The following is a 54,450-nucleotide window of genomic DNA, read 5'->3' as shown; positions in this document are numbered from 1 at the left end:
CCACGACAACCGCCTGGTCGCCTACGTGGTCCCCGCGGGCCCGGGGGCGGGGACCGCACCGGCGGAGGAGGTGAGGGACTCCGCGGCAACGGCGCCGGACGAGCTGCGGGCGTTCGCGGGGGAGACCCTGCCCGAGTACATGGTCCCGCAGGTGATCATCGGCCTGGACGCGCTCCCGCTCACCCCGAACGGCAAGGTGGACCGCGCGGCCCTCCCCAAGCCGGATGTATCGGCATCCGGGAGGCCGCCGCGGACTCCCGAGGAGGAGCGGCTCTGCCGCCTGTTCGCCGAGGTGCTCGGCCTGGACCGGGTCGGCGCCGACGACGGCTTCTTCGACCTGGGCGGCGACAGCATCGCGGTCATCCAGCTCGTCTCCCGCGCCCGCCGGGAGGGCCTGGAGATCAGCCCCCGCGAGGTCTTCGCCGGGCAGACCGTCGAGGCCCTGGTCCGCGGCGGCTCCTCGGGCCGGGAGGTGCTGCTCCCGCTGCGCGCGGCGTCCGCCGCGTCGCCGTCGCCGCCGCTGTTCTGCGTGCACCCGGGCGCCGGCCTCGGCTGGCCGTACTCCGGCCTGCTCCGCCATCTCGGCCCGGAGCAGCCGGTCTACGCCTTCCAGGCGCGGGTGCTGTCCGAGCCGGACTACACGGCCCCGTCGATCGAGGCCATGGCCCGGGACTACCTCGCCTGGCTCCGCCGGGTCCAGCCGCGCGGGCCGTACCGGCTGGCGGGCTGGTCGATGGGCGGCCTGATCGCCCACGCCATGGCCGTCGAGCTGCGGGAGCGCGGCGAGGAGGTCGCGCTGCTGGCGATCCTCGACGCCTATCCGCGCCCGGTCCGCAGGAGCACCCCGGACGAGCAGGAGGTGCTGTCCGAGCTGCTGGCCGCGGTCGGTTACCGGGGGCCCGCGGAGATCGACGACATCGTCGCCTTCGTGCGGGCGCAGGGAGGCCGGTACGCCACCCTCGACGAACCGACCCTGCTGGCGGTCTACCGCAACTACCGGAATGGTGTGAAGATCTCCCAGGAGTACGAACCCCGGGTCTTCGACGGGGACGTGCTCTTCGTCACCGCGGCCCACGGCCGCGAGGCGGACAGCCCGACGGCCGCCGACTGGAAGCCGTACGTCACCGGCATGATCGAGGACCGCTCGGTCGCCTGCGATCATGAGAGCATGCTCAACCCCGGACCGGCCGCGGAGATCGCCGCGCTGCTCGGAACCGCGCTCCGCAGAAGGGAACCGTGATGACCAACCCGTTCGAGAATCCCGACGGGACCTACCTGGCCCTGATCAACGACGAGGGCCAGTATTCCCTGTGGCCCGCCTGGGCGGAGGTCCCGGCGGGCTGGACCGTCGCCTTCGGCGAGGACACCCGCCAGGCGTGCCTGGAGCACATCGAGGCCAACTGGACCGACATGCGCCCCAAGAGCCTGATCCAGGCGATGGGCGAATGACCTGGCTGCGCTGCCCGCGGCCGCGGCCGCGGGCGGCCACCCGGCTGGTCTGCTTCGCGCACGCGGGCGGGTCGGCCACCGCCTACCGCGAGTGGCCCGCGCTGCTGCCCGAGTCCGTCGAACTGCACGGCGTGCAGCTCCCCGGCCGGGCCGACCGGTTCGGCGAGCCGTTCCCGGAGAGCTTCCAGTCCATGGCCGCCGAGATCGCCGCCGAGACGGTCCCGCTGCTGGACCGGCGCTTCGCGCTGTTCGGGCACAGCATGGGCGCGCTGCTCGCCTACGAGGTCACGCGGTTGCTGGAGGAACGCGGGCTCGGCCCGGTCCGGCTGTTCGTGTCGGGCTGCAGGGCGCCGCACGAGATCCGGAGGGACGACCGCCGCCTGTCGGAGCACGACGACGACCGCCTGGTGTCCGAGCTCACCCGGCTGGGCGGCACCGACGCGGAGATCCTCACCCACCCGGCGATGCGGGAGCTCATCCTCCCCTACGTCCGCGGCGACTTCCGGCTGATCGAGAACCACCGTTCCCGCCCCGGCCCCCCGCTGCGCACCCCGATCTCGGTCCTCATCGGCGACGCCGACCCGGTCGTCACGGCGGCCCAGGGCAAGGCGTGGGAGGCGTGCACCGTCTCGGACTTCTCCCTGGCGGTCTTCCCCGGCAACCACTTCTACCTGCAGCCGCTGCGGGAGCGGGTGGTCGCCGAGGTCGTCCAGACGCTGAACGGGACGTTCAGATGATCAGAGCGAAGCAGTCCGGCCGGTAGTCCTCGGGCAGCGGCCCGGAGACCTCCAGCGCCTTGTTGACGTAGGAGAGCATGACCGGGTCCAACGTCTCCAGGTTGTGCCCGATGGCGCCCTCGACGAGTCCCTTGAGCGGGCAGTCGTCCTGGAGCAGGCGGTTGCTGACCTGCTCCCGCGGGCCCTCGATGAAGGTGGAGGCGGCCTCCTGCTCGGCCTCGAGCCCGAGGGCGGTGTAGCTCACGCCGGGCTCGACCATGGACGGGGCGTTGAGCGCCTTCATCAGGTCGGAGTCCGAGCGCAGCTCGTCGCAGACGGTCTCCCACCCGCAGCTCTTGCCCAGCTCCTTAGTGATCTTGTGGTGCGGCGCCCCCAGCGTGATCAGCTCCGCGACCTTCCCCGCCCCGCCGTCGAAGCGCATGTAGGCCCGGGGCACGACCCCGCCGAGGCTGTGCCCGACGATCGCCACCTTCTCCGCCCCGGTGGCCTGCAGCACCCCCTCCACGAAGATCCCCAGCGCCTCCGCCGACTCCCTGATCGACCGGCTCCACCCGTAGTCGAAGGAGAAGACGCAGTAGCCCTGCTTGCTCAGGTACGGCGCCGCCACCGGCCAGGTGACCGCCCCGGTGCTCTTGGCGCCGTGCACCAGCACCACCGGGTACGGCGTGCTCTCGCGCGGGCGGCAGCCGAAGTCGTTGGCCTCGCCCAGTCCCTCGGAGGCCATCCGCCTGGCGTCGGCGACCCGGTCGGTCCTGGGCCGCCCGTCCGGCCCGGACGCCGTCTCCCGGTTCAGCAGCGTGTCGGCGGCGAAGACGAGAACCGCGAGGCCGACTGCGGCGCACAGGATGACCACGGCGATCTGACCGAGACGGAGCTGTCCCACGATCTCTCCTCCGGAGGAATCCAGAAGGGCAGCTTGTCCCGTGACTCCTCCCGGGGTCTATGGTCCGGCCGCGCCGCTTCCCCGGCGAACTTGGCATCGCCGTACAAACCCACCACGAGGACGAAGATGAGGACGTGCACCGCGATCCGGTAGCGGAAGGGCCGGAAGGATCCTCCCCGGATGGACGGCCAGGTCGGGGCCGCACGTCCCCGGACAGGAACCGCGGACGGCCATCCGGTGAGTTCTGCCGAAGAAACGCGGCTCCTTGGGCGGGAAGTGCCCATGAGGCCGGGCGGGCGGGCCGTTACCGTCACCCTGTGGGTGAACGTGTGGTGATCGCGCTCGGCGGCAACGCCATGACGGCCTCCGACGGCAGCGCCTCTCCGCAGGACCAGCGCCGCGCGGTCACGGAGGCGATGCGCCATGCCGCCGCGCTGATCGCGACGGGCCACCAGGTCGTCCTCACCCACGGCAACGGCCCGCAGGTCGGCAACCTGCTGCTGAAGAACCAGCTCGCCGCGGACGTGGTGCCGCCGGTGCCGCTCGACTGGTGCGGGGCGCAGACCCAGGCGACGATCGGCACGCTCATCCTCAACGCGCTCGAAGGCCGCGCCGCCGTCGTGGTCACCCGCACGCTCGTCGACCCCGGCGATCCGGCCTTCCGCGATCCGGTCAAGCCGATCGGCCGCTACTTCACCGAGGCCGAGGCCCGCCGGTTCATGGAGCTCGGCCAGACGTGGCGGTGCTTCGAGCGCGGCTGGCGCCGGGTGGTCCCCTCCCCGGAGCCGCTGCAGATCCTCGACGCGCCCGCGGTGGCCGCGCTGATGGCCGCCGGGTTCGTCGTGGTGGCGGCGGGCGGCGGGGGAGTGCCCGTGGTCCGCGACCGCGAGGGGCGGCTGACCGGCGTCGAGGCCGTCATCGACAAGGATCTGGCCGCGACCCTGCTGGCCCGCACGGTCAGGGCGGCCGTCCTGGTGATCGCCACCGACGTGCCGCAGGCCGTCGTGGGGTTCGGCACGGAGCACGCCCGCCCGATCGGCGCGATCACCGTCGCCGAGCTCCGCGAGCTGCAGGCGGCCGGGCACTTCGCCGAGGGCAGCATGGGCCCGAAAGTGGAGGCCGCCCTGCGTTTCGTCGAGCACGGCGGGAACCGGGCGGTCATCACCTCGCTGGAGAACATCGCGGCGGCGGTCGCCGGGCAGGCCGGAACCGTCGTGCGAAAGTAAGACGACCGACTGGAAGGTTGGAAGGTGGCTGGAATGCCGGAACCGATCGAAGTGCGCAAGGTGACCATCGAGAGCGTGACCGACGCCTCCGGGCTGGAGAAGCTCATCGACGACGGGATCATCGAGGCGCACCGGGTGCTCGCGGTGATCGGCAAGACCGAGGGGAACGGCGGGGTGAACGACTACACCCGCATCCTGGCCGACCGCGCCTTCCGCGAGGTGCTGGCGGCCAAGGGCCACCCGTCGCCGGAGAGCGTGCCCCTGGTGTGGTCCGGCGGCACCGACGGCGTTCTCAGCCCGCACGCCACGATCTTCGCCACGACCGCGGACGCCGAGCCGGGCGACGAACCGCGCGTCAGCGTCGGCATCGCGATGAGCGAGGTCATCCTGCCCGAGGACATCGGCCGTCCCGCCATGGTGGAGAAGGTCGCCGCCGGGGTCCGCGAGGCCATGAAGATCGCCGGCATCGACGACCCCGCCGACGTCCACTACGTGCAGACCAAGACGCCGCTGCTGACCCTGGCCACCATCAACGACGCCAAGTCGCGCGGGAAGGACGTGGTGACCGAGGACACCGGCCCGTCCATGGACATCTCCAACTCCACCACCGCGCTCGGCATCGCCGTCGCCCTCGGCGAGATCGAGATGCCCTCGGCCGAGCAGATCCACCGCGACCTGTCGCTGTACTCCTCGGTGGCGTCCTGCTCCAGCGGGGTCGAGCTCGACCGCGCCCAGATCGTGGTCGTCGGCAACGTCCGCGGCATCGGCGGGCGCTACCGCATCGGTCACTCGGTCATGAAGGACGCGCTGGACGCCGACGGCATCTGGGAGGCGATCCGCTCCAGCGGCATCGAGCTGCCCGAGCGCCCCCACCCCTCCGACCTGGAGGGCCGCCTGGTCAACGTCTTCATGAAGTGCGAGGCCGACCCCTCCGGCAGCGTCCGGGGCCGCCGCAACATCATGCTCGACGACTCCGACGTGCACTGGCACCGCCAGATCAAGGCCGCCGTCGGCGGCGTGGCGGCCTCGGTCACCGGCGACCCCGCCGTGTTCGTCTCCGTCGCCGCGGTGCACCAGGGTCCCAGCGGCGGCGGCCCGGTGGCCGCCATCGCCGACCTCGGCTGACCCGTCACCCCCACACCAGGTAGACGATCACGAGAGTCGCGGTGAACGCCAGGGCCTCGACCGCGTACCGGACCGCCCGCGTGATCCGCGACTCCTCGAACCGCGCGCCGCCCTCGGCCGTCTCCATCATGACCTGCCCTCCTCCGTCCGATGAGAGGATCCTGTCTCGCGCCCGGACCCGGCCGCATGGGTCCCGTGTCCCGACTTTTCCGGGACTCCGGGACACCGGCCCCACGCGTTCCCACTCTTCCGACGCCCCCGGTAGGCTCCGGGTTCGTGCCGAGCATTCCGCAGCCCCTGGTCCCCGACGACGACGGCGGCGCCGACGCCGCCGTGGCGTCCGCGCTCGCGGCCTTCTCCGCCGGTACGGCGGACCCCGCCGAGGTGATCTCCGCCCTGAGCGGAGCCCGGCTGCTGGTCCCGGTGGTGGCCCTGCTGACCAGCTCCGAGGTCGGCGAGCACGGGCTCAGGCAGGAGAAGGAGAGCGAGATGGCCCTCCCCAAGCTCGTCGGCAAGGACGGCCGGGAGGCGGTGCTCGCCTTCACCGGGGCCGAGACGCTCGCGCGCTGGCGCCCCGACGCCCGCCCCATCCAGGCCACCGTTCCGCAGGTCTGCCAGGCGGCCGCGCACGAGAACGCCGCGGCCGTGGTGATCGACGTGGCGGGCCCGGCGCCGTTCGTGATCGAGGGCGGAGTGCTGGCGGCGTTCGCCGCCGTGGAGTCGGGGACGGTCGATCAGCTGGGCGCGGAGGTCCCGGGAATCACCGTGGCGCGGATGGCGGAGGCCCATGAGCCCCACGACGCCCATACGGCCGCTGAGGCCCCCAGGCGCCGGCGCTTCGGCTGGCCGCTCCGGAGGCGGACCTGATCGCTCCTGAGGTGAACCTGACGGCCCGCCCGCCGGGACGGCTCCGCTGAGGACCCGGGCGTGGGCCGTGCCGGTTCTCCCGTCTCAGCCCCCGGGCCAGCGCTCGGCGATCAGGTCGTACACCCGGGGGTTCCCCCAGTAGGCGCTGTGCGCCGCGAAGACAGAGGCCCCGGAGTCGACGCGCTCGTCGGCGATGCCGCTCTCGCCGGGCCACACCGGCCCGGCCAGGAAGGAGAGCAGGTCCGACGGGTCGTAGATGTTCAGCCAGGGGGTGAAGGGACGCGTGCTGATTCCCTCGGCCCGGTAGGTGAGCGTGTCGAGCGCGTCCATGAGGTACAGCAGCGGGGCCTGGCTGCCGACGGTGACGAGGAGTTTGACGCGGGGATCCATGGTCCGGCCGGCGAGCAGGTCCACCGCGGCTATCCCGCCCAGGCTGTGCCCGAGCAGCACGACGGGTCGCCCGCCGGGCAGTTCGCCGAGCGTCCGGGTGATGTGTTCGCGGATCACCGCGCCGCGGCGGAGATAGAACGCGACATCGCGGGCGAAGCCGGCTATGGGTTCCAGCAACGCGGCGCGGCGCCGTATCGCGAGGCGGGTCACCAGGGGGGAGAGGATCTTCAGCGCCTGACCGGCTACGAACGACCTCTCATGCGACGTCACCGCGGTCGCGACGACGTCGACGACCCGATCACGGGTGGCCGCGTCGGAGCAGATGCGGGGCGGGATCTCAAGGGTGAGGCACGCGCCGAGCACGCGGGCGACCACCGCACGCGCGACCGCCTCCACCAGTTCCGGGTGGTCGGCGGATCCGAGCCGGACGGCGGCCTGCCCGGCATGGCCGCGGGCCGCGACGTACTCCATGGCCTCGCGCACCGTCTCGACGGATACGCCGGCCTCGGCTATCGGGCCCTCGGCGGGGATCGTCCCGCGGAGCCGGCCGCTGATCTGCTCCGCGGGGGAGAGCGCACCGGGAGAGAGCGCACCGGGGGAGACCTCACCGGGAGAGAGCGAGGTCTTGTCACGAGGGGCCGTCTCGGCGAGGATCCGCAGCTCCAGCAGCGGGTCGGCGACGAGCAGCTCCCAGCTCACGATGTCGATCGCGGCCTGGCCGATCTCGTCTTCCTCCAGGAGGTCCCCGGTTTTCTCCAGGATGTCCTCGGCGGAGAGCCCGTCGCTCTCTACCGGCAGCGCCGCGTCGATGTCGAGCGCCTGCGGGCCGACGGCGCGTCCCCACTCTGCGGCGATCACTCTGTCGCAGTCCACGTCCAGGGCTGCGAGACCGTCACGGATCCGGGAGAGCAGGCCGGAGACGTCCCGTGCGCCGGTGCCGTGCACGAAGAGCAGCGAAGCGCTCACCGTGATCGCCTCCCCGGCTCCTCCGGAAGGATGGAGCATGGACTCACCGACAAGAATCACGCTATAAGACAAATCGGACATAATTATTTATGTCCGGCAAAATTCTGCGCCTGCTCGGTAAGGCCGCACTCCCGGGTGCCCGGGGTCGCTACCGGGTGGACGGCAGATGCCGCTGAGGCCCCCAGGCGTCGGCGGTCCGGTTGGCCACGACGTGGACGAGGTTGATCGTCAGGATCGCCGGGGCGATCACCGCGATGAAGCCGCCGAAGTCGCGCTCGAAGACCAGGGCCAGGATCACTGCGGTCACCCCGTTCTGCTGGGCCAGGCCGAGATGGATCCGGTCGATCGCCGGCAGGCCGTGGGTGAGCACCAGCGCCGCCAGCATCTGGGCGGCGAAGGCGGCCAGCCCGAGCAGCACGCCCATGCCCATGTTCGCCCCGCCCACCAGCAGCAGCCCCATCAGGAACGCCGACAGCGCGAACGCCGCGCTCACCGCGCGGGCCAGCCAGCGTGAGTCGGGCAGCCGGAGATAGAGCCCGGCGGCCGCCAGGCCGAGCATGAGCGAGCTCCACGCGGCCGACACGACCGCGGTCACCGCCGCCACGTAGCTCAGCACCGGCGGGGCGTTCCTGACCAGCCGCCACACCAGGTAGGCGACCAGCGCGAACAGAGCGTTCAGCCCGAGGTCGGCGAAGTAGGCCGCCGCCTGCCCGCCGTGCTCCGAGCCGCTCACCAGCGCCGCGGCGTACACCGCCAGGATGATCGTCACCGGGTCGTCGAAGGAGGACCAGGCTCCCAGGATCGTCTTGGCCCGGGCGGAGAGGCGGTCGTCCCGCATCACGGAGGCGACCGAGAGCGGGTCGATCTGGGCGACCACCACGGCCATGATCAGGGCGCGCGGGTCCTGCGAGACCAGGTAGACGACCCCGGCGATGAACGCGGTCTTGAGGATCACCCCGACGGTGACCGCCAGCACGATCAGCCGGGTGTGCTCCCGGGCCTCGGCGCGGTCGATGCCGTGCGTGCTGCCGTACAGGCCGACGGCCAGCAGCAGGCTGCTGAACAGCACGTAGGCGGAGGAGTTCTCCAGCCCGCTCAGCCCTCCCAGCTCGGCGGCGAGCCAGCCGAGGCCGACGACGACGATCAGGAGCCCGATTCGGGCCAAGACTCGCTCCCTTGGATGGATCGCAGATGGCCCCCGCGCTCCCGGGGGCGTTCCCGCTGGTTGATGGGGGGAAGGGTGAAGTGACCGCGGATCGTGTCCACCAGTTTCGCCATCTTGTCGTCGGCGACGTCCACCTTGCGCTGGTCGAGCGTCACGCCGATCAGATACCGGGTCTCGTCGACCCAGTAGAAGTACAGCGCGCCGCGCTCGACGTCGAGGACGGTGCGGATGAGGATGCCGCCCTCGATCCGCCGGAGCTGCCGGTTGAGCCGCCCGGTGAGCCAGTTGAGCTGATGGCCGGCCTTCAGGTAGATCCCCCTGCGCTGCTCCTGGTCGGTCTCGTGGAAGAAGTGCGCCAGGTCGGCGTCGTCGAGCACGTCGGTGTAGAAGCAGCAGCGCCCGTCGGCGTAGTAGGCGACGAAGTGCAGGTCGTCCTGGTCGAGCATGGCGACGCAGCTGCCGACCGACTTCTCCACCGACGGGCCGATGCCCGGCATGGTGCGGATCAGGATCTCCGACTCGCCGATCACCTTCCGCTTGGTGGCGGTGGGCATCGGGCCCACCCCGGCGTCGAGGTAGGGCAGGTAGAGGCCCCTGTTGTACTGGATGAGCAGGTAGACGCCGGTGGTGAAGGCGAAGGCGCTCACCCCCGTGGTGATCAGCCCGTGCAGCTCGCCCGGGATGCCGCCCCGCCCCAGGACCGGGCCGAACGCGGCGGCGAACCCCAGGACGCCCTCCCCGGCCGCGGTGACCGTCAGCGCGATCACCATCAGCACCGGGAGCCGGGCCCGGATCCGGCCGAGCACCGTGGCGATCAGCGCGAGGGACAGGATCACGACGACGACCGTGACGGCGCGGGAGACGTTGTAGTCCTCGCCCTCGATGTACCAGGCGAGGATCTCCAGCAGCACGGGCAGCAGGACGAGGGACGCGATGACCGCGGGGAGTCGTGCGAAGCGATCCCTGTCCACGCGATCCGGCCCTTCTCCCGGCGGAAGTGGCATCAGCGTCCATGATCGGCTCTGTGGCCGTCAATGACTCCTGAGGTCATACGTCTACTCCTGGGGTCCTATGTCTACTCCGGACGTCACACGTCCCGCCACCCGTTCGGCGCCCGGCGCGGACGCGGAGAGTCCGGCCGGGCTATGGTCGGTCGGTGGCCATCCTCCCCCTCGCGGCGGCCCTCGCCGGGCTGCTGATCGGCCTGTGCGCGCGCGCCCCGGTGGTGCGCCACTCGGTGGCCGAGGGGGGACCGCTCCGGTCCGGCTGCCCTTCCTGCACGGCCCCGCTGCCCGGCGCGCGCGGCTCCGGTCTCCGCGCGGCCGTCGCCGCCCGGTGCCGGGACTGCTCCGTACGGCTCGGGCCGCCCCCGCTGACGGTGGAGGCCGTCACGGCGCTGCTGCTCGGGGCGCTCGCCTGGAAGGCCGCGGCGGGCGGGACCGCGCCGGGGGCGGCGGCGCCCCTGCCCGGCGTCGCCTGGGCCGCGTGGGCGACGGAAGCCGCGCAACTGGCGGAGCTCGCGGAGCTGCTCGCCTTCTGCTGGCTGGCCGTGCTCTGCACCGTGCTCGCCTTCGTCGACCTGGCCGTACGGCGGCTGCCCGACCGGTTCACCCTCGCCGCAGGCCTGGGCGCCGCAGGGCTGCTGACGGTGGCCGCCGCGACCGGGGGACGATGGCGGGACCTGCTCGGGGCGGGACTGGGCGGGCTCGCGCTGGCGGCCTTCTACCTGCTGCTCTTCCTGGTCAACCCGGCCGGGATGGGCCTGGGCGACGTCAAGCTCGCGGCTGCCCTGGGCGTCGGGCTCGGCTGGCTCGGCCGGGACGCCCTGATCGCCGGGGCGTTCCTGGGCCTCCTGGCGGGCGCGCTCTACGGGGCGGCGCTGATCGCCCTGCGCCGGGGGAGCCGCAAGAGCGAGTTCCCCTTCGGCCCCTTCATGATCATCGGTGCCTTCGCCGTGATCCTCTCCTGACCGATCCCGTACGGCCGGGAGCCCCGGGAGCGGACGCCGGAGCGTGATCGGGGAGCGCCGGAGCCGGACGGGAGGACGCGACGGCCGGGCTCCCGTCATCCGGCGGGAAGCCCGGCCCGGAGTGCGGTAGAACGGTGGTGGACACCGGTCGTCGTGATGCCGTTCCCCGCAGGAGGACTCCCCTCATGTCCCGTACGTGGATCACCCGGCCGGAGAGCGAGCGGGACCTCCCCGCGATCCGCCGGGTCAACCTGGAGGCGTTCCCCACCCCGCTGGAGGCCGACCTCGTCGAGGCGCTGCGCGCCGACCCGGCGTGGATCCCCGGCCTGTCCATCGTGGCGGTGGACGGCGACGGCGCCGTCGCCGGGTACGCCCTGCTCACCCGCTGCCACGTCGGCGACGCCCCGGCCCTGGCGCTGGGTCCCTGCGCGGTCCCGCCCCGCCGCCAGAAGCAGGGCGCGGGATCGGCCGCGATCCGCGCCGGTCTGGAGACCGCCCGCGCCATGGGGGAGAACCTCGTCCTGGTGCTGGGCCACGCCGCCTACTACCCCCGGTTCGGCTTCACCCGGGCGTCCGCGTACGGGATCCGCCCGCCCTTCGAGGTCCCCGACGAGGCGATGATGGCGCTGGTGTTCGACGAGACCCTCCCGGTGCCGAGCGGCGTCATCGCCTACCCTCCGCCCTTCGGCGTCTGATCCCGGAGAAACGCCGGATTCCGGGCGTCAAAGAGTCGTTCCGTCAGGCGGGGAGGGCCGGCACCACCAGTTCTTCGCCGATGAGCTCGTTCAGCCGGCGAGCCTGGTCGTCGTCGAGAAGCATCAGCACCGACGCCTGACCGTTGTCCATGGCGTGGAACCTGCGGTCGCCGTCCTCCAGCTCGCCCATCAGATAGGAGACGACCAGGGGGTCGGCCCAGTCGTCGTCGACGTCGGCGGTCCAGCGCCGCCGCCGGCCGCCGGCGGTGTACTCGATCCAGGCCTCGCCGGTCCCGAGGTCGACATGGTCGCGCAGGTCGGTCAGCGCGTCGGGCCGGCCCGCGATCCGGCAGAGCTGCCGGGCGATCCGGACGTACGATCCGGGGCCCTCGACGCACTCGGTGTCGAAGTTCCACACGCGGTCGGAGAACCGGCGCCCCCACGGCTCCGCCTCGACCTCGATGCCCAGCACGAACAGCAGCAGGGTGAACGGCTCGTGCTCGTACTCCTCGCGCGGGAACGAGTGCAGCAGCTCCTCCACGCTCCTGCCGGGCGCGAGGCCGAGGCCGAGTCCGGCGAGCGCCGCGAGCTGGTCCTCCAGCGTCATGTCCAGCGTCACGGCGTTCGAAAGGAGAGGCCGCGCCCGGCGAGGGTCTCGCGGAGGATGCGCACCGCCTTCGGTCCCACGCCGTGCAGCGCGAGGAGCTCGGCCTCGGTGACGCCGGCGAGCTGCTCCAGGCGGGTGTAGCCCGCGGCCTCCAGCGCGCCCCGGGCCGGGGCGCCTATGTTCGGCAGATCGTTCTCCGCGGTTCCCATGGTTCTCCTTCCTCCGGTCCTGGGATTACCCGTCCTCGAGGCGGCGCAGCAGGGAGCGCTTGGCCGCGGTGAACTCGTCGTCGGTGAGCACGCCCGAGCGGTGCAGCTCGCCGAGTTCGCCCAGCCGCCGGATCACGGTGTCGTGACTCTCCAGTTCGGCGACGCGTCGCAGCAGCGCGTCCTGCCCACCGGACTGGCCGGCCGGCGGCGCGGGCGGCTCCGCGCGCAGGCGCGCGAGCCGGGCCAGCACGGCGGCGGCGACCAGGGCGGTCGTGCCGCCGTAGCGCTGCACGCCCCAGGCCAGGCAGTGCACGTCCTTCTCCGGCGCCCTGGCGGGCGGGCCGCCCTTGAGCCGGAAGCGGAGGAAGCCGTAGCCCAGGCCGTGCTGCGGGGCCCACTCCACGCCCTCCACGTCCGGCAGCGAGAACGCCTGCGGGCCCGCCGACTCCTTGCCCGAGGCGGCGAACAGCGTCCACTCCAGGCGGATCCGCTCGCCGTCGAAGCTGACCGTGCCGTCGCCCGCCGAGGCCGACACCGGGACGGCGGGGCCGGGCAGCAGGAAAGCCTCGGCGGGGCCGTTCGGCACCTGCTCCAGCATCAGGGCCGTGCGCACCTCGTCGACGAGGTACTCGGCCGCCCCGGTGCGATCCTTGGGGACGGCCAGCCGGTAGGGGTCGGCGGAGCCGGTGAGCCGCCCGGCGACCACGTCGGTCAGCGGGTCCGCGCCCGGCCGCAGGCGGAGCTGGACGCCGCCGCCCTTGCGTGACGGCTCGAACGACACGCCGCCGATGGCCGCGAGGGGGACGGCCAGCTCGCCGAGCGTCCTGCGCAGCTCGTGGACGTCGTCTCCGCCCGGCACGATCCGCAGGACCTCGCCGTCGAACGTCCACGCCCCCTCCGGGACCAAGATCTCGGTCATGCCCGTCACCATAGGACATTTCCGGTGTGCTGCGATGTGCCCCCGTCCCCTCTGGGGCGAAGCAGTCGGAACCCGGCCTCAGAACAGGGTGACGGGGTCGCCGAGCCGTACCGGTCCCGGCGCGACCACCGTGGCCAGCGCGTCCAGCCGCATGTCGTGGGAGCGCGCGATGGCCCGCAGCACCAGCGGCGAGTGGGGGAGGTCCTGCTGGGCCTCGTTGACCATCACGCACCGCTCGCTGGAGCGCACGAGCTCCACGCGCAGCGTGCCGCCGATCAGTGCCCCGCGCCCCAGCCACTCGTCCTCCACGAACGGGCGGGTCCCGGGCGGGGTGCGCAGGAGGAGGTTCGGCCGGAAGCGGCGCTCGTCGACCGGGACGCCGGGGACGGCCGCGCGCACCCAGTCGAGGGTGGCGGTGGTCAGGACGCTGAGCGGGAGCTGGTCGAAGTGCGAGATCTCCGCCTCGCGGGCCAGCTCGACGTCGTCACGGCCGAGGTGGCGGCGGAGATAGGCGGTGGCGTCCGGTACGGCGGCGCCGTACGGATCCAGCAGCTCGGGCCACTCGGCCCCGTCGCGGTAGCGGGAGCGCAGCCGGAGCAGGCCGTCCATCCGGCGGAAGCGGCGCGTGTTCTTCCCCGAGCCGAACTTCCCCTCCGCGTCGCGCACCGCGAACAGGCGGTCGCCGACGATGCCCCGCGTGTCGGCGTGCGCCCGTTCCAGCAGCTCACCGCCCGTCGACTTGATCGGATACCGCCAGATCCGCTCGACCGTTCCCATGGTGATCGCCACGGGCGAGACGCTACCGCAGGACGGTGATCGCGATCATTCGTCCACCGGGCGCCCCGGCGGACCGTCCCCCACGGCCGGGGATCGGTCGGCCGGTTCACATGAACCGGCCGGGGCGGGGCATAGGGGCGATCATGAGCTTGGAATGGGAACAGGTCATCGTGGACGCGGCCGATCCGGCGTCCCTGGGCCGCTGGTGGGCCGAGGCGCTCGGCTGGAAGGTCGTCAACGACGCGAGCGACGAGTTCGAGATCCGCCCGGAACCCGATCGCCTGCCCGGGCTGCTCTTCGTGCCCGTCCCCGAGTCCAAGACCGTCAAGAACCGCCTCCACCTGGACTTCCGGCCCGACGACCGGGACGCCGAGGTCGAGCGGCTGCTGGCGCTGGGCGCGCGCCCGGCCGACGTGGGGCAGGGCGTGCAGCCGTGGGTCGTCCTGGCCGACCCGGAGGGCAACGAGTTCTGCGTGCTCGGCGCCCGCCGCTGAGCGGCGTCCGGCAGGTCGTGTCCGGCGGCCGATGTCTCATCAGGTGAGCTGGGACCATTCCAGTGGGCGGCACGTGGAAGACTTGTCCCCATGTTGCGCTGGTTGACCGCCGGAGAGTCCCACGGCCCTGAGCTCGTCGCGATCCTTGAAGGACTGCCCGCAGGGGTGGAGGTGACGACGGCCGACATCGACCGTGCCCTGGCTCGGCGCCGCCTGGGCTACGGCCGCGGCGCCCGGATGAAGTTCGAGCAGGACGTGGTCACCGTCGTGGGCGGCGTACGGCACGGCCGCACGCTCGGCAGCCCGGTGGCCGTCCGCGTGGGCAACACCGAGTGGCCCAAGTGGGAGACCGTCATGGCCGCCGACCCGGTGGACCCGGCGGTGCTGGAGGGCCAGGCGCGCAACGCGCCGCGCTCGCGCCCCCGGCCCGGCCACGCCGACCTCGCCGGCATGCAGAAGTACGGCTTCGACGACGCCCGCCCGGTGCTCGACCGGGCCAGCGCCCGCGAGACCGCGGCCCGCGTCGCCCTCGGCCAGGTCGCCAGGAACTTCCTCAGGCAGGCCCTCGGCGTCGAGATCGTCAGCCACGTCGTCTCGATCGGGGCGGCGCAGACGACCGAGGGCGTCGTGCCCGGCCCCGGCGACATGGACGCCGTCGACGCCGACCCGGTGCGCTGCATCGACCCGGCCGGCAGCGCCGCGATGGTCGCCGAGATCGACAAGGCCCACAAGGACGGCGACACCCTCGGCGGCGTCGTCGAGGTGATCGCCTACGGCCTCCCGCCGGGCCTGGGCAGCTACACCCACTGGGACCGCCGCCTCGACGCGCGGCTGGCCGCGGCGCTGATGGGCATCCAGGCGATCAAGGGCGTCGCGGTCGGCGACGGCTTCGAGACCGCGCGCCGCCCCGGCTCCCGCGCCCACGACGAGATCGAGAACACCCCCGACGGCGTCCGCCGCATCACCAACCGGGCCGGCGGCGTCGAGGGCGGCATGACCAACGGCGAGCCGCTGCGCGTCAGCGCCGCGATGAAGCCGATCTCCACCGTGCCGCGGGCGCTGGCCACGATCGACGTGCTGACCGGGGAGGCCGCCAAGGCCCACCACGAGCGCTCCGACGTGTGCGCGGTCCCGGCCGCCGCGATCGTCGCCGAGGCGATGGTCGCGCTGGTCCTGGCCGACGCGGCGATCGAGAAGTTCGGCGGCGACTCCGTCGAGGAGGTCGCCCGCAACCTGTCCGGATACCTCTCCTCAATGGTGATCAAGTAAATGAGCGGATCGGGAGCTGCAATGGGGCCGCGTGCCGTGCTGATCGGCGCCCCCGGATCGGGCAAGACCACCGTCGGCAGGCTCCTGGCCGAGCGGCTCGGGGTCGCCTTCCGCGACACCGACGCCGACGTGGAGGCCGTGGCGGGCAAGCCGGTGAGCGACATCTTCGTCGAGGACGGGGAGGAGCGCTTCCGGGAGCTGGAGGCGGAGGCCGTACGGCGGGCGCTGGCCGAGCACGACGGGGTGCTGTCGCTGGGCGGCGGCGCGATCCTGGCCGAGGCGACGCGGGAGCTGCTGACCGGCCGCCCGGTGGTCTACCTGGAGGTCGGCCTGTCGCAGGCGGTGTCCAGGGTGGGCCTGGGCTCGGCCCGGCCGTTGCTGGTCCTCAACCCGCGCAGCCAGCTGAAGAAGCTGATGGACGCCCGTCGCCCGATCTACGAGGAGCTGGCCGCCGTCAAGGTCGCGACCGACGGGCGCGGGCCGGGCGAGATCGCGGACGAGATCGTCGAGGGGCTGGGCGCATGAGCGGGGGCGAGGCGCCCGTGACGGCGCGCCTGGAGCGGCTGGCACGGCTGGCGCGCGTGGCGGGGACGGCAGGGGCGGCGGGAGCGGCCGCGGCGGCGAATCTGAAGAAGGTGCGGCGATGACGGTGACCAGGATCCCGGTCCCCGGTGAGGCGCCGTACGACGTGGTGATCGGCACCGGGGTCCTCGGCGAGCTGCCGGGGCTGCTCGGGCCGAAGGTCCGCACCGTCGCGGTGGTGCACCCGGCGAGCCTGCCGGAGATCGCGCGCCCGGTGTGCGGCGCGATCGAGGCGGCCGGATACGAGGTCGTGGCGCTGCCGGTGCCCGACGCCGAGCAGGCCAAGACCGTCGAGGTGGCCGCCGAGCTCTGGTCGGCCTTCGGCCGCTACGGGATCACCCGGTCCGACGCCGTGGTCGGCGTCGGCGGCGGGGCCACCACCGACCTGGCCGGCTTCGTGGCCGCCACCTGGCTGCGCGGGGTCAAGGTCGTGCAGGTCCCGACCACCCTGCTCGGCATGGTGGACGCCGCGGTCGGCGGCAAGACCGGCATCAACACCCCCGAGGGCAAGAACCTCGTGGGCTCCTTCCACCCGCCGGCCGGGGTCCTGTGCGACCTGGCCACGCTGGTCTCGGTGCCCCGCGACGACTACGTCGGCGGCCTCGCGGAGATCATCAAGGGCGGCTTCATCGCCGACCCGGTGATCCTGGACCTCATCGAGGCCGACCCCGAGGGCGCCCGGCTCCCCGAGGGGCGGCACACCCGGGAGCTGATCGAGCGGAAGATCCGGATCAAGGCCGAGGTCGTCGGCGCCGACCTGCGCGAGGGCGGGCTGAGAGAGATCCTCAACTACGGCCACACCCTGGCCCACGCCATCGAGCGGGTCGAGGACTACCGGATGCGCCACGGTGAGGCCGTCGCCATCGGCATGGTCTACGCCGCCGAGCTGTCCCGCCTGGACGGCCGGATCGGCCCCGAGGTCGTGGAGCGCACCCGGTCCATCCTGAGCTCGGTCGGCCTGCCCACGGCCTACCGCCGGGAGGCCTGGTCCGCGCTCCGCGATCACATGCGGCTGGACAAGAAGAGCAGGGGCGCCACGCTGCGCTTCGTCGTCCTGGACGACCTGGCCAAAGTGTCCCCGCTGGAGAACCCGCCGGAGGATCTGCTGGAAGCCGCCTACCGCGCGGTCGCCCGATGACGGGGCCGGGGGCGGCCCCGACGCGGCGAGCGGAGCGGGCGGCGAAGGACGATTCGCCCGCGCGGCGAGTGAGGAGCGGTGAGTAACCAGATGAGGCGCGTCTACGTTCTCAACGGCCCGAACCTGTCCCGGCTCGGCACCCGCGAGCCCGACGTCTACGGCGCGGAGACCTTCGCCGACCTGGCCGCGCTCTGCCGGGAGACCGGCCGGGAGCTGGGCCTGTCGGTGGAGGTCAGGCAGACCGACGACGAGGCGGAGCTGGTGGCCTGGCTGCACGAGGCGGCCGACGCCAGGATCCCGGTCGTGCTGAACCCGGCGGCGTTCACCCACTACTCCTACGCGCTGCGCGACGCCATCGCCCAGCGCACCGCGCCCCTGGTGGAGGTGCACATCTCCAATCCGGCCGCGCGGGAGGAGTTCCGGCACACCTCGGTGGTGGCCGCGGTGGCCACCGGCACCATCGCCGGGTTCGGTCTCTCCTCCTACGTCCTGGCGCTGCGGGCCATAGCCGACGCCGCCTGAGCGGCCGGGCGGGGCGGCTGAGGCGCCCGGGCCTACGAGGTGTAAGTTCTCCCCATAAATTGAAATTTGTACTTTTTGTAGACGAATGACCGGTTGCGGCTGAGCGCCGCGATCGCAGGACCGGGGGATCCGTGACGCGCTATCGCTCCTTCGTCGCTCTCGGTGACAGCTTCACCGAGGGGCTCAACGACCCCGCCGTGGACGGCGACGCCGTCGGCCCGGCCGGGGCCGGCCGCTTCCGCGGCTGGGCCGACCGGGTGGCCGAGCGCCTGGCCGCGCTCGAGCCGGAGTTCCGCTACGCCAACCTCGCCGTGCGCGGCAAGCTCATCGACCAGATCGTCGCCGACCAGGTCCCGGTCGCCGTGGAGATGCGCCCTGATCTGGTCAGCTTCTGCGCCGGGGGAAACGACCTGCTCCGGCCGGGCAGCGACCCGGACCGGATGGCCAAGAAGCTGGCGGGGGCCGTACGGGATCTGCGGGCCACCGGGGCCGAGGTGCTGCTGTTCACCGGGGTGGACCCGCGTGACACTCCGATCATGCGCCGGGCCCGCGGCACCTTCGCGACCTTCTACCTGCACGTGCGGTCCATCGCCGACCTGTACGGCTGCCGCCTGGTCGACCAGTGGTCGATGCAGGGCCTGCGGGACTGGCGGGCCTGGAGCGACGACCGCCTGCACATGAACGAGGAGGGCCACCGGATCGTGGCCGCCAGGGTGTGCGAGGTCCTCGGCGTTCCCGGCGAGGACGACTGGCGGGTGACCTGGCCGCCCCGCGAGAACGTGGACCCCCGGGCCAAGCGCCGCGAGGACGTGCAGTGGGTGCGCACGCACCTGGGGCCGTGGGTCGTGCGCCGCCTGCGCGGACGCTCCTCCGGCGACGACCTCGACCCCAAGCGCCCGGACCTCAAGCCGTTCGCCGAGTGATCGTCCGCGCTGCCGTACGGGACGGCCGGACGCTCAGTGATCGAGCCGGTCGGCCAGGAGCGAACGGCAGAAGTGGCACTTGTAGAAGACCGTCCCGACCTCCCGCCACCTGCGGTTGAGGAGGAACAGGCGCAGGACGGGATAGGGGACGCCCTCCTCCTCCGTCAGCGCGGTCCACTCGGCCTTGCCGGGCAGGAAGACCCGGGTGCGGGCGATCCTCCGCAGCCGCTGCGGCTCGATGCCGAGGTCGATGCCGTCGTCGGCCGACTCCAGGACGGTGGCGAGGTTCTCGATCTCGGCGTCGCACGCGGCGTGCAGGGCCTTGATCGGCAGCATGCGCGAGGAGAGACCTGAGAAGTAGATCCTGGCGATGCCCGCGATCATCCGCACGAGGTTGTCGTCGTCGACGTCGTCGACGTCGGGCAGGACCTCGGTGAGCCGCTCCATCAGCTCGCCGAACCGGAGGTCCCGCTCCAGGAGCGGGTCCGGTGAGCCGGCCGGATCATCCCGGTCCTCATCGTCCAGGCCGTCGCGGATGCCTCGGGCGTCTGGGTCCTCCCAATCGTCCAGGCCGTCCTGGATGCCTCGGACCTCCGGGTCCTCCCAGCCGTTCAGGTCCTCCCGGAGACCCCGGACGTCCGGGTGGGACGGCCACCGGCGCCGCCCGGCCCCGCGCGGGAAGGACGGGCGGAGGTCGGCCCCGGCGGCGGGCTCCGCCCTGACGTACATGACGAGCACGCCGGCGAGCACCGCCAGGACGATGACCGTGACGGCGGCGATGAGCCACAACACGATCGTCGCGACGGCGCCGGCGATCGCCCCGGCGGCCTCCCCGACCGAGGGATAGCTGACCATCGCCCAGACGAGGGCTCCCACGGCCCCGCAGAACAGCAGCAGCTTGACCAGCCGCCACCCCGCCTGGCTGCCGAGGAAGGCCAGGAACACGGCGAGCAGGACAGCGAAGATCGGCTCTTCGAGCAGGGCGATCGCGCGTCCCCAGATGTCGGTGCCGGCCAGGTCCATGACCGAATCCCCCTCTGACGTCCTGCCGACGGCGTCGGCGTCTCCGGACCGGATGCGATGACGGCCGAGGAGCCGGGAGGCGGGACGGCCGGCTTCTCGTCCGTAGGGTCAGACGTAAACCGCGCCGGGTTCGTTCAGGGAGATCTCGTGACGGCGGCCCTCACGACGCCGACAGGCGCCTGAGCGCCTCCCGGACCTTGGCCGGATCGTTCGTGGGCCAGAAGGGCGGCAGGGAGGCCCGCAGGAACCCGGCGTAGCGGGCGGTGGCGAGACGGGGGTCGAGGACCGCGACCACGCCCTTGTCGTGCTGGCTGCGGAGCAGGCGCCCGGCCCCCTGGGCGAGCAGCAGGGCGGCGTGGGTGGCGGCGACCGCCATGAAGCCGTTGCCGCCCTTGGCGGCGACGTGACGCTGCCGGGCCGAGCTCAGCGGGTCGTCGGGGCGGGGGAACGGGACGCGGTCGATGATGACCAGCCGGAGCGAGGGGCCGGGCACGTCCACCCCCTGCCAGAGCGACAGGGTGCCGAACAGGCAGGTCGGCTCGTCCTCGGCGAACTGCTTGACCAGCAGCATCGTGGAGTCGTCGCCCTGGCACAGCAGCGGCACGCTCAGCCGGTCGCGCAGGGCCTCGGTGGCGGCCTTGGCCGCGCGCATCGAGGAGAAGAGGCCGAGGGTGCGGCCTCCGGCGGCCTCGATCAGCTCGGTGATCTCCTCCAGGTACTCCTCGGGCAGGCCGTCGCGGCCCGGCTGGGGCAGGTGCTTGGCGACGTAGAGGATGCCGCTGCGCGCGTGGTCGAAGGGGGAGCCGACGTCCATGCCGGACCAGTCCCTGCCCCCGTCGCCGTCCCCGTCACGGGAGCTCGGGCCCGAGCCGAGGCCCCACTGGCGGGCCAGGCCGTCGAACGTGCCGCCCAGCGCGAGCGTGGCGGAGGTCAGCACGACGGTGCGGTCGCCGAACAGCTTGTCGCGGAGCATCCCGGCGACCGTCAGCGGCGCGACCCGCAGGATGGGCGGGCGACGCTCGGTGGCGCCGTCCAGCCAGACCACCTCGGCCCGGTCGATCTCCTCGGCGTGGCCGAAGGCGTCCAGCATCCGCTGGGCGGTGTCGTGGACCTCGTCCAGCGCGGTGAAGGCGGCCTTGCGCAGCCCCGCGCCCTCCGGGTCGTCCTTGTCGCCGGAGTTGCGGGGGCCCAGCGCCGTGATGCAGGCCCACGCCGCGTCACGGACCAGGGCGAGGGTCAGGCCGAGAACCTGGGGCAGCTCGTCCAGCCGTCCGGGGGGAGCGGCGGCCAGCAGCGCCTTCAGGTCTTCGCCGGCCTGCAGGAGCCGGTCGGAGACGCCCTGCTCGATCAGCCGCCCGACCCGGCTGACGGCCACGCTGACCATGCCGTCCGACAGCTCGCCGCTCACCACGGAGGTGACCCGGTCGACCAGCTCGTGGGCCTCGTCGACGATGACGACCTCGTGCTCCGGCAGGAGCGGGAGGTCCTCCATCGCGTCGATCGCCAGCAGCGCGTGGTTGGTCACCACGACGTCCGACTCGCCCGCGCGGGCGCGGGCCAGCTCGGCGAAGCACTCCATCCCGCTCGGGCAGCGCTGCGCGCCCAGGCACTCTCTGGAGCTCACCGAGAACTGCCGCCAGGCCTGCTCGTTGACGCCCGGGACCAGCTCGTCGCGGTCACCGGTCTCGGTCTCCTCCGCCCACTCCTGGATGCGCTGGACCATCCGCCCGGTGGCGCTCACCTCGCGCGGGTCGAACAGCTGGTCCTGCTCGTCGTCGGGCCAGCCCGCGGCGGCCTTGTAGCGGCACAGGTAGTTGCGGCGGCCCTTGAGGATCGCGAACGTCGGCTCGTGCGGGAGGACCTGGGCCAGCGCCTTGGCCAGGCGGGGCAGGTCGCGGTCGACCAGCTGGCGCTGGAGCGCGATCGTGGCGGTGGAGACGACGACGGCGCCCTCGGAGGTCATCGCGTGCCGGATCGAGGGGACCAGGTAGGCCAGGGACTTGCCGGTGCCGGTGCCCGCCTGGACGGCCAGGTGGTCGCCGGAGTCGATCGCCCGCTGCACGGCCGCGGTCATCGCGATCTGGCCCGGCCGTTCGACGCCGCCGACGGCCTCGACGGCCACCCGCAGCAGCTCGTCGACCGGGGGCAGATCCGCGGCCGAGGCTCTCCGGGAGGCCCCGGCGGAGGCGTCCGCGGAGGGCTCGGCGGGGGTTCCCGCGGAGACGTCGGCGGAGGTCCCGGCGGGGGTCTCGGCGGGGGCTTCGGCGGGGGTGAGGGCGTCGGTCGGCACGGCAGTCAACCGTACCCGCTCGTCCCGACAACCGGGGCTGGCTCCGTCCGGTCACCGAGCGAACGCGTCCCGGCATTCGGGGACCCGCAGTCCGCATTCCGTGGCAGACTGGCGGAACCACCCCGGCTCGGACCGGTGCGAGAAGTGGAGATGGGCCTTCCCTCCGGTGGCATTGGGGCTGAAGATGGGGACGGTAAGACTGGTTCGGTAGGGTTTCCTGAGGTCGAGTGGACGAATAAAGGCTGGTTAAAGGAACATGTCCTCCATGTCGGAAGTTGTCCCGTTGCCCTCGTTCGGTGAAGTGTTCTTCGACGAACGCGGCCAGGAGCGGGTGCTCCGCGTCACCTGGCACGAGGGAACGCTCGTGCTGAGCCTGTGGCGCGGAGAGATGTGCACCGCCAGTTTCCGCATGCCCATGGACGACGTGGCCCGCCTGGTCGACACCCTGGACCAGGGCTTCGTCGACGCCGGCGGCCGCTACCCCGACGAGGTGGACGAGCACGCCCAGGCGCACGGGCACGGCGAGTTCCCCGGCACCGGACAGTATGCCCGGCCCCGTCCCGAGGACTACGCCCACCCCCAGTCGCCGCAGGCCCCGCCCCAGGCCCACCCGCAGCAGTACGCCGACCCGGCGGCCGGACCGGTCGCCGCGCCGCCGGAGGATCCGCGCCAGCCTCCCGTCCTCGGCCCCAACGACGTGCTGGTGGCCCGGGGCAGCACGCCCCCGCCGGACCGCTTCCACGACCGCGCGCCCGGGTACGGCGCGGCCGACGCGGTGCCGCGCGAGAACCTGATCGTCGGCGACTCCCTGCCCTACGGCCAGCCCCACCTCACCGATCCGGCGGGCCCGGGCGATCAGCCGTACTCCACGGCCGGCGCCCTCGGCGACCAGTCCTACCCGCCGCCGGGCGGCTACGGCGTCCCCCAGCCCGCCTCCTACGGCGCGCCGCAGGCCGACGCCTACGGGACGCCGCAGCTCGACGGCTACGGGCCGGCCGATGCGTACGGCGCCCCGCAGCGTCCCGCGGACCCCTTCGCCGGGCAGCCCGCCGACCCCTTCACCGCCCAGCCAGCGGACTCCTTCCCCCCGCAGCAGCCGGTGGACCCCTTCGCCACGCAGGCCGCGGACCCCTTCACGGCCCAGCAGCCGGTGGACCCCTTCGCCCCGCCGCCCGCCGGTTCCTTCGCCGGGCAGCCCGCGGACCGCTACGCCGCCCAGCAGCCGGTGGACCCCTTCGCCCCGCCGCCCGCCCGGCAGCGGCCGGCCGACCGCCCGGTCGACCCCTTCACGCCGCACGTCGAGCAGTTCCCGGGCCCGGCCTCCCACGAGGCCTACCCGGCCCAGGGCCACTCCACCGACCCGTTCGGCTTCGCGGCCCAGAGCTCCCAGGGCAGGCAGGCCGGCCACGAGGCCCCCGCGTCCGACCCCTACGGCTACCCCGCGTCCGCCCCGTCGCAGCCCTTCGCGTTCGGCGAGTCCCGGCACGCCTCCGGGCAGCCGCTCCCCCAGGGAGGCCACCCGGCCGACCTGCGCGACCTGTACGGCCCGCCGTCCGGCTACGAGCCGCAGGCCGTGGACCACTCCGACCCGCTGAACTTCCGCGGGCACCAGGCCGAGCAGCATCTCTCCCGTCCCTACGTGCAGGAGCAGCCGCACTCCACCGGGGAGCGGCTCCGTCCCGAGCCGGGGTACGACGACCGGGACGACCGCCGCGGCTGGTGAGCACCCGGTCCGGTCGCTGAGGCGGACTCCGTGATCCCTTAAGCTGGTCCCGCCTGACCGGCAGGGGGTGGGATGAACCAGGCGACCGTGGTGCAGCTGCTCGTCGTCCCCGTCATCTCGGTCGCGGTGGCCGCCCTGGCCAGGCGCCGGGGGTGGTCCGCGCCGCTGCTGCTGGTCGTGGCCGGGCTGGTGTTCTCGCCGTTCGTGCCGATGTACGAGCTGGACCACGAACTGGTCCTGCTGGTCTTCCTCCCGCCGCTGCTCTACTCCGCCGCGGTCGACAGCTCCTACCTGAGGCTCAAGACCGTCCGCAGGCCGGTCCTCCTGCTGTCGGTCGGGCTGGTGCTGTTCAGCACGCTGGTGATCGGCTGGGTCGTCCACCTGCTCCTGCCGGACCTGCATCCGGCCGCGGCCTTCGCGCTCGGCGCGATCGTGGCCCCGCCCGACGCGGTCGCCGCGGTGGCGGTGGCCCGCAGGCTGGGGCTGCCCCGCAAGGTGGTCACCATCCTGGTGGGCGAGAGCCTGTTCAACGACGCCACCGCGCTCACCGCCTATCGCGTGGCCGTCGCCGCCGTCCTGGGGGAGACCGTCACCTGGCTGGACGCCGTCGGCCGGTTCGCCTACGCGGCCGCGGGCGGCGTGGTGATCGGCCTCGCGCTGGCCTGGCTGCTGGTCCGGACGCTGCGGATGCTCAAGGACGCCCTGATCGAGAACACCGTCCTGCTGCTCACCCCGTTCGCGGTCTACCTCGCGGCCGAGGCCGTGCACGCCTCCGGGGTGGTCTCCGTGGTGATCGTCGGCCTCGCCGTCGGGCACCGGCTCCCGCGCGGCGGCTTCGGCACCCGGCTGATGTCCGACGTGATCTGGCGGGTCGTGGACCTCTTCCTGGAGTCGATCGTCTTCCTGCTGATCGGCCTGCAGATGTGGCCGATCGTCAGCGTGCTCGACTGGTCCGACCCGTGGAAGCCGCTCACGATGGCCCTGGCGGTCTTCGCCGTCGCCGTCGTCGCCCGGATCGTCTGGGTGGTGCCCGCCACCTACCTGCCCCGGATCATGTCGCCCGGGATCCGTCGGAACGAGCCCGAGCCGCCGCCCTGGCAGAACGTCGCGATCGTCGGCTGGGCGGGCATGCGCGGCGTCGTCTCCCTGGCCGCCGCCTTCGCCCTGCCGGACTTCCCCGGCCGGGACACGCTGCTCTTCCTCACCTTCACGGTGGTGATCGGCACCCTGCTGCTCCAGGGCCTGTCGTTCCCCTGGCTGATCCGGCGGCTGAGGGTCTCCACCGAGCAGGAGGCCTTCGCCGACGACCTGGCCGAGGCCGCCGCCCAGCAGGCCGCCGCCGGGGCCGCCCTGGCCCGCCTGGAGGAGCTGGTGGCCGACGGCGTCGCCGAGGTCCACCGGGAGGTGGTGGAGCAGCTCAGGCTCCGCGCCGAGCGCCGTACGCTCAGCGCCTGGGAACGCCTGGGCGGCGGCACGGGCCACGAGGGCGAGGAGACGCCCGGCACCGTCTACCGGCGGCTGCGCCGGGAGATGCTGGCGGCCGAGCGCGAGGTGTTCGTACGGCTGCGCGACGAGCGCCGCATCGACGACGAGGTGCTCCGCCGGGTCATCCAGGAGCTCGACTTCGAAGAGGCGACGCTGGCCCGCGACTGACCCGGAGCCGCACCGGGAAAGCCCGTCGCCCGGGTTTGAGGGAAAGTCCGCCGTCCCGGGCTTGAGGTTCCCGCGCGGCAAGGTTCTAGATTCGGCGCATGGTGGAGGGACCCGAACTGATCACGGTCGGCCGGCTGGCACGCCGCGTCGGCCTGACGGCGAAAGCGCTGCGTCACTACGACCGCATCGGCCTGCTGGTGCCCGCCGTGGTCGAGCCCGGCAGCGGATACCGCTACTACGGGCCCCAGCAGGTCGCCCACGCCCGCCTGATCCGGCTGCTGCGCTCGGTCGACGTGCCCCTGGAGCAGGTGCGGGCGTGTCTGGCGGCCTCCGATGACGAGGCCGCGATCCGGCGGGTGCTGGCCCGGCACCGCCGCCGCCTGCAGGCACGCCTGGACCGGACGCGCGGGGACCTGCACCGCATCGATCATCTTCTCGAGGACGGAGTCACGACGCTCATGGCAGACAACACGGACCCTCACGGCTTCGCCGGCTCGGCGGACGGGCAGCGGCAGCTGGCCGTCGACCTGTTCAACGAAGTGTGGCGATTGCTGGAGAAGGAGGGCCGCACGGCCGACGACGACGATCGGATGCTGCACATGGCCCACGCCTCGCGCTACCACTGGGGCCAGGTCGGCGCCCCGGTCAACCGCAGCCGGGGTGAATGGCAGTGCTCACGGGTGTACGCGGTCCTGGGGCGCGCCGAGCCGGCACTGCATCACGCCCGCCGCGGCCTGGAGATCTGCCGCGCCCACGGCATCGGGGACTGGGATCTGGCCTTCGGCTACGAGGCCCTGGCCCGCGCCAGCGCGGTGGCCGGTGACCGGGAGCAGGCCCGCGCGTGGACCGAACAGGCGCTGGCGGCCGCCGAGGACATCGCGCAGGACGAGGACCGCGAACTGCTGCTCACCGACCTGGAGACCATCCCCGCCCAGCCGCGTTTCTGGTGAGCGGACGCCGGCTCCTCCGGCCCGCGCCACAGGACTCCGGGATGTGGCCGCCGCTGCGGGAAGCGGTGGTGTTCCGTTGCGGTCACTGGATCAGGCAACTGATTTCGTTGACATATGGCGAATCTTCTCCGGAATCGGTACCGTACCGCCATGAAGATCACCGAGACCGACCGCACCCGGCACCGGCGCCTCCGCGAGCAGGGCAGCCTCGACCGCGATGATCTGCACGCGGTCCTCGCCGCCGGGTTCGTCTGCCACCTCGGGGTCGTCGTCGACGGCTGCCCGATGGTGGTGCCCACCGTCTACGGCCTGAGCCCGGACCGCGAGACGGTGTACTTCCACGGCTCGGTGGCCAGCCGGAGCCTGGCGGAGGCGCCGGAGGCCACCGTCTGCCTCACGGTGACGCACGTGGACGGGCTGGTGCTGGCCCGGTCGGTGTTCGAGCACGGGGTGAACTACCGCTGCGCCATGATCTACGGCGTGCCGAGGCTCGTCACCGACCCCGGGGAGAAGCTCGCCGGGCTGCGCCGCCTGACCGAGCACGTGACCCCCGGCCAGTGGGACTACGCCCGGCGGCCCAGCCGCAAAGAGCTCGCGGCGACCGCGCTGCTGGCGCTGAGCACCCGTGAGGCGTCGGTGAAGATCCGCACCGGCCCGCCCGAGGACGGCGACGGCCCCGACGCCGCGCTCGGCCTCTGGGCGGGCGTCCGCCCGCTGCGGACGGTCTGGGACGCTCTCGAACCCGACCCGCTGCTGCCCCCCGGCATCGACGCCCCGCCCCACCTCCGCTGACACCTGCCCGCGCGCACCTGCCCGCCTGCCCGCGCTCCCGTCCCGGACCGTCGCCGTTCGCGGGAAACCCTCAGGCCGGAGCGGTGCCCGGCCGATGGGGAGGGAACGACCCCAGAACGTACGCGACGGGAGAGGCGATGGTAGGGCGACCGATGTTGTTCCTGCTGTTCGCGCTGTCGGCGGTGGTGGCCACCGTGGTCGCCGTCGTCGGCCGGCGGCGCCGGAGCACGGCCTCGGCGGTCGGGGCGCTGGCGTTCCTGGCCGCGGGCATCGCCGGGTGGTCGGCCGCGGACGCGCTGCTGGCCCTGATCGATGACGCCCGGATCGCCCGGGTGTTCCAGACGGTCAAGTTCCTGGCCATCGGCATGGTCCCCGCGGGCCTGTACTGCCTGTCGCTGGCCGTGGCCGACCGGCGCTGGCGCCCTTCGCGGCGCATGGCGGTGCTCCTGGGCGTCGAACCGGCGCTGGTGCTGGCCGCGATCGCCACCAATCTCTGGCACCACGGGTTCTTCCTGGCCGCCGACAACGTCGACCCCCACGGCGTCTCCACCCCCGAGGTGGGTCCGCTGTTCTGGGTGCACACCGCCTACAGCTACCTGCTGCTGGCCGCCGCGCTGGTCCGCCTGCTGCATTCGTGGATCACCGGGCCGCCCGCCCAGCGCAGCCTGTACGGCGCGATCCTGGCCGGGGCCTCCGTGCCCATCGCGGCCAACGTCGTCAGCCTGGCCGGGCTGATCCCGGTCACCGGACTGACCTCGGTCGGCTTCTCCGTCACGGTGGTCATCATCTACTGGACGCTGGTCCACCGGTCCCTGCCCGAACTGGTGCCGGTGGCCCGCGAACGCGTCTTCGACATGATCGACGACGCGGTCGCCACCATCGACGCCTCGGGCCGGATCCTGGACCTCAACACCGCGGCCGGGCAGCTGCTGCTCCGGCTGGCCCCCGGCCTGCCGGAACGGCTCATCGGACTCCCGCTGGCCGACCTGCTCGGCGGGCTGCCCCCGGCCGACGGCGGGGAGATCGAGACGGCCCTCACCGACGGCTCGGGCCGTCCGGTGGAGCTGAACGTGCGCACCAGCGTGCTGCGCGACAGCCGGGGCGGTCACGCGGGCTGGGCCATCCTGGCCCGCGACGTCACGGCGCTGAACCGGCAGCGGCGGGAACTGGAGCAGGCCAACGCCCAGTTGCTCCGGCAGCGCACCGACCTGGAGAGCGCCAACGCCCGCCTGCACGACAAGCAGCAGCAGCTGGAGGACTCCAACGCCCAGCTGCACCGGCAACTGCGCACCATCGAACTGCTCCGCGCCGACCTGGTGGAGCAGGCCACCCGGGACGCGCTGACCGGACTGCACAACCGCCGCCACCTGATGGAGGAGCTGCGGCGCGAGATGGCCGGGGCCGCCGCGGACGGCCGGCCGCTCAGCGCGGCACTGCTGGACATCGACCATTTCAAGCAGGTCAACGACCGCTACGGCCACCGTGCCGGGGACGAGGTCCTGACCTGGTTCGCCGGCCTGCTCGGCGAAGGGTTCCGCCGCGACGACGTCGTGGCCCGCTACGGCGGCGAGGAGTTCGTGGTGGTCTTCCCCGGCGCGACCGCCGAGCAGGCCCGCGCGCGGGTGGAGACGCTGCGCGAGCGGGTGGCGGGACAGGAGGTCCGCGCCGACGAGCACGAGCTGCGCGTCACGTTCAGCGCGGGCGTGGCCGCCGTGATGCCCGGCCAGAGCCCCGACGACCTGCTGCAGGCCGCCGACGAGGCGCTGTACGCGGCCAAGCGCGGCGGCCGGAACCAGACCAGGGTCGCCGCGGGCCCGCAGCCGGAGACGTCTCACCGCGCGGCGTGAGCCCTGCCGCTCATGCGGGAATCGCGGGGATCGCGGGACGACCGGCCGCTCGGCGTACCGGACACTCCAGCGCGAGCCCGGCGGCGCGGCAGCGGCCCGCGAGTTCCCCGGCGGTCTCCGGCCGCCGGTCGGCCAGGTCCGCGGCATCCTCACCGTAAGGGTTGAGATGTATAAGACCATTACATCAGTCTGATCCGCATGACGCACCACACCGATGTACGGCAGGCCGCCGAGGACGGCGGCGGATTCCTCCTCCGCACGCGGCGATACCGGTGGGTCATCCTCGGCGTCGCCACGCTCACCCAGGCCACCTCCGGCTTCTTCGTGCAGGGCATCGGGGCGATGAGCGCCCACCTGCAACGTGACCTGCACCTGAGCACGGCCCAGCTGGGTCTCCTGCTCTCGGCGGCCCAGCTGGTCCCCCTGATCGGGTTGTCGGTGGCCGGGGAACTGCTGGACCGCCACAACGAGCGCTGGGTCGTCGGGATAGGCGCCTGCGTCGTCGCGGTGAGCCTGGGCGCGGGAAGCATGGCGTCGGGATACGCGTCGCTGCTGCTCGTCCTGCTGATCGTCGGCGCGGGATACAGCACCGTCCAGCCCGGCGGCAGCAAATCGGTGGCGTCCTGGTTCGACGCCTCCCAGCGAGGGCTGGCGATGGGCGTCCGGCAGGCGGGCCTGCCCCTGGGCGGCGTACTCGCCGCGGCCGTGCTCCCCCTCCTCGCCGCGGCTCTCGGCTGGCGGGCGACGCTCGTGGCCGGAGGCCTCGTCGCGCTGCTGGGAGCCGTCGTCTTCATGTGCTTCTACCGTCGGCCACCGGCCCAAAGCCCTCCTCGGGACGGCGTTCCTCGGGATGGCGTTCCTCGGGACGGCGCCTCCCGGGACGCGGAGCCGCGTGCCTCGCGCGCGGCCCGGTTCGGCGCCCGGCTGCGGATGCTCCGCGAACCGTCCATGGTGAAGATCGTCCTGTCCGGCACGTGCCTGGTCTCGGTGCACAGCGGCATAGGCGTCCTGACCGTGCTGTACCTCCACGAGACGACGTCCGTCGGAGCGGGTCCGGCGGCTCTCGTCTTCGTGGCGGCCCAGGCGGCGGGCGTCGCCGGCCGCATCTGCCTGGCGGCCTGGAGCGACCGCAGCAGGTCCGGGCGCTACACCTCCGTTCTGACCTGCATGGTCGCGGTGACCGCGGGGATGGTGGCGTTGACGACCCCCGTGGGGCGTTCGCCGGTGGCGGCCTGCCTGCTGTTCGTCTGGCTCGGCTTCTTCGGGATCGGCTGGTACGGCCCCTGGGTCGCCCATCTGGCCGAATCGGCGCCACCGGGCAGGACGGGATTCGCCCTCGGCCTGGCCATGTCCGTCAACCAGATCGCCGTCATCCTGGCGCCGCCCGCCCTCGGCCTGCTCAAGGACCTGACCGGCAGCTTCGTGCCGGCCTGGGGCCTTCTCGCTGCGATGACCGCCGTCACCGTGACAGTCACCTTCCGGCCCCGGAGCGGCCGGGCGCGAGAGTGACGAGCGGGCGGGCCGGGATCCCCGAACTGCTGATCGCGTCACCGGCGCTGCTGAACAACGTCATCGCGCCGCTGCCCACGGTCCAGGAGCCCGGTCCGGTGACGGAGGTCAGGAGCGGGACGGCGACCAGACCAGCAGGCCCAGGCACATCTCGTCGCTGGTGCCCTCGCCCCAGACCACGTACCGCGCCGGCAGGTCGCGCAGGGCGGGCAGCTGCCTGCGCAGGCCCGCGTCGTGGGTGCAGGTCACCCGGAGGGTGTCGCCGGCCTTGACCTCGACCGGCTGCTCCAGCGGGCGGATGGCCTGCTCGTCGAAGTTGTAGTTCGGGATGTCGAGCAACGTCTTCGCCCCCGGCGTGCCGGGGTTGAGCTCCACCTTGATGGCGCGGCCGAGCAGGTGCATGTGCCCGGCGGTGGCGTGGACGGTGCCGGGGGCCTCGGCCTTCTGGTCGCAGTGCTGGGTGGGCCCGGCCTTGGGCAGCGTGCCCCCGCCGCAGAACTGGCCCAGGCCCTCGATGGCCCCCCGGGACTGCTCGCCGAAGCGCTGGATGACGTCGCGGACGGCGGCCCCGCGCTCGCACAGCGGGCCCGACTCCCCGGACGCGCAGGGCAGCTCGACCGGGGCCGCGAGGGTCACGGTCTCCAGCGGCTCGCGGTCGGTCGCGCCGTCGGCGAGGCGGAGCCGGATCGCCGACCGGTCGCTCCCGCCCGCCGCGCCCCCACTGGCGAGCAGGTTGTAGTGCACCTGCATGATCAGCTTGCTGCCGGGCGGCATCGCGTAGCCGAGCTTCTCGTCCAGGAGGGTCTCATCGGCTCCGGGCGCCCAGTGGCCGACCCAGGCGCCGTCGCCGACCCCGGCGTCGCCGAAGCAGGTCCATCCCTCACCCGGGGTGCGCTCATCCAGGGTGCGGGCCTTCTCGGCCTGCTCGGCGTCGACGCGGAAGACGATCGCGTGGTGGACGAGGTCGGTGTTCTGCGGCAGGAACTGGCTGCCGGTGAGGAACGCCTTCTCGTCCAGCTCGGGATCCAGCAGGAAGCAGCGGTACTCGTCGGTGCCGCCGGAGGGGGCCTTCGGGGTGTACGGCTCGGGCAGGGTGAGGGTGGCGAACCGCTCGGAGTCCCGCAGCGGCGCCGCGGGCGGGGGCTCGGCGGAGCTCCCGTGACCGCCGTGCGCTCCCGGCGTCCCGGACGCCGTGCCCGGGGTGGCGCCCGCACCGGCCGTCGTGTCCGTGCCGGGGGTCGCGCTCTGACCGTGGGCGGTCGCCGGATGCTCCTGCCCGCCGCATGACGCGACGAGAAGGACGGCGGCCAGCGCGGCGGTCGCCGTACCCGCCCATCGTGCCCGCCGCCGGATCGTGTGTTCCATGGCGTCTCCTGCTCCCCCGAGGGGCTCGGCATGCGCCGGGGGCCTGATCCCCGGTCACGATCTCAAGCCCAGACTCCCCGCTCCGGCGGCGGGCGGCCATCCGCCGAAAGGACGGAAAGCCTCGTCCCCAGGATCGAGGGCTCCCTCATCCACGAGTCCCCCATCCGGAGGGTTCCTCATCCGGGCGTATCAGGCGGCGGCCGCGGGGCCGGAGGCGGTCCCGCGCCCGCCCCTCAGCCGAGGTCCCGCGCCCGTCCCTCAGCCGATGGTCTCGTCGACGTAGCACCAGCGCCACGTCTCGCCCGGTTCGAACGACGCGATGACGGGGTGGCCGGTCTCCGCGAAGTGGGCGGTGGCGTGCTTGTTCGGCGAGGAGTCGCAGCAGCCGACATGACCGCAGGACAGACAGCGGCGGAGGTGCACCCAGCGGCTGCCGGAGGCGAGGCACTCCTCGCACCCCCCGGGCGTGCGCGCGGGCGGGTCCTGGACGGCGGTCAGGTGGTCGCAGGCGGACATGTCTTCCCTTCACGGATGTGCGGACGTACGGCGACGCCCCCGGCGGCCGGGAGGCCGGGGCCGGGAACGCGAGCCAGGGAGATCGTACGTCTAGAGCCATGTTCCGATTTGGACACCTCTCGCCGGACCTATTGATCAGGGGGAGCCGGTGACTCACTCTGGCCTTCATCGGGGGGTGACCTAGGCCACAGACCCAGGGAGCCCGATGCTGGAGGTCCGCAACCTCGAGGTCGTCTACGACGACGTGATGCTGGTGCTGCGCGGGGTCAGCCTGCGGGTGCCGGCCGGTTCGATCGTGGCCCTGCTCGGCGCGAACGGCGCGGGCAAGACCACCCTGCTCCGCGCCCTGTCGGGCCTGCTGGACGTGCACGACGGCGAGGTCACCAAGGGCTCGGTCCTCCTCGACGGCGAGCCCGTCCACGGCCTGCGGCCCGCGCAGATCGTGCGGCGCGGGGTCAGCCAGGTCATGGAGGGACGGCGGATCTTCGCCGAGCTGACCGTCGAGGAGAACCTGAAGGTCGGCGCGCACACCGCCGCCCGCACCCTCGCCGAGAACCTCGACCGCGTCTACGGGCTGTTCCCGCTGCTGAGGGAGCGGCGCGGGAACGTCTCCGGCTACCTGTCCGGCGGCGAGCAGCAGATGCTGGCGGTCGGCCGGGCGCTCATGTCCGGCCCCCGCTACCTGCTGCTGGACGAGCCCAGCCTGGGCTTGGCCCCCTCGCTGGTGGGGCAGGTCCGCGACCTCGTGGTCGAGATCAACAAGCAGGGCACCACGGTCCTGCTCGTCGAGCAGAACGCCACGATGGCCCTGTCGATCGCCGACCACGGCTACGTCATGGAGACCGGGAAGATCGTCATGGACCGGCCGGCGGCCGAGCTGCTGGCCGACGACGACATCAAGGAGTTCTACCTCGGCCTCGGCGCGGAGGGGGCGGCCAAGTCCTTCCGCGAGGTCAAGCACTACCGGCGCAGGAAGAGGTGGCTGTCGTGACCGCTGGGGGAGAGGACCCGGTGACCGCGGAGGGGCGCGAGGCCGGACCCCCCGTCCTGACGGTCGAGGACGTCGGGCTCTCCTTCGCCGGGGTGAAGGCGATCGACGGCGTCTCCTTCGAGGTGGCCCCGGCCGAGCTGTTCGCCGTGATCGGGCCGAACGGCGCCGGCAAGACCTCGGTCTTCAACGTGCTGTCCGGGGTCTACCGGCCCCAGCGCGGCGCGGTGACCTTCCTCGGGGAGGACGTCCTCGGCCGCGCCCCGCACCGGATCGCGGCCATGGGCCTGGCCCGCACGTTCCAGAACGTCGAGCTGTTCCACAACCTGACCGTGCTCGACAACCTCATGCTGGGCCGCCACCACCACTTCCGGTACGGCCCGCTGTCGGCGCTGTCCTGGCTCGGCCGGGCCCGCCGCGAGGAGCTCGCCGCCCGTGCCCGGGTCGAGGACATCATCGACTTCCTGGAGCTGGCGGCCTGGCGCCGCCACCCCGTCCGGCTGCTCCCGTACGGCGTGCAGAAACGCGTCGAGCTCGGCCGCGCCCTGGCCATGGAGCCCCGCCTGCTGCTGCTGGACGAGCCGGTCGCCGGGATGAACCTGGAGGAGACGGAGGACATGGCCCGCTACATCCTCGACATCCGCGACGAGCTCGGCGTCCCCGTCGTCCTCGTCGACCACGACATGGGCCTGGTCATGGACCTGGCCGACCGGGTGCTCGTGCTCGACTTCGGCCGCCCGGTCGCGCTCGGCACCCCGGCCGAGGTCCAGCACGACCCCAAGGTCATCGAGGCCTACCTGGGAGGAGCGCCATGACGCTCACACGCGAGCAGGAGCACACGCGCACCACGACCATCGTCACCCGGGTCCGCGACCGGGCCCGGGCCGCGCCCGGCCGGGTCGCCATGCGGGAGAAGGACTTCGGCATCTGGCAGGAGGTCACCTGGGCCGACTACTGGGAGAACGTCCAGCTCGTCGCGCACGCCCTGCTCGCGCTCGGCGTCGAGCCCGGCGACCGGGTGGCCGTGCACTCCGAGAACCGGCGCGAGTGGCTCTACTCCGACCTCGGCATCGTCGCGGTGCGCGGCGTCACGGTCGGCCTCTATCCCACCAACCCGCCGGCCGAGGTCTCCTACCTGCTCTCCCACTCCGGGGCGAAGATCCTCATCGCCGAGGACCAGGAGCAGGTGGACAAGGCGCTGGAGGTCGCCGAGCACTGCCCGGACCTGGAGCGGATCGTCTACGTGGAGCCGCGCGGCGTCCGCGGGCGCTACGACGACCCCCGGCTCATGCCCTGGGACGCGCTGCTGGAGATCGGGGCCGCCCACCGCCAGGAGCACCCGGAGGCCGTCGAACGGCGGATGGCCGAGACCCGGTCCGGTGACGTGGCCACGCTGATCTACACCTCCGGCACCACCGGGCCGCCCAAGGGCGTGATGCTGACCGTCGGCAACGTCGAGTACGCGATCCAGCGGCTCGTCGAGGGCGGCGGCTTCGCCTCCCCGCCGCCGTCGGAGAGGGACCTCGCGCTGTCGTACCTTCCCCTGTGCCACGTGGCCGAGCGCGCCTTCACGGTCTGGTTCAACGCCGCCGCCGGGGTGCAGGTGAACTTCGCCGAGTCCATCGAGACCGTCCAGGCCAACCTGCGCGAGGTGCAGCCGACGATCCTGTTCGGGGTGCCGCGCATCTGGGAGAAGGTGCTCGCCGGGGTCGAGATCCGGCTGGAGTCGGCCTCGCCGCTCAAGCGCGCGATCACCCGGTTCTGGCTGCGGGCGGCCGACCGGATCGGCGACGAGCTGGTGCGCACCGGCGGCACGCACACCCCCCTGACGAGGACGCTCTACGCGATCGGCTGGCTGTTCTGCTACCGCGCGTTGCGCGAGCGGCTGGGCATGCGCCGGGTCCGCTACGCCGCCTCCGGCGCCGCGCCGATCGCGCCCGCCGTGCTCAAGTTCTTCATGGGCATCGGGGTGGCCATGCACGAGCTGTACGGCATGAGCGAGAACACCGCCGTCGCCACCGGCAACCGTCCCGGCCGGATCAAGCTCGGCACCGTCGGCGAGCCGCACGAGGGCGTGGAGCTGAGGATCGACGAGATGACCGGGGAGATCCTCACCCGGCACCCGGGAACGTTCGCCGGGTACTGGCGCGACCCCGAGGCCACCGCGGACGTGATCGACGCCGACGGCTGGCTGCACACCGGCGACGTCGGCGAGTGGGTGGACGGCACCCACGTCAAGATCACCGACCGGATGAAGGACATCATCATCACGGCCGGCGGCAAGAACATCGCGCCGAGCGAGATCGAGAACGCGCTCAAGGCCTCGCCGTACGTCAAGGAGGCCATCGTCGTCGGCGACCGGCGCAAGTACCTGACCGCGCTGATCGGCATCGAGCTCGACACCGTGGGGGAGTGGGCGCGGCGGCGCGGCCTGCCGTACACGACCTACCGCGACCTGTCGGAGAAACCGGAGGTGCGGGAGCTGGTCCAGAGCGTGGTGACCGGAGTCAACGAGCGGTTCGCCCAGGTCGAGGGGGTCAAGCGGTTCGCCCTGCTGCCCAAGGAGCTCGACCACGAGGACGGCGAGCTGACCGCGACCCAGAAGGTCAAGCGGAGCGCGATCACCAGGCTCTTCGCCGACCTCGTCGAAGGGATGTACCGGGACCGATGAAGGGGTTGCTCGAAGTCGAAGGGATGTACCGGGAGCGATGAAGGGTGTGCTCGAATCGCTGATCCGGGGGCTGGGCAACGGCTCGGTCTACGCTCTGCTGGCGCTCGGATTCGTGATCATCTACAAGGCGACGCGGGTGATCAGCTTCGCCCAGCCCGCCTTCATGATCGCCGGAGCGGTGGCGGTCAGCTATCTGGCGGGGACGGTCGGCTTCTACCCCGCCGTGCTGCTGGCGACGCTGCTGGTGGCCGGGCTGGCCCTGGGGATCGAGCGGGTCGCGATCCGCCCCATGGTCGGCCGGCCCGTCTTCGTCGTGGCGATCATCACGCTCGGCGTCGACGTCGTCGTCCGGGTCGTGGTCAACGGATTCATCGGGCTGGACGTGCGCCAGGTCGGCGACCCGTGGGGGCTTCGGCCGGTGGAGTTCGCCGGCCTGGCCGTGCAGCAGCGGTGGGTCGCGATGTTCCTGACCACGGCCGTGCTGGTGGCGCTGCTGTTCGCGTTCTTCCGCTACACCCGGTACGGCCTGGCCATGCGGGCGGCGGCCTTCGACCAGGAGACCGCGCTCGCCCAGGGCGTCTCGGTCGGCACGGTCTTCGCCCTGTCGTGGGGCCTGGCCGGGGGCCTGGCCGCCATCGCCGGGACCTTCGTCGGCACCGGCCAGGGCGTGGACCAGCTCACCTGGATCATCGCGCTCAAGGCGCTGCCCGCGATCATCGTCGGCGGGCTCGACTCGCTCGGCGGCGCGGTGATCGGCGGGCTCGTGGTCGGGGTCGTGGAGTCGCTCGTCCAGTCCTACCAGGGGGACCTCGCGCCCTGGCTGGGGCAGAACTTCGCGATCGTCACGCCGTACGCGGTCATGCTCCTGGTCCTGCTGGTCAGACCCTACGGCCTGTTCGGCACCCCGGAGGTGGAACGCGTATGACGACCACCCGGACCGGCCCGGACTCCGAGCCCCGTGGAACGGGCGGCGACGCGGGCGCCGCGGAGCCCGGCGCGGAGCCCGCGGCCCGGGGCGCCCGGCGGGACCGCGGAGCCCCCGGAGCCCGGCGGGCGCGCAGGCCGAGGGGGCGCCCCCTGCTCTACACGTCCTACGCCCAGGACATGGCGCTGCTGGACACCCGGGCCAAGAAGGTCTGGCTGGGGGTGCTGCTGGGCGTCGCCGTCCTGTTCAGCGGCCTCCCCGACGACCTGCTGATCCTGCTGGCGGGCGCGTACGTCGCGGCGATCGGCGCGATCGGCCTCAACATCGTCACCGGCTACGCCGGCCAGGTCTCCCTCGGCCACGCCTTCTTCATCGCCATCGGCGCCTACACCGCGGCGGCGATCTCCGGCGACCCCGGCGGCCGGGTCCTCGGGTTCGGGATCACCAGCATGCTCGTCTGGCTGCCCGCCGCCGGGCTGGCCGCGGCGCTGGCCGGAGTGGTCGTGGCCCCGCTGGCCGCCCGGCTGCGCGGTCTCTACCTGGCGATCGTCACACTCGGTCTGGTCTTCCTCGGCGAGCACGTCTTCAAGGAGTGGGACCACCTGACCGGCGGTCCCGGGGTGGGCCGCCCGGCCGCCGTGCCCGAGCTGTTCGGGCTCCGCTTCGACGTCGACAGCGCGCTGGGCACCCGGGCCCAGTCGCTCTACATGCTGATGCTCGTCCTGCTGGCGGTCTTCGCGGTGGCCGCGCGGAACCTCGCCCGCTCCCGGATCGGCCGCGCCTTCTCCGCGATCCGCGACCGCGACATCGCCGCCGAGGTGATCGGCGTGCCGCTGACCCGGTACAAGACGCTCGCCTTCGCGATCTCCTCGTTCTACGCGGGCTGCGCGGGCGCGCTGATGTACACGATCACCGGGTTCTTCGACCCGGGCTCGTTCAACCTGCTGATGTCGGTCCAGTTCATCGCGATGGTGCTGATCGGCGGCGTGGCCACGGTCTCCGGGTCCATCGCCGGGGCGCTGTTCATCACCCTGCTGCCCCGCCTCACCCAGGAGCTGCCGGCCCTGCTGCCGTTCGTCAGCGCCGACACCACCCAGACGCCCAACGTCTTCCAGATCCAGGTCGCCCTGTACGGCCTGCTGATCGTGCTGTTCCTCGTCTTCGAGCCGCGAGGGCTCTTCGGCATCTGGGTCCGCGTCCGCGCCTACTGGAAGAGCTGGCCCTTCTCCTACTGACAACCCGTATCGCATCGAAGGAGCTGAGTCCATGTCGAAGCGCCGCCTGGTGACCGTCGTGTCCGTGATGTCACTGGTGGCCCTTCTGTCCTCGTGCGGCGTCATCCGGGGGGACGACGAGGAGGGCCAGAAGGGCACGGTGACCACGGGCGTCACCAATGATCCGTGTCCGATTCCGGTCGACAAGAACAAGGGGTGCATCTATCTCGGCACCATCTCCGATCTGACCTCGGGGCCGTTCGCCGCGCTGGCCGTACCCATCACCCAGGCGCAGAAGGCGTTCTGGAACCGGGTCAACAGAGCGGGCGGAATCGGCGGGAAGTACGAGGTGGACGTGCAGGCGTACGTCCGCGACAACAAGTACAACCCCGAGACGCACAACCAGGTCTACCAGGAGATCAAGAACAACGTGCTCGGCCTGACCCAGACGCTGGGCTCGCCGACCACCGCGGCCATCATCGCCGACCTGAAGGCCAACAACGTCGTCGCCGCGCCCGCGTCCTGGACCTCCGCCTGGGAGTTCGAGGACGTCATCGTGGAGACCGGCTCCAACTACTGCGTCGAGTCCATGAACGCCGTCGACTACGCGGTGGAGACGTACCAGCCGAAGACCGTGATGGCCGTCCACTACGCCGGCGACTACGGCGCCGACGCCGCGGCCGGGGCGAAGATCGCCGCCGAGAAGAACGGCCTGAAGTTCACCGCCGTGGAGACCCCGTCCGGCGCGACCGAGCAGGGCCGGGCCATCACCGAGATCACCAAGAACAAGCCGGACCTGGTGATCCTGACCACCGGCCCGGCCGACGCCGCCGCGGTGATCGGCCAGTCCGCCGCCGCCGGGTTCAAGGGCCGTTTCATCGGCACCGGCCCGACCTGGAACCCGGCGCTGCTGCAGAGCCCGGCCGCGGAGGCGATCCTGGCCCTGTACGAGCAGTCGTCGCCCGGCAAGCCGTGGGGCGCCGACACCCCCGGTCACAAGGCGATGCGCGAGGCGCTGGGCGACGTCACCCCGAGCGACGGCTACACCTCCGGCTGGGCCTGGGCCTACCCGCTCAAGGCCGCGCTGGAGAAGATGGTCGCCGGCGGAGACATCAGCCGCAAGGGCCTGCTCGCCGCGGTCAAGTCGCTGACCACGGTCGACTACGAGGGCATGCTGCCCCCCGAGGCCGGCAACTTCTCCGGCGACCCCAACGCCGCGACGTTCCGGCAGACCCTGATCAACAAGCCCGACAAGGCGGCGCCCACCGGCGTCACGATCGTCAGGGACTTCTTCACCGGCTCGACCGCGCAGTCCTACACGATGGACGGTCCCTGCTTCGACAAGCTCTGATCCGTCCGGGAGGCCACGACGGGCCGGCGCGGCGCGGCGCGCGCCGCGCCGGCCCGCGGGCGCGGGCCACCGCGCCGATTCGCGGGACACGCCCGCCGTACCGGCCCGTTGGGTAGTGTCGGGTCATGCGATCCTTTCCGCGAAGGACCCTCACCCTGACCGCTTCCGCCCTGGCCGCAGCCCTGCTGGCCACCGGGTGCTCCGAGCTCCAGGAAGTGAGCCAGGGCATAGACAAGGCGCAGGAATGCGTGCAGGCCGCCGGCATCGTCACCGAGACCGCGGCCAAGGTCGCCGGCCTGATCAACAACCCCGCCGAGATGGAGAAGGCGCTGAACGACGGGGCCGCCCGCCTCGGCGAGCTGGCCGACAAGGCCGCCAACACCTCGCTGAAGGAGGCCGCCGACGGCGTGTCCTCCACCCTGGAGGGCTTCAACGTCAACAACGCCAATGAGGCCGTCGACGCGGCGCAGAAGGTCGCCGCCGACAGCACGCAGTGGGTCCAGGAGATCACCAACGCCTGCGGCGGCTGACGCTCCGCCGCGTTCCCGCAATCCCGCCTTCTCTAGGGGAAATGTCGCTGAACTAGCGTCGATTCCATGGACACCCCGACAGAGCCGGACGGCGGCCGTGGAAAGGAGCCGGACCCCCGGTTCACGCTGGCGAACGAGCGGACCTTCCTGACCTGGCTGAGCACGTCGCTCGCGCTGAGCGCGGGCGGCGTGGCCATGGCGGCCGTCTCCCCGGACGTCTTCGTGCCCTGGATGCGGACCCTCCTCGCGGTCGTCCTCGTCTCCCTGTCCGCCCTGGCCGCCGCGATGGCCTACCCGCGCTGGCGCCGCGTCCAGCACGCGCTGCGCCACGCCGCCCCGCTCCCGCCGCCCGCCCTCGCCCCGCTGTTCGGGTACGGCGTGGCGGCCGTGGCCCTGCTCGCCCTCGTCCTCATCCTGACCGGCCGGTGACCTTCCGGGGCGGGGCGGGGCGCCGGCGCGGGGGCCGCGCCGAGCGGGGGACGACCGAACTCTGGGACGAGGGGCTGCAGAGCGAGCGCACCCGCCTGGCCTGGGTCCGCACCGCCACCATGCTGGCCGTCAGCGGCCTGGGCGCCGGAGGGGTCGCCCTGCGCACCGGCGGCGTCCACCCGCTCGTCGCCGTCCCCTTCGCCCTGGCCGCCCTGTGCGGCGCGCTCCTGCTGGCCCGCACCGGCGTGCGCTACCACCGGGTCCAGGACGCCCTCCACGGGGGACGCCCCCTCGACGAGCGCGCCGACGCGCTCCTCGCGTGGCTCGGCTCCCTCGCCGTCGTCACCGGCTCCCTCGCCTTCGTCGTGCTGCGCTGAGGGCGGAGCCGGCGCGTCTTCAGCGGAGGAGCCGGCCGGACGTCTCCGCGGTCAGCCGCACCAGGAGAGGCGCCAGCTCGGGACGGGCGCGCAGCAGGTCCTCCAGCCGCACCCGCCAGGCCCCGGTCTCGGCGAACACCGCGTCCTCGCGCCGCAGGCGCAGCCGCGTCTCGGCGAGGTTCAGCTGGTACACGGCTCCGAGAGAGCGCCCCACCGCGTCGGTGAGCCACCAGTAGGCGTCGGAGTCCGCCGCGGCGACGAAGGCGCGCGCGCCCTCCCAGGCCACGCGTGGCTGGTGCACAACACTCATGACCGAACGTTACGTTCGATGAATTCCCCCGGCAAGATTCCCCGCCCGTCGGCGCCCGCCGTACTGGAGGGCCGGATCCCGGGCAGGGCGGATGGGATGTTCGAGGGTTTCGCCGACGAGCGCGTCGATGTGGGAGAGGCCGAGCTGCGGGTACGGCACACGGCACGGCGGTTCCGGACCGCCCGTGCTGCTCCTGCACGGCCATCCCCGCGCCCACGCCACCTGGCACCGCGTCGCCCCCCTGCTCGCCACCGAGTTCACCGTCGTCTGCCCGGACCTGCGCGGCTACGGGCAGTCGTCCAAGCCGCCCAGCACATCCGACCACGAGCCCTACTCCAAACGGGCCATGGCGCGCGACTGCGTGGCGCTGATGCGCGCGCTCGGCCATGAGCGCTTCGCCGTGGCCGGTCACGACCGGGGCGCGTACGTGGCCCAGCGGCTTGCGCTGGACCACCCGCGGGCCGTGACCCGCCTCGCCGTGCTCGACGCCGTCCCGATCGGCGAGGCGCTCGCGCGCTGCGACGCGGCCTTCGCGAGCAGCTGGTGGCACTGGTTCTTCCTCGGGCAGACGGCCAAGCCCGCCGAGCGCGTGATCAACGCCGACCCGGACGCCTGGTACCGCCTCGACCCCGGGACGATGGGCCGGGAGGCCTACGAGGACCTGCGGCGGGCGCTGCACGACCCGGAGACCGTGCACGCGATGTGCGAGGACTACCGGGCGGGGCTCGGCCCGGACCGGGCGGCCGACGACGCCGACCGGGCCGCGGGCCGCCGCGTCGGATGCCCGGTCCTGGTGCTCTGGGCGACCCGGGACGACCTGGAGGACCTCTACGGCGACGTGCTCGCGATCTGGCGGGACTGGGCCGGCGACCTGCGGGGAGGCCCGATCGAGAGCGGCCACCACATGGCCGAGGAGGCCCCGGAACGGCTCGCCGGCGAGCTGCGCGCCTTCCTGACCGGATGTTCCCGGGAGGACGGCGCGCGGTAGGACCGGGCGGGAGCCGGGACCGTCCGATCGCGGGCGTGGCTGCACGGGGCCCGGTCAGCCGTCCGCGGGGGCGGGCTCCTGACGCCAGGAGCGCTGGAGCCGGGCGATCTGCCGCAGGACGCGTTTGAAGTCGCCGTAGACCTGGGCGCCCAGCGCCTCCTCGTGCCGCCGCTCGATGGCGGCCAGGATGGCGTCCGCCTTGGTGATCTCGTCGATCCCGTGTTCCGTCGGCACGATGAGCTTGGCCCGCCGATCTTGAGGGTCGGGCTCGCGGCGCACGTAACCGAGCTCGGCCAGCTCGTCGACGATGGTGCCGACGATCTGCTTGCGCTGGCCCGATCTCCGGGACAGCTCGGTGGCCCGGACGCCCTCGGCGTCGAGATAGGCCAGCACCGCCCCGTGCCGCGGCCGGACATGCGGGTGCCCCTGCTCGGCGAGGGTCTCGAACAGCTCCTGCTGCACCAGGAACAGCAGCTGGCCGGTCAGCATCCCCAGGTCGGGGTCCTGTCGTTTGCGCTCGCTCCGCCGCATGGCCGTGCCCTCCGGAAAATTAGTCCTGATTCTTGACTGTCCTGAATCAGGACTATATCGTGAAAGCACGTTGATCGCATAACCCTCCGGAAGGACGACCGCCATGGCCGCGTCAGTGATCGTGTCTCCGCCAGCGCCGCCCGCCGCGTCCTCCGCGGTGACCCGTGCGGCGCGCCGCCTCCGCGGCCGGTTCGCCGGGACCCTGCACCTGCCCGGAGAGCCCGGCTACGAGGTGGCGCGGCGCCCGCTGTTCCCGGTGACCGACCCGCGGCCCGCGCTGGTGGCCGAGGCGGCCGGGCCGCAGGACGTGCGGGCCGCGGTGCTCACGGCGCGCGAGCAGGGTCTTCCGCTGGCGATCCAGGCGACCGGGCACGGCACCCACGTCCCCTGCGACGGCGGCCTGCTGCTGAAGACCACGGGCATGGCCGGCGTGCTGATCGACCCGGAGCGGCGCGTCGCCCGGGTCGCTCCCGGCGCCCAGTGGGGCCGGGTGCTGGCCGCCGCCGCGCCGTTCGGCCTGGCGCCGCTCTCGGGGTCCTCGCCGGACGTCGGCGTGACCGGCTACACCCTCGGCGGCGGGCTGGGCTGGCTGGCCCGCCGGTACGGCTTCGCCGCCGACAGCGTGCTGCGCGCCGAGGTCGTCACCGCCGACGGCCGGATGGTGACGGCGAGCCCCGACAGCCACCCCGACCTGTTCTGGGCGCTGCGCGGGGGCGGCGGCAACTTCGGCGTGGTCACCTCGCTGGAGTTCCGTCTCCACCCGGTCGCCCGGGTCCACGCCGGGACCGCCTGCTTCCCGGTCGAGCGGGCGGCCGAGACCCTGGCGTTCTACCGCGACTGGATCGCCGGCGCCCCCGACGAGCTGAGCACCGCGATCCTGCTGACCCGGATGCCCGACACCCCGCAGACCCCCGAGCCGGTGCGCGGCAGGCGCGTCCTGGCGATCAAGGCCATGTACGCCGGGGAGGCCGGGAAGGCCCGGCGGGCGCTCGCGCCGCTGTGGCGGGCCGCGGGCCCGGTGCTGCTCGACGACTTCCGTACGACGCCCTACGCCGAGGCGTCGATGGGCGGCACCGCCCCGCGGCAGGTGGACCTGTTCGAGGAACTGCCGGACCCGGTGATCGGCGCGCTGGTGCGCGCCGCGGACCCGGAGGGGTCGCCGGAGCGGGTGACGACGGTGGAGGTGCGGCACTGGGGCGGCGCGATGGCCCGTCCCGCGCCCGGGGCCGGTCCCGTCGGCCACCGCGACACGGCCCTGTCGGTGATCGTCGACTCCGAGGCTCCCGGCCTGGCCGCCGAACTGCGCCCCCACGCCACCGGCGGCGCTTTCCTGAACTTCCTGCACGACACCACCAGGACCGCGACGGCCTACACCGCTGCGGACCACCGGCGGCTGGCCGAGGTGAAGGGCGTCTACGACCCGGACACCACCTTCAACCTCGGGCACGTCATCCCCCCGGCCCCGCCGGCCGCCGGCGTCCACGCGGCCGGATGAACCACCCGGCCGCGCCGTACAGCGGGAAATACCAGCTGTTTCGAGGATCACACTGCAGGAGCGCGACCGACGCCCCGTCCTCCACGAAGGCGGGCCATGCCTCTCCCTTGTGGTGCGGGCTGACGAGGGTCCCGATCGCCGCCGACTATTGCTCTATGTAGTTAGACGATTGCCGAAAGTTGCCAAACACCCCCTTGGGACTGCATAAGAAATTTATTATGCTGAGGTGAGTTGGCAGATAGTCGTCGTCCCAGAAGTTCGCGACTGGCTTCATGAGCTCCGGAGGACCGATCGGCAGGCGCTTGGGCTGATTGCTGCGGCCTTGGACCGGGTCGCTGATGAAGGGCCAGGTCTTGGGCGGCCGCTGGTCGACACGCTTCGGGGATCCGCCCTCAGTAATCTCAAGGAGCTCAGACCTGGATCGCGTGGGCGAAGTGAGGTGCAAATGATCTTCGTCTTTGATCCCTGGCGTCAGGCGGTTTTCCTGGTTACCGGCGACAAGTCGGAAGATTGGGACGGTTGGTACGACAAGGCGATTAAGACTGCGGAAGAGCGCTTCGCCCGGCACATGGAAAGAAGGAATGATGAGTGACGAGAGCGTGACCTGGGAGGAACTGCGGGCCGAACTCATCCAGCCGGAGGACGAGCCTCAGGTTGCCGAATTTCGTGATGAACTGATCGCTCAGCAGCGGGCCTACCGGTTGGCCGAGGCGCGTAGGCAACTCGGTCTGCGTCAGGAGGACGTCGCGAAGGCGATGGGAGTCTCGCAGGCGCGAATCTCGCAGATCGAGAGCGGAGTGATCAGTGAGGTGGCCACCCTGGCGGCTTATGTGGCGGCCCTCGGGGGTCAGTTGAAGATCGTTGCTGACTTCGGGGAATCCATGATGCTCCTGGACGCCCCTCGTGGACGCCGTACGGGGTGACAGCACCACGCGTCGGCCCGGTCGCCCCGGCCCGCGCCGGCCGCCGGCGTCCACGCGGCCGGATGAGCCGCCCCGCCGCCCGGCGGACGGGCCGCCGCACCGGTCGGCCCTCCGGAGTCCCGTGCCGGTCCGGCGCAGGCGGGGCGGTGAACAGGGCAGCTGCGGCAAGATATCGCCCTATGTCGCCATTTGATGAGCTCGCCGGGTACGCCGCGGAGATCGCCCCCGTGATCGACGTCGTCCACGTCGGAGTGCACGCGGCGAGCGGGCGGCGAGTCCAGGAGCTCGTCACGAGGTCGGGCCTGGACGCCGGCCTCCTGATCGACCTGCGCTACGTGCTCCCCGTCCGGCCGCTGACCCGCGAGGGACTCGCCGCCGTCTACCGTTACGCCCCCGTCGACGAGGCATGGATCGCGGCGCAGATCGCACAGGGAATCCTGATCGAGGACCAGGTCCGGGACGGCGCCGCGCCCGGCGGCTCCGGCCCGCCGGCCACGCCCGGCGCATCCGGCGGGCGCGGAGTGCTCCGCGCCACGGACCGGGCCCTGGCGTTCATCGCGGAGCTGTACGGGATCCACGCGGCGGCGACCGCCGGGCTGTGGGCGGCCCACGCCGACCGGCTCCCGCTCCTGACCGGCCTCGCCGGACGCCTCCTGACCGCCGCGGCCCGCGGCGGCGGCCCGGCCTTCGCGCAGGTCTCCCCGCCCCACGAGCCGCCGGGGACCCCCGACGGGGTGCTGCTGTTCAACCGGCTGGCGGCACTGCGGCTGCACCGCGCCGACGCCCACGCCGCCGCCTGGAGCGGGGCGGGCCTCACCGCCGGGCAGATCGTCGCCATGCCCCCCGGACCCGACCGGGACGCGATCGAGGCCGAGACCAACCGCCGGGCGGCGGCGCCGTACGAGACCCTGACCGCCCGCGAACGCGAGACCTTCCTCGACGGCCTGCGCACCCTCCTCTGAGCCCTCCCGCCACGAGGCGCCCTGTTCCGTGGTCACCGGTGAGATGCCGAAGCTCGTCAGGTTGGTCGCCGAAGACTGGACGGTGCCGCGATAACCGTCTGCGGAACTCGCGCAGCGGCGTGACCCCGGCCCGCTCCCTCTCCTCGTCCAGCCGCCTGATCGCCTCCGCCGCCCACGGGCCGGTCATGCGGGGAGCGTGAGGGCCCGCCGGGCGACGGCCTGCCGTTCGGCCTCCTCCCGCTCCGCGGCCTCCTGCTCGGCCGCCGCGCGGACGTCGTAGGCGGCGCGGGCGGCGGCGATCTCGTTCTGGTGCTCCTCGGTCCAGGTCACCAGGGCGCGGATGGTGGCGTGCAGGGTGGAGCCGAGGGGGGTGAGCTCGTAGTCCACCCGGGGCGGGACGGTCGGGTGCACGGTGCGGCTCACCAGGCCGTCGCGCTCCAGCTGGCGCAGCGTCCGGGTGAGCATCCGCTGGCTGACCCCGTCTATCGTGCGGCGCAGCTCCGTGAAGCGCAGGCTGCGCCGGTCGAGGAGGGCGATGACCAGCAGCGACCACTTGTCGGCGATCCGGTCGAGGATCTGCCGGACCTCGCAGTCCTCCCGCGTGTCCCACTGGAGAACGTCATAGTCGTCGTCGGTATCCCCGCAGGAACCGAGGGACTTCGAAGTGCCGTCTTCCATGGTCATAAAGGGTGACTGAAGATGCTGTCGGTTACAAGAGGGAACCGGCAGGCATCTACGTAACCGGCCGGTTCGGTGTGCACCGAGAGGAGTCGGCTCATGTCACCATCGAGCGGCCGCATGGACGGGCGTGCCCGGGGAGTGTTGTTCGTGTTGTGCGGCGCGATCTTCCTGGAGGGGATCGACGTGGCGATGCTGAACGTGGCGCTGCCGTCGATCCGGGCCGATCTCGGCCTGTCCACGGGGATGCTCAGCGGCGTGGTCAGCGCCTACGTGCTCGGCTACGGCGGCTTCATGCTCCTGGGAGGACGCGCCGCCGACCTGCTGGGCCGCCGCCGGATGTTCCTGTCCTGGCTGGCCGTCTTCCTGGTCTTCTCCGGGCTGGGCGGGCTGGCCACCGAGGGCTGGATGCTGCTGGTCGCCCGGTTCGTCACCGGGGTCGCGGCGGCCTTCATGGCCCCCGCCGGGCTGGCGCTGATCACCGGCAACTTCCCCGAGGGCCCGCAGCGCGTCAGGGCGCTCGGCGTCTACGCGGCCACGGCGGCGGGCGGGTTCTCGCTCGGCCTGGTCGCCGGCGGCCTGCTGGCCTCGCTCGGCTGGCGCTGGGTGTTCTTCGCCCCAGTGATCCTCTCGGCGGTGATCCTGGCCGCCGCCGTGCCGCTCGTGCGGGACACGGGGGCGCCGGAGAGGACGGCGGGCGGCTTCGACCTGGCCGGCGCGTTCAGCGTCACCGGCGCGATGCTGCTGCTGGTGTACGGGGTGGTCCGGCTGGAGGACCCCGGCGCGGGCCGGGCCGGAACGGCGGGGGCGTTCGCCGCGGGTCTGGCGCTGCTGGCCGCCTTCGTGGTGATCGAGCGGCGGTCGGCCGGCCCGCTGGTACGGCTGGGCATCCTGCGCTCGGGACCCCTCGTGCGGACCAACGCGGCGGCGTTGCTGTTCATCGGCTCCTTCGCCGGATTCCAGTTCCTGGTCACCCTCTACCTGCAGGAACTGCGCGGCTGGAGCACGTTGCAGACGGGTCTGGCGATGCTGGTGGTCGGCGTCGACACGGTGCTGGCCCCGACCCTGACACCGCGGCTGGTGAACCGGTTCGGCAACGTCCGGGTGCTGCTGGGCGGGCTGGTTCTGGCGGTCCTGGCCTACGCGCTGTTCCTGCCCGTCGGGGCGGACTGGGCCTACGCCGCCATGCTCCCCACCATGGTCCTCCTGGGCCTGGCCTTCTCCCTGGCGTACGGCCCGCTGACCATGGCCGCCACCGAGGGCGTCGCGGAGCACGAGCACGGCCTGGCGGGCGGCCTGCTGTACACCGCGATCCAGTTCGGCACGGCCCTCGGCCTGTCGGCGGTGACCGCCGTCAACGTCGCGGTGCTGGGCGGGGGCGGCTCGGAGCTCCACGCGCTCCGCTCCGCCCTCGTCGTCCCGGTCGTGGCCGCGGTCCTCGGCGCGATCGTCGTCGCCTCCGGGCTCCGCACCCGCGGGACCGCCGGTCCCGTTCCTCCGGCGGAGCCCGTCTCCGTCAACGCCTCCGCCTGACGTGTGACGTCTGACGGCTGATTCCCGGCCCGGGGTCCGGTGGCGGGACCCGGGTCAGGACTCGGCGCCGAGGGAGATGGTCTCGGCGACCTCCGCGTGGCGCTCGGCCTCCTCGGCGGCGAAGCGTTCGGCGTCGAGCTTGTCGGCGATGTCCTCGTCCTGCCGCATCAGGGCGTCCAGGCTCTGGCCGGCCATGTCCAGCACGCCCATGTCGGCGTACGCCTGCTGGAGACGGGGGCTCCACAGGCCGATGTCCTTGACGCACGGGACGATGCGGCTGAACAGCAGGGAGCGGAACAACCGCAGGTACTCCGACTGGTCCACGGCCTCCATGGCCTGGGCGACCTCGGATTTGCTCAGGCCGATGGTCTCCCACGTCTCCCGGCCGCGCAGGCGGTCGCGCATGAGGTAGCAGCCCTCGATGACGAAGTCCTCGCGCTCGCGCAGCTCGCTCTCGCTGAGGTTGCTGTAGTAGTCGCGCAGCGCCATGCGGCCGAAGGCGACGTGGCGGGCCTCGTCCTGCATCACGTAGGCGAGGATCTGCTTGGGCAGCGGCTTGGTGGTGATGTCGCGCATCACGCCGAAGGCGGCCAGGGCCAGGCCCTCGATGAGCACCTGCATGCCCAGGTACGGCATGTCCCAGCGGGAGTCGCTCAGGGTGCTGTCCAGCAGCGCCTTGAGGTGCTCGTTGATGGGGTAGGCCAGGCCGACCTTCTCCTGCAGGAAGCGGGCGTAGGTCTCGGCGTGACGGGCCTCGTCCATCGTCTGGGTGGCGGCGTAGAACTTGGAGTCGAGGTCGGGGACGGACTCGACGATCCGGGCCGAGCAGATCATCGCGCCCTGCTCGCCGTGGAGGAACTGGGAGAACTGCCAGGCCGCGCTGTGCAGGCGCACGTCCTGGCGCTGCTTTTCGTCCATCCGGTCCCACAGCGGGGTGTCGTAGATGGCGATCGTGGTGTCGGGGATGCCGAGCACGTTGTACGGATCGACCTCAAGGTCCCAGTCGATGCGCTTGACGGAGTCCCACTGCTTGTCCTTGCCCTTCTGGTAGAGGGCGAGCATGCGGTCCCTGCCGTCGTCGTACTCCCAGGTGAACCGGGCTGCGCCCGCCGCCTCCACGTCCCACGTGGAGAGCTCGGCCGGGATCGTGTAGAGATCATGCGTCGACATTCGACCTCCAGAGACGTACACCGTACGTATGTCTGGAGCGTGGCACGTACGGTGTACGTCCGTCAATGGGCTGGGGGAGAATGGGGCCATGCCCGCAGAGCCGCTGTCCCGCCCGCGCATCGTCGCCGCAGCCATCGACCTGATCGAGCGCGAGGGCGCCGACGCGGTGTCGATGCGCAGGATCGCGGCCGACCTCGGCGTCGGCGTCATGTCGCTCTACAACCACGTGCCCAACAAGGCGGCGCTGCTGGACGCCGTGGCCGAGACGGTGCTGTCGGGGATCGAGTTCACCGACGACCCGGACGCCGACTGGACCGACCGGGTGCGCATGCAGGCGCGGGCGTTCCGGCAGATCGCCCACCACTATCCCCGGTGCACGATGGTGGTGGTCAGCCGCCAGCTCCAGTCGACCGCCGGTCTGCTCCCGGTGGAGCGGGCGCTCGCCACGCTGCGCAGCGCCGGCTTCGGCGGCGAGGAGGCGGTGCGCATCCTGCGGATGTTCATCGCCTACATCGTGGGCTCGCTGCTGCGGGAGGTCGGCGTCACCCCGACCTTCGCCCCGGTCCACAACACGCAGGCGGACTTCGAGAGGGTGGACCCGGCGCTGTTCCCCGAGATCAACGTCCTGGCGGCGGAGCTGAGCTCGTGCGACCACGAGGCGGAGTTCGAGTTCGGGATGGAGCTGCTCGTCCAGGCCATCGCCGTACGGCGCGAGCACGGCAACGAGCGCGAGAAGAAGTGACGAGCGCGGGAAGCCGGTGAGCACGGGAAGAAGTGACGAGCGCCGAAGGGGCGGGCGCGGGAAGCGGCTGAGCGCGGGAGAAGATCGGGGAAAGACGACGCCCGGGGCCGCGCGCGCGACCCCGGGCGTCCGCCGGTAGTGCTCCCTTCCCCTGGGCACTCCCGGCCGTCAGTACCGGTTCCTCTTCAGTACCTGTTCCTCATCAATACCAGTTCCTCGCCCGGAAATGGCCCCACGCGCCGCACGGTGACCCGTAGCGGCCCTTGATGTAGCGCAGACCCCACTGGATCTGCGTGGCGGGGTTGGACCGCCAGTCCGTGCCGCTGCCGCTCATCTTCGAGCCCGGCAGGGCCTGGGGGATGCCGTAGGCACCCGAGTAGCGGTTCTGCGCCCGGTGGTTCCAGTTGCTCTCCCTGGTCCAGAGATTGTCCAGGCAGCGGAACTGGTCGTCGGACCACGCCCGGCGGGAAACGAGGCGGAAGGCGATCGCCTTGTTCCTGCCCTTGGCGGTCTTCGCGCGCGGCCTGCTCCGAGGCTCGGCCTCGGTCGTCCACACCCCCCGGTGGATCCGGCGGGTGGAGGACCACACGCTCTGGTGGACCTTCTGGCCGGACCGCTCGTCCTGGACCGCCCCGGCGGGCTCTTCCCCAGCCCGCCCGGTGGACGCCTCGGCCTGGCCGGCCGCCGTGGACCCGGCCACGGTGGAGGCGGCGATCACGGTCACGACCGCGGTGCGCAGAACGCGGTTACTGCTCATCTCCGTCCTTCCGTAAGGCCGCGTGCGGGAGGCGGGCGAGGAACCGGCGGCTCGCGACGACCCGCGACGAGTGACAACGACTCGAAGCGACTCATGCGGCTCACGGTGACCATCGCCCGCTCGGCGGTCCCCCGTCCGTGGCTCGCACGTGGGATGCCCGCGTGGTCACGCCGGCCTGCTTCCGGCGCGACACCGCGGCGGTGTCTCTAGGCGGTTTGTAGTACGAGGCCGGGCCCGCCGAGGGCGGTTGCGACACGACAAGGGGAGCTGTTTACCGGATCTTCGCAATCGGGCGGCGGTTGTGGGGGGAGTCGCTGGCCGGGACGGACCCCGGGAGGCGGCCGGTCGGGAAAAAGATCGCCCCGTCATGGGGTTTGGATCGCGGATGCCCCGGTGGGCGGGAGTTCGGGCGGGTGCGCTCCGGCGTGCCGCCCGGCCGTCCGGAGCATCCGGGGGGCTTACTACTCTCTGCCCATGAGCATTCGTGACATCTCCCTGGAAACCCTCTCCGGCGCCCCCACCACCCTGGCCGAGCTCGCGGGCGACAGGTCCCTCCTCATCGTGAACGTGGCCTCCAAGTGCGGGCTCACCCCGCAGTACGCCGGTCTGGTCCGCCTCCAGCAGACCTACGGAGACCGCGGGTTCACCGTCGTCGGCGTCCCGTGCAACCAGTTCCTGGGCCAGGAGCCGGGCACCGCCGAGGAGATCCAGGAGTTCTGCGCGGTGAACTACGGCGTGGACTTCCCGCTGCTGGCCAAGACCGACGTCAACGGAGAGGGCCGCCACCCGCTCTACGCCGAGCTGACCGAGACCGCCGACGCCGCGGGCGCCGCGGGCGACGTGCAGTGGAACTTCGAGAAGTTCCTGGTCTCGCGGGACGGGGAGGTCCTGGGCCGGTTCCGCCCGAACGTCGAGCCCGAGGACCCCGCGCTCGTGGCGGCGATCGAGAAGTCTCTCTGACCGCTCCCGCCTGACATCCCGACACCCCCCGACACCTGCCGCCCGAGACCGCGGACCGGCCCCGCCCGGGCTACGGCGTGCGTCTCGGGCCGCAGCTTCCCCTGACGATCAGCTCGGTGGGCAGCAGCACGCCGCGCGGGCGGCGGGCGCCCGCGCGCAGCACCAGCTCGGCCGCCCGGTAGCCGATGTCCTGCGCGGGCTGGGCGATGACGGTCAGCGGGGGAGAGCACAACTCGGCCCAGGGCACGTCGTCGAACATGACCAGCGACAGGTCCTTGGGCACCCGCAGGTCCAGCTCCCGGGCGGCGAGCACGGCGGCCTCGCCCAGCTGGTTGCCCCCGGCCAGCACCGCCGTCAGGTCGGGACGGTGCTGGAAGAGGCCGGCCGCCGCGGCGTAGGCGGAGTCGCGGCTGCCCCGCGCGAAGACGATGAGCTCCTCGTCCAGCAGGGCGCCCACCGACTGCCGGAAGGCCGCCACCCGCTGTCCCTGCCCGGGGCCGCCGAGGTAGGCGATGCGGCGGTGGCCCAGCCCCGTCAGGTAGTCGACCGCGGTCCGCACCCCCGCCCTGTCGTCGGCGAGCACGGCGGGCACGTCGTCGCGCGCGGTGACCGGCCGGTGGGCGAACACCATGGTGAGCCCGGTGCGCAGGGTCGGCTCCCAGATCTCCGCGTTCCCGGCGGGGACCGCCACCACCCGCTCCACGCCCTGCTCCAGCAGCATGCCGATCTGCTCGGCCTCGCGCTCGGCGTCGTCGCCGGTCGTGCCCAGGACCACCGGCTCGCCCGCCGAGCGGGCGCAGGCCAGCACGCCGTCGGCCAGGCGGCCGTAGAAGCTGTCGGTGATGTCGGGGACCAGCAGCCCGATCCCGCCGGAGCGGCGCTGACGCAGGTTGCGCCCGAGGGCGCTGGGCCGGTAGTCGAGCTGGGTCGCGGCGTTCAGCACGCGCTCTCTCGTCTCCGGGCTGGCCGAGCCGCCGGACAGGACCCGCGAGACCGTGGCCACCCCGACCCCCGCCGCCTCGGCGACGTCCTTGATGGTTGTCCGTCGCACGTTCATGGAAACGATTCCATCATGATTTCCGTGGTCGTTCCAGCGCGGAGAGGTAACGGGAACCGGTGTGACAGGGGAAAACTTCAAGGAGTCTTGACACGGGTGACCGATTCAGGTGAGATGCATGAAAACGTATCCACTATCGGGTGAACGCGGGGTTGGCCCGAGGCGTTAAGGACTGTCCATGGCATCCATCGTTCTCAACAGCGTCGACAAGATTTACGCGGGCGGCGTGAAGGCAGTGAACGGCCTCAACCTTGAGATCAGGGACGGCGAGTTCATGGTGCTGGTCGGCCCGTCCGGCTGTGGCAAGTCCACCGCCCTGCGGATGATCGCCGGCCTTGAGGACATCAGCGGCGGTGAGATCCTCATCGGGGAGAAGGTGGTCAACCACCTGCCGCCGAAGGACCGCGACATCGCCATGGTCTTCCAGAACTACGCCCTCTACCCGCACATGACCGTCGAGGAGAACCTCGCCTTCGGTCTGAAGCTCCGCAAGATGCCGAAGGCCGAGATCTCCAAGCGCGTCGGCGAGGCCGCCAGGATGCTCGGCCTGGAGCAGTACCTCAAGCGCAAGCCGGCCGCCCTGTCCGGCGGTCAGCGCCAGCGTGTCGCGATGGGCCGCGCCATCGTGCGCGAGCCGCAGGCCTTCCTCATGGACGAGCCGCTGTCCAACCTGGACGCCAAGCTCCGCGTCTCCATGCGCGCCTCGCTCAACACGATGCACGAGCGCCTCGGCGTGACCACCGTCTACGTCACGCACGACCAGGTCGAGGCCATGACCCTCGGCGACCGCGTCTGCGTCCTGCGCGACGGCCTGCTCCAGCAGGTCGACACCCCGCAGAACCTCTTCGACAACCCGGTCAACCTGTTCGTCGCGGGCTTCATGGGCTCCCCGTCGATGAACTTCGTCAACGCCGAGCTGGTCCGCGGGGACGGCGGCGCGGCCGTCGCCTTCGCCGGCTACAAGCTGCCGGTGCCGGACGCGACCTTCGCCGAGAAGCCGGGCCTCGACCAGTTCATCGGCCGGCAGGTCATCCTGGGCATCCGCCCCTCCGACTTCGAGGACTCCGTGGCCGCCAACGGCCACGCCGGCGGCTGGGTCCGCCTGCCGGTCCGCGCCGAGGTCACCGAGGAGCTGGGCTCCGAGATCAACGTCCTGTTCCTGATCGACGCCCCGCCCGTCCAGCACCAGGACACCGTCGCCGCCGCCGACACCGGTGACGACGAGGACGCCACCCTCCCGCTGGTGGGCGACAAGTCGCTGTGGACCGCCCGGGTGAAC

The 54,450-nt window shown here is 72.5% G+C and carries 58 protein-coding genes (2 of these 58 running past the window's edge); 39 read left to right on the top strand and 19 right to left on the bottom strand.

Annotated elements, in window-relative coordinates:
* The 3 genes in view from Plo01_RS29980 to Plo01_RS29970 are tightly spaced (each overlapping or abutting the next) and all read left to right on the top strand, a layout consistent with a single transcriptional unit that may run on beyond the window.
* A protein-coding gene (locus Plo01_RS29980) for a non-ribosomal peptide synthetase (RefSeq protein WP_239317321.1) crosses the window boundary here: on the top strand, nucleotides 1–1,240 show its final stretch. The gene continues 2,699 nt to the left of window position 1, outside the view; 1,240 of the gene's 3,939 nt are visible here — the last part of the coding sequence; the start codon falls outside the window, past its left edge; it ends in the stop codon at nucleotides 1,238–1,240.
* Nucleotides 1,240–1,449 (top strand): MbtH family protein, encoded by a 210-nt coding sequence (locus Plo01_RS29975; RefSeq protein ID WP_275415438.1) that lies wholly within the window; start codon nucleotides 1,240–1,242, stop codon nucleotides 1,447–1,449. Before Plo01_RS29980 ends, Plo01_RS29975 begins: the two co-directional genes overlap by 1 nt.
* Nucleotides 1,446–2,186: a thioesterase II family protein gene (locus tag Plo01_RS29970; protein WP_203894072.1), complete on the top strand. Its 741-nt coding sequence runs from the start codon at nucleotides 1,446–1,448 to the stop codon at nucleotides 2,184–2,186. Before Plo01_RS29975 ends, Plo01_RS29970 begins: the two co-directional genes overlap by 4 nt.
* Here the strand turns inward: Plo01_RS29970 and Plo01_RS29965 are convergent.
* Nucleotides 2,179–3,069, bottom strand: coding sequence for an esterase/lipase family protein (locus Plo01_RS29965; RefSeq protein ID WP_203894071.1), 891 nt, complete (start codon nucleotides 3,067–3,069; stop codon nucleotides 2,179–2,181). The genes Plo01_RS29970 and Plo01_RS29965 overlap by 8 nt on opposite strands.
* A 317-nt stretch (nucleotides 3,070–3,386) precedes the next feature.
* Here Plo01_RS29965 and Plo01_RS29960 point away from each other — a divergent pair, with 317 nt between their 5' ends.
* Together Plo01_RS29960 and bar are read left to right on the top strand one after the other, a co-directional pair.
* Nucleotides 3,387–4,295 (top strand): carbamate kinase, encoded by a 909-nt coding sequence (locus tag Plo01_RS29960; RefSeq protein WP_239317320.1) that lies wholly within the window; start codon nucleotides 3,387–3,389, stop codon nucleotides 4,293–4,295.
* Between the two features lie 33 nt (nucleotides 4,296–4,328).
* On the top strand, nucleotides 4,329–5,420 hold the full coding sequence (bar, locus tag Plo01_RS29955; protein ID WP_203894070.1) for a barbiturase: 1,092 nt from the start codon (nucleotides 4,329–4,331) through the stop codon (nucleotides 5,418–5,420).
* A 4-nt stretch (nucleotides 5,421–5,424) separates the two neighbouring features.
* Here the strand turns inward: bar and Plo01_RS41135 are convergent, their stop codons facing one another.
* Complete coding sequence (locus tag Plo01_RS41135; protein WP_275415437.1) at nucleotides 5,425–5,550, bottom strand: hypothetical protein; 126 nt, start codon at nucleotides 5,548–5,550, stop codon at nucleotides 5,425–5,427.
* Nucleotides 5,551–5,696: 146 nt separating this feature from the next.
* On the opposite strand from Plo01_RS41135, the gene Plo01_RS29950 reads away from it, so the two are divergent.
* Nucleotides 5,697–6,287 carry an SseB family protein gene (locus tag Plo01_RS29950; RefSeq protein WP_203894069.1) on the top strand — a complete coding sequence of 197 codons (591 nt, stop codon included), beginning with the start codon at nucleotides 5,697–5,699 and terminating at the stop codon, nucleotides 6,285–6,287.
* 84 nt (nucleotides 6,288–6,371) lie between these two features.
* Here the strand turns inward: Plo01_RS29950 and Plo01_RS29945 are convergent, their stop codons facing one another.
* From Plo01_RS29945 to Plo01_RS29935, 3 genes are all read right to left on the bottom strand, one after another.
* Nucleotides 6,372–7,643 (bottom strand): lipase family protein, encoded by a 1,272-nt coding sequence (locus tag Plo01_RS29945; RefSeq protein ID WP_203894068.1) that lies wholly within the window; start codon nucleotides 7,641–7,643, stop codon nucleotides 6,372–6,374.
* Nucleotides 7,644–7,791: 148 nt separating this feature from the next.
* Entirely contained in the window at nucleotides 7,792–8,808 is a 1,017-nt protein-coding gene (locus Plo01_RS29940) for a cation:proton antiporter (protein ID WP_203894067.1), read from the bottom strand.
* Complete coding sequence (locus tag Plo01_RS29935; protein WP_203894066.1) at nucleotides 8,787–9,779, bottom strand: hypothetical protein; 993 nt, start codon at nucleotides 9,777–9,779, stop codon at nucleotides 8,787–8,789. The genes Plo01_RS29940 and Plo01_RS29935 overlap by 22 nt, the downstream gene beginning before the upstream one ends.
* 185 nt (nucleotides 9,780–9,964) lie before the next feature.
* Between Plo01_RS29935 and Plo01_RS29930 the strand changes: the two genes are divergently transcribed.
* Entirely contained in the window at nucleotides 9,965–10,777 is an 813-nt protein-coding gene (locus tag Plo01_RS29930; protein WP_203894065.1) for a prepilin peptidase, read from the top strand.
* Between the two features lie 185 nt (nucleotides 10,778–10,962).
* Entirely contained in the window at nucleotides 10,963–11,472 is a 510-nt protein-coding gene (locus Plo01_RS29925) for a GNAT family N-acetyltransferase (RefSeq protein ID WP_203894064.1), read from the top strand.
* A gap of 43 nt (nucleotides 11,473–11,515) precedes the next feature.
* Here Plo01_RS29925 and Plo01_RS29920 read toward each other — a convergent pair whose 3' ends face one another.
* The 4 genes from Plo01_RS29920 to Plo01_RS29905 form a co-directional block, all read right to left on the bottom strand.
* Nucleotides 11,516–12,091: a hypothetical protein gene (locus Plo01_RS29920; protein WP_203894063.1), complete on the bottom strand. Its 576-nt coding sequence runs from the start codon at nucleotides 12,089–12,091 to the stop codon at nucleotides 11,516–11,518.
* Nucleotides 12,088–12,288, bottom strand: coding sequence for a helix-hairpin-helix domain-containing protein (locus Plo01_RS29915; protein ID WP_203894062.1), 201 nt, complete (start codon nucleotides 12,286–12,288; stop codon nucleotides 12,088–12,090). The genes Plo01_RS29920 and Plo01_RS29915 overlap by 4 nt, the downstream gene beginning before the upstream one ends.
* Nucleotides 12,289–12,313: 25 nt before the next feature.
* Nucleotides 12,314–13,207 (bottom strand): DUF4429 domain-containing protein, encoded by an 894-nt coding sequence (locus tag Plo01_RS29910; protein WP_203894061.1) that lies wholly within the window; start codon nucleotides 13,205–13,207, stop codon nucleotides 12,314–12,316.
* Nucleotides 13,208–13,285: 78 nt separating this feature from the next.
* Nucleotides 13,286–13,996 carry an MOSC domain-containing protein gene (locus Plo01_RS29905; RefSeq protein ID WP_203894060.1) on the bottom strand — a complete coding sequence of 237 codons (711 nt, stop codon included), beginning with the start codon at nucleotides 13,994–13,996 and terminating at the stop codon, nucleotides 13,286–13,288.
* A gap of 131 nt (nucleotides 13,997–14,127) precedes the next feature.
* Between Plo01_RS29905 and Plo01_RS29900 the strand changes: the two genes are divergently transcribed.
* The 7 genes from Plo01_RS29900 (at nucleotide 14,128) to Plo01_RS29875 (ending at nucleotide 18,912) form a co-directional block, all read left to right on the top strand.
* On the top strand, nucleotides 14,128–14,478 hold the full coding sequence (locus tag Plo01_RS29900; protein ID WP_203894059.1) for a VOC family protein: 351 nt from the start codon (nucleotides 14,128–14,130) through the stop codon (nucleotides 14,476–14,478).
* Nucleotides 14,479–14,568: 90 nt separating this feature from the next.
* Nucleotides 14,569–15,747, top strand: a complete 1,179-nt coding sequence (aroC, locus tag Plo01_RS29895) for a chorismate synthase (protein ID WP_203894058.1) — start codon at nucleotides 14,569–14,571, stop codon at nucleotides 15,745–15,747.
* Nucleotides 15,748–15,768: 21 nt separating this feature from the next.
* Nucleotides 15,769–16,272 (top strand): shikimate kinase, encoded by a 504-nt coding sequence (locus Plo01_RS29890; protein ID WP_203894057.1) that lies wholly within the window; start codon nucleotides 15,769–15,771, stop codon nucleotides 16,270–16,272.
* On the top strand, nucleotides 16,269–16,394 hold the full coding sequence (locus Plo01_RS41130; protein ID WP_275415436.1) for a hypothetical protein: 126 nt from the start codon (nucleotides 16,269–16,271) through the stop codon (nucleotides 16,392–16,394). The genes Plo01_RS29890 and Plo01_RS41130 overlap by 4 nt, the downstream gene beginning before the upstream one ends.
* Nucleotides 16,391–17,467 carry a 3-dehydroquinate synthase gene (aroB, locus tag Plo01_RS29885; RefSeq protein ID WP_203894056.1) on the top strand — a complete coding sequence of 359 codons (1,077 nt, stop codon included), beginning with the start codon at nucleotides 16,391–16,393 and terminating at the stop codon, nucleotides 17,465–17,467. The genes Plo01_RS41130 and aroB overlap by 4 nt, the downstream gene beginning before the upstream one ends.
* A gap of 90 nt (nucleotides 17,468–17,557) precedes the next feature.
* Nucleotides 17,558–17,989, top strand: coding sequence for a type II 3-dehydroquinate dehydratase (aroQ, locus tag Plo01_RS29880; RefSeq protein WP_203894083.1), 432 nt, complete (start codon nucleotides 17,558–17,560; stop codon nucleotides 17,987–17,989).
* A gap of 131 nt (nucleotides 17,990–18,120) precedes the next feature.
* A complete protein-coding gene (locus Plo01_RS29875; RefSeq protein WP_203894055.1) occupies nucleotides 18,121–18,912 on the top strand; it encodes an SGNH/GDSL hydrolase family protein in 792 nt (263 codons plus the stop codon).
* 33 nt (nucleotides 18,913–18,945) lie between these two features.
* On the opposite strand, the gene Plo01_RS29870 is transcribed toward Plo01_RS29875, so the two are convergent.
* Together Plo01_RS29870 and Plo01_RS29865 are read right to left on the bottom strand one after the other, a co-directional pair.
* Nucleotides 18,946–19,935, bottom strand: a complete 990-nt coding sequence (locus Plo01_RS29870) for a hypothetical protein (protein WP_203894054.1) — start codon at nucleotides 19,933–19,935, stop codon at nucleotides 18,946–18,948.
* Between the two features lie 160 nt (nucleotides 19,936–20,095).
* On the bottom strand, nucleotides 20,096–22,084 hold the full coding sequence (locus Plo01_RS29865) for an ATP-dependent DNA helicase (RefSeq protein WP_203894082.1): 1,989 nt from the start codon (nucleotides 22,082–22,084) through the stop codon (nucleotides 20,096–20,098).
* 406 nt (nucleotides 22,085–22,490) lie between these two features.
* On the opposite strand from Plo01_RS29865, the gene Plo01_RS29860 reads away from it, so the two are divergent.
* From Plo01_RS29860 to Plo01_RS29835, 6 genes are all read left to right on the top strand, one after another.
* A complete protein-coding gene (locus Plo01_RS29860; RefSeq protein WP_203894053.1) occupies nucleotides 22,491–23,948 on the top strand; it encodes a hypothetical protein in 1,458 nt (485 codons plus the stop codon).
* Between the two features lie 72 nt (nucleotides 23,949–24,020).
* Complete coding sequence (locus Plo01_RS29855) at nucleotides 24,021–25,601, top strand: Na+/H+ antiporter (protein ID WP_203894052.1); 1,581 nt, start codon at nucleotides 24,021–24,023, stop codon at nucleotides 25,599–25,601.
* Nucleotides 25,602–25,699: 98 nt separating this feature from the next.
* Nucleotides 25,700–26,551: a MerR family transcriptional regulator gene (locus Plo01_RS29850; protein ID WP_203894051.1), complete on the top strand. Its 852-nt coding sequence runs from the start codon at nucleotides 25,700–25,702 to the stop codon at nucleotides 26,549–26,551.
* A gap of 150 nt (nucleotides 26,552–26,701) precedes the next feature.
* Nucleotides 26,702–27,343 carry a pyridoxamine 5'-phosphate oxidase family protein gene (locus Plo01_RS29845; RefSeq protein ID WP_203894050.1) on the top strand — a complete coding sequence of 214 codons (642 nt, stop codon included), beginning with the start codon at nucleotides 26,702–26,704 and terminating at the stop codon, nucleotides 27,341–27,343.
* A 137-nt stretch (nucleotides 27,344–27,480) separates the two neighbouring features.
* Nucleotides 27,481–29,190, top strand: a complete 1,710-nt coding sequence (locus tag Plo01_RS29840; protein WP_203894049.1) for a histidine kinase N-terminal 7TM domain-containing diguanylate cyclase — start codon at nucleotides 27,481–27,483, stop codon at nucleotides 29,188–29,190.
* Between the two features lie 198 nt (nucleotides 29,191–29,388).
* Entirely contained in the window at nucleotides 29,389–30,699 is a 1,311-nt protein-coding gene (locus tag Plo01_RS29835; protein WP_203894048.1) for an MFS transporter, read from the top strand.
* Between the two features lie 108 nt (nucleotides 30,700–30,807).
* Here the strand turns inward: Plo01_RS29835 and Plo01_RS29830 are convergent, their stop codons facing one another.
* Entirely contained in the window at nucleotides 30,808–32,064 is a 1,257-nt protein-coding gene (locus Plo01_RS29830; protein ID WP_203894047.1) for a monooxygenase, read from the bottom strand.
* A gap of 258 nt (nucleotides 32,065–32,322) precedes the next feature.
* On the bottom strand, nucleotides 32,323–32,580 hold the full coding sequence (locus Plo01_RS29825; RefSeq protein WP_203894046.1) for a ubiquitin carboxyl-terminal hydrolase 14: 258 nt from the start codon (nucleotides 32,578–32,580) through the stop codon (nucleotides 32,323–32,325).
* Nucleotides 32,581–32,785: 205 nt separating this feature from the next.
* Here Plo01_RS29825 and Plo01_RS29820 point away from each other — a divergent pair, with 205 nt between their 5' ends.
* From Plo01_RS29820 to Plo01_RS29780, 9 genes are all read left to right on the top strand, one after another.
* Nucleotides 32,786–33,571, top strand: coding sequence for an ABC transporter ATP-binding protein (locus Plo01_RS29820; protein WP_203894045.1), 786 nt, complete (start codon nucleotides 32,786–32,788; stop codon nucleotides 33,569–33,571).
* Complete coding sequence (locus Plo01_RS29815) at nucleotides 33,568–34,383, top strand: ABC transporter ATP-binding protein (RefSeq protein WP_239317318.1); 816 nt, start codon at nucleotides 33,568–33,570, stop codon at nucleotides 34,381–34,383. The genes Plo01_RS29820 and Plo01_RS29815 overlap by 4 nt, the downstream gene beginning before the upstream one ends.
* Complete coding sequence (locus Plo01_RS29810; protein ID WP_203894044.1) at nucleotides 34,380–36,239, top strand: AMP-dependent synthetase/ligase; 1,860 nt, start codon at nucleotides 34,380–34,382, stop codon at nucleotides 36,237–36,239. Before Plo01_RS29815 ends, Plo01_RS29810 begins: the two co-directional genes overlap by 4 nt.
* Before the next feature lie 46 nt (nucleotides 36,240–36,285).
* Complete coding sequence (locus Plo01_RS29805) at nucleotides 36,286–37,164, top strand: branched-chain amino acid ABC transporter permease (RefSeq protein ID WP_203894043.1); 879 nt, start codon at nucleotides 36,286–36,288, stop codon at nucleotides 37,162–37,164.
* Nucleotides 37,161–38,399, top strand: coding sequence for a branched-chain amino acid ABC transporter permease (locus Plo01_RS29800; protein ID WP_203894042.1), 1,239 nt, complete (start codon nucleotides 37,161–37,163; stop codon nucleotides 38,397–38,399). The genes Plo01_RS29805 and Plo01_RS29800 overlap by 4 nt, the downstream gene beginning before the upstream one ends.
* Nucleotides 38,400–38,430: 31 nt before the next feature.
* A complete protein-coding gene (locus Plo01_RS29795; RefSeq protein WP_203894041.1) occupies nucleotides 38,431–39,729 on the top strand; it encodes an ABC transporter substrate-binding protein in 1,299 nt (432 codons plus the stop codon).
* A gap of 125 nt (nucleotides 39,730–39,854) precedes the next feature.
* On the top strand, nucleotides 39,855–40,259 hold the full coding sequence (locus Plo01_RS29790) for a DUF8711 family protein (RefSeq protein WP_203894040.1): 405 nt from the start codon (nucleotides 39,855–39,857) through the stop codon (nucleotides 40,257–40,259).
* A gap of 66 nt (nucleotides 40,260–40,325) precedes the next feature.
* A complete protein-coding gene (locus Plo01_RS29785; protein ID WP_203894039.1) occupies nucleotides 40,326–40,688 on the top strand; it encodes a YidH family protein in 363 nt (120 codons plus the stop codon).
* A complete protein-coding gene (locus Plo01_RS29780; protein ID WP_203894038.1) occupies nucleotides 40,685–41,065 on the top strand; it encodes a DUF202 domain-containing protein in 381 nt (126 codons plus the stop codon). The genes Plo01_RS29785 and Plo01_RS29780 overlap by 4 nt, the downstream gene beginning before the upstream one ends.
* 19 nt (nucleotides 41,066–41,084) lie before the next feature.
* On the opposite strand, the gene Plo01_RS29775 is transcribed toward Plo01_RS29780, so the two are convergent.
* Nucleotides 41,085–41,375 (bottom strand): hypothetical protein, encoded by a 291-nt coding sequence (locus Plo01_RS29775; protein ID WP_203894037.1) that lies wholly within the window; start codon nucleotides 41,373–41,375, stop codon nucleotides 41,085–41,087.
* A gap of 184 nt (nucleotides 41,376–41,559) precedes the next feature.
* Here Plo01_RS29775 and Plo01_RS29770 point away from each other — a divergent pair, with 184 nt between their 5' ends.
* The gene (locus Plo01_RS29770) at nucleotides 41,560–42,363 is read left to right on the top strand and encodes an alpha/beta fold hydrolase (RefSeq protein ID WP_239317316.1); all 804 of its coding nucleotides are present in this window, start codon (nucleotides 41,560–41,562) and stop codon (nucleotides 42,361–42,363) included.
* Nucleotides 42,364–42,417: 54 nt separating this feature from the next.
* Here Plo01_RS29770 and Plo01_RS29765 read toward each other — a convergent pair whose 3' ends face one another.
* Entirely contained in the window at nucleotides 42,418–42,894 is a 477-nt protein-coding gene (locus Plo01_RS29765) for a MarR family winged helix-turn-helix transcriptional regulator (protein WP_203894036.1), read from the bottom strand.
* A 103-nt stretch (nucleotides 42,895–42,997) separates the two neighbouring features.
* Between Plo01_RS29765 and Plo01_RS41125 the strand changes: the two genes are divergently transcribed.
* The 4 genes from Plo01_RS41125 (at nucleotide 42,998) to Plo01_RS29745 (ending at nucleotide 46,274) form a co-directional block, all read left to right on the top strand.
* Complete coding sequence (locus tag Plo01_RS41125) at nucleotides 42,998–44,389, top strand: FAD-binding oxidoreductase (RefSeq protein WP_203894035.1); 1,392 nt, start codon at nucleotides 42,998–43,000, stop codon at nucleotides 44,387–44,389.
* Nucleotides 44,390–44,615: 226 nt separating this feature from the next.
* Nucleotides 44,616–44,981, top strand: coding sequence for a type II toxin-antitoxin system RelE/ParE family toxin (locus Plo01_RS29755; RefSeq protein WP_203894034.1), 366 nt, complete (start codon nucleotides 44,616–44,618; stop codon nucleotides 44,979–44,981).
* Entirely contained in the window at nucleotides 44,974–45,312 is a 339-nt protein-coding gene (locus Plo01_RS29750; RefSeq protein WP_203894033.1) for a helix-turn-helix domain-containing protein, read from the top strand. The genes Plo01_RS29755 and Plo01_RS29750 overlap by 8 nt, the downstream gene beginning before the upstream one ends.
* 179 nt (nucleotides 45,313–45,491) lie before the next feature.
* Nucleotides 45,492–46,274: a hypothetical protein gene (locus Plo01_RS29745; RefSeq protein WP_203894032.1), complete on the top strand. Its 783-nt coding sequence runs from the start codon at nucleotides 45,492–45,494 to the stop codon at nucleotides 46,272–46,274.
* A 183-nt stretch (nucleotides 46,275–46,457) separates the two neighbouring features.
* Here the strand turns inward: Plo01_RS29745 and Plo01_RS29740 are convergent, their stop codons facing one another.
* Nucleotides 46,458–46,952, bottom strand: coding sequence for a winged helix-turn-helix transcriptional regulator (locus Plo01_RS29740; RefSeq protein ID WP_203894031.1), 495 nt, complete (start codon nucleotides 46,950–46,952; stop codon nucleotides 46,458–46,460).
* Nucleotides 46,953–47,051: 99 nt separating this feature from the next.
* On the opposite strand from Plo01_RS29740, the gene Plo01_RS29735 reads away from it, so the two are divergent.
* Nucleotides 47,052–48,485, top strand: coding sequence for an MFS transporter (locus Plo01_RS29735; protein ID WP_203894030.1), 1,434 nt, complete (start codon nucleotides 47,052–47,054; stop codon nucleotides 48,483–48,485).
* Nucleotides 48,486–48,539: 54 nt separating this feature from the next.
* Here the strand turns inward: Plo01_RS29735 and Plo01_RS29730 are convergent, their stop codons facing one another.
* Nucleotides 48,540–49,655, bottom strand: a complete 1,116-nt coding sequence (locus Plo01_RS29730; protein ID WP_203894029.1) for a ferritin-like domain-containing protein — start codon at nucleotides 49,653–49,655, stop codon at nucleotides 48,540–48,542.
* A gap of 88 nt (nucleotides 49,656–49,743) precedes the next feature.
* Here Plo01_RS29730 and Plo01_RS29725 point away from each other — a divergent pair, with 88 nt between their 5' ends.
* On the top strand, nucleotides 49,744–50,397 hold the full coding sequence (locus Plo01_RS29725) for a TetR/AcrR family transcriptional regulator (protein WP_203894028.1): 654 nt from the start codon (nucleotides 49,744–49,746) through the stop codon (nucleotides 50,395–50,397).
* A gap of 202 nt (nucleotides 50,398–50,599) precedes the next feature.
* Here the strand turns inward: Plo01_RS29725 and Plo01_RS29720 are convergent, their stop codons facing one another.
* Nucleotides 50,600–51,154 (bottom strand): aggregation-promoting factor C-terminal-like domain-containing protein, encoded by a 555-nt coding sequence (locus Plo01_RS29720; RefSeq protein ID WP_203894027.1) that lies wholly within the window; start codon nucleotides 51,152–51,154, stop codon nucleotides 50,600–50,602.
* Nucleotides 51,155–51,628: 474 nt separating this feature from the next.
* Between Plo01_RS29720 and Plo01_RS29715 the strand changes: the two genes are divergently transcribed.
* A complete protein-coding gene (locus Plo01_RS29715; protein WP_203894026.1) occupies nucleotides 51,629–52,114 on the top strand; it encodes a glutathione peroxidase in 486 nt (161 codons plus the stop codon).
* Nucleotides 52,115–52,184: 70 nt separating this feature from the next.
* Here Plo01_RS29715 and Plo01_RS29710 read toward each other — a convergent pair whose 3' ends face one another.
* Nucleotides 52,185–53,171 (bottom strand): LacI family DNA-binding transcriptional regulator, encoded by a 987-nt coding sequence (locus Plo01_RS29710; RefSeq protein WP_203894025.1) that lies wholly within the window; start codon nucleotides 53,169–53,171, stop codon nucleotides 52,185–52,187.
* 178 nt (nucleotides 53,172–53,349) lie between these two features.
* On the opposite strand from Plo01_RS29710, the gene Plo01_RS29705 reads away from it, so the two are divergent.
* On the top strand, nucleotides 53,350–54,450 hold the 5' portion of the coding sequence (locus tag Plo01_RS29705; RefSeq protein ID WP_203894024.1) for an ABC transporter ATP-binding protein. 117 nt of this gene lie beyond the right edge of the window; 1,101 of the gene's 1,218 nt are visible here — the first part of the coding sequence; it begins with the start codon at nucleotides 53,350–53,352; its stop codon lies off the right edge, out of view.

The organism is Planobispora longispora, assembly GCF_016863135.1.
Lineage (GTDB): Bacteria > Actinomycetota > Actinomycetes > Streptosporangiales > Streptosporangiaceae > Planobispora > Planobispora longispora.
This window is presented reverse-complemented; position numbering and strand designations above follow the sequence as displayed.

Excerpts from the sequence above, each read along its gene's own strand:
- bar (WP_203894070.1), top strand. The coding sequence starts at position 4,329 with ATGCCGGAACCGATCGAAGTGCGCAAGGTGACCATCGAGAGCGTGACC.
- Plo01_RS29870 (WP_203894054.1), bottom strand. The coding sequence starts at position 19,935 with ATGGACCTGGCCGGCACCGACATCTGGGGACGCGCGATCGCCCTGCTC.
- Plo01_RS29910 (WP_203894061.1), bottom strand. The coding sequence starts at position 13,207 with ATGACCGAGATCTTGGTCCCGGAGGGGGCGTGGACGTTCGACGGCGAG.
- Plo01_RS29890 (WP_203894057.1), top strand. The coding sequence starts at position 15,769 with ATGGGGCCGCGTGCCGTGCTGATCGGCGCCCCCGGATCGGGCAAGACC.
- Plo01_RS29765 (WP_203894036.1), bottom strand. The coding sequence starts at position 42,894 with ATGCGGCGGAGCGAGCGCAAACGACAGGACCCCGACCTGGGGATGCTG.
- Plo01_RS29820 (WP_203894045.1), top strand. The coding sequence starts at position 32,786 with ATGCTGGAGGTCCGCAACCTCGAGGTCGTCTACGACGACGTGATGCTG.
- Plo01_RS29745 (WP_203894032.1), top strand. The coding sequence starts at position 45,492 with ATGTCGCCATTTGATGAGCTCGCCGGGTACGCCGCGGAGATCGCCCCC.
- Plo01_RS29825 (WP_203894046.1), bottom strand. The coding sequence starts at position 32,580 with ATGTCCGCCTGCGACCACCTGACCGCCGTCCAGGACCCGCCCGCGCGC.
- Plo01_RS29835 (WP_203894048.1), top strand. The coding sequence starts at position 29,389 with ATGACGCACCACACCGATGTACGGCAGGCCGCCGAGGACGGCGGCGGA.
- Plo01_RS41130 (WP_275415436.1), top strand. The coding sequence starts at position 16,269 with ATGAGCGGGGGCGAGGCGCCCGTGACGGCGCGCCTGGAGCGGCTGGCA.
- Plo01_RS29785 (WP_203894039.1), top strand. The coding sequence starts at position 40,326 with ATGGACACCCCGACAGAGCCGGACGGCGGCCGTGGAAAGGAGCCGGAC.
- Plo01_RS29970 (WP_203894072.1), top strand. The coding sequence starts at position 1,446 with ATGACCTGGCTGCGCTGCCCGCGGCCGCGGCCGCGGGCGGCCACCCGG.
- Plo01_RS29845 (WP_203894050.1), top strand. The coding sequence starts at position 26,702 with ATGAAGATCACCGAGACCGACCGCACCCGGCACCGGCGCCTCCGCGAG.
- Plo01_RS29710 (WP_203894025.1), bottom strand. The coding sequence starts at position 53,171 with ATGAACGTGCGACGGACAACCATCAAGGACGTCGCCGAGGCGGCGGGG.
- Plo01_RS29715 (WP_203894026.1), top strand. The coding sequence starts at position 51,629 with ATGAGCATTCGTGACATCTCCCTGGAAACCCTCTCCGGCGCCCCCACC.
- aroB (WP_203894056.1), top strand. The coding sequence starts at position 16,391 with ATGACGGTGACCAGGATCCCGGTCCCCGGTGAGGCGCCGTACGACGTG.
- Plo01_RS29840 (WP_203894049.1), top strand. The coding sequence starts at position 27,481 with ATGGTAGGGCGACCGATGTTGTTCCTGCTGTTCGCGCTGTCGGCGGTG.
- aroC (WP_203894058.1), top strand. The coding sequence starts at position 14,569 with ATGTTGCGCTGGTTGACCGCCGGAGAGTCCCACGGCCCTGAGCTCGTC.
- Plo01_RS29725 (WP_203894028.1), top strand. The coding sequence starts at position 49,744 with ATGCCCGCAGAGCCGCTGTCCCGCCCGCGCATCGTCGCCGCAGCCATC.
- Plo01_RS41135 (WP_275415437.1), bottom strand. The coding sequence starts at position 5,550 with ATGATGGAGACGGCCGAGGGCGGCGCGCGGTTCGAGGAGTCGCGGATC.
- Plo01_RS29855 (WP_203894052.1), top strand. The coding sequence starts at position 24,021 with ATGAACCAGGCGACCGTGGTGCAGCTGCTCGTCGTCCCCGTCATCTCG.
- Plo01_RS29800 (WP_203894042.1), top strand. The coding sequence starts at position 37,161 with ATGACGACCACCCGGACCGGCCCGGACTCCGAGCCCCGTGGAACGGGC.
- Plo01_RS41125 (WP_203894035.1), top strand. The coding sequence starts at position 42,998 with ATGGCCGCGTCAGTGATCGTGTCTCCGCCAGCGCCGCCCGCCGCGTCC.
- Plo01_RS29735 (WP_203894030.1), top strand. The coding sequence starts at position 47,052 with ATGTCACCATCGAGCGGCCGCATGGACGGGCGTGCCCGGGGAGTGTTG.
- Plo01_RS29720 (WP_203894027.1), bottom strand. The coding sequence starts at position 51,154 with ATGAGCAGTAACCGCGTTCTGCGCACCGCGGTCGTGACCGTGATCGCC.
- Plo01_RS29925 (WP_203894064.1), top strand. The coding sequence starts at position 10,963 with ATGTCCCGTACGTGGATCACCCGGCCGGAGAGCGAGCGGGACCTCCCC.
- Plo01_RS29740 (WP_203894031.1), bottom strand. The coding sequence starts at position 46,952 with ATGGAAGACGGCACTTCGAAGTCCCTCGGTTCCTGCGGGGATACCGAC.
- Plo01_RS29915 (WP_203894062.1), bottom strand. The coding sequence starts at position 12,288 with ATGGGAACCGCGGAGAACGATCTGCCGAACATAGGCGCCCCGGCCCGG.
- Plo01_RS29795 (WP_203894041.1), top strand. The coding sequence starts at position 38,431 with ATGTCGAAGCGCCGCCTGGTGACCGTCGTGTCCGTGATGTCACTGGTG.
- Plo01_RS29850 (WP_203894051.1), top strand. The coding sequence starts at position 25,700 with ATGGTGGAGGGACCCGAACTGATCACGGTCGGCCGGCTGGCACGCCGC.
- Plo01_RS29975 (WP_275415438.1), top strand. The coding sequence starts at position 1,240 with ATGACCAACCCGTTCGAGAATCCCGACGGGACCTACCTGGCCCTGATC.
- Plo01_RS29750 (WP_203894033.1), top strand. The coding sequence starts at position 44,974 with ATGAGTGACGAGAGCGTGACCTGGGAGGAACTGCGGGCCGAACTCATC.
- Plo01_RS29790 (WP_203894040.1), top strand. The coding sequence starts at position 39,855 with ATGCGATCCTTTCCGCGAAGGACCCTCACCCTGACCGCTTCCGCCCTG.
- Plo01_RS29730 (WP_203894029.1), bottom strand. The coding sequence starts at position 49,655 with ATGTCGACGCATGATCTCTACACGATCCCGGCCGAGCTCTCCACGTGG.
- Plo01_RS29900 (WP_203894059.1), top strand. The coding sequence starts at position 14,128 with ATGAGCTTGGAATGGGAACAGGTCATCGTGGACGCGGCCGATCCGGCG.
- Plo01_RS29830 (WP_203894047.1), bottom strand. The coding sequence starts at position 32,064 with ATGGAACACACGATCCGGCGGCGGGCACGATGGGCGGGTACGGCGACC.
- Plo01_RS29860 (WP_203894053.1), top strand. The coding sequence starts at position 22,491 with ATGTCGGAAGTTGTCCCGTTGCCCTCGTTCGGTGAAGTGTTCTTCGAC.
- Plo01_RS29775 (WP_203894037.1), bottom strand. The coding sequence starts at position 41,375 with ATGAGTGTTGTGCACCAGCCACGCGTGGCCTGGGAGGGCGCGCGCGCC.
- aroQ (WP_203894083.1), top strand. The coding sequence starts at position 17,558 with ATGAGGCGCGTCTACGTTCTCAACGGCCCGAACCTGTCCCGGCTCGGC.
- Plo01_RS29810 (WP_203894044.1), top strand. The coding sequence starts at position 34,380 with ATGACGCTCACACGCGAGCAGGAGCACACGCGCACCACGACCATCGTC.